Raw genomic sequence first — 57,671 nt, 5'->3', positions numbered from 1 at the left:
AGCGGACACCATAATGCGATCCGGCCTTTAAAATGGAGTTCTCCGTCGAGGGCCGTTCCGGTGAAATCCGGTTCCAGGGTCAGTGTTCTGGCGTACATGCCGTAGAATGGGCTGACTGCTGCGAGGACCTGACCGGTATCATATGGATCGTCAAATCCGAAATGGATCCGGCCCCAAAGTTTTCTAGGCAGTATATAGCGGACAAGCTTTTTCGTGCGCTTCCAGACAAGACGGAACGCTTTCTGGTTCTGCTCGTCATGCCAGAACATCGAAATGCTATCCCACGTCTTTTCCAGGGAGATTTTCTTTTTTGATATTCCATCAACCAGCTTCTGGAACTTTCCAGGCAGCCCCCGAAGTTTGTCAAAGAATGTGCAAAGCTTTTTAATAATCCCAGACAGCTTTTCTTTTATTTTTACGCTGAAACGGATCTTATCCGTGTTTTCATCACTCGAAAAGTCTTCCGTTTCATTTTTCTGCGGCTCATCAAATTTCGAGGAAAGCTCCGTCGCATGTACAGTAAGCTCCTCATCATCTTTGGAATCTGTCCGAACCGTTGGTACATTCGCTTCAGCAATCCGTTCTGGTTCCGGCTTAGCCACCACAACAGGTTCCGGCACATCTTCCTGGTTCACTGTTTCAGTGAGAACCGGCTTCTGGGCAGTCGCCTCGGTTTTTGCGCTTTCCGGCTCAAAATCCAGTCCTTCCGCCTCCCCATCCTCCGGCGGCCACAATCTCACATTAAACAGCTTAAACCACAGCACCCGCCCGGATACATCCGCGTGTTCGTGATAACTCACCCGGATCCGCACGAGATGTAGAAGCCAGCTCACCGCCGCCTCACCGTCCGGTTTTCCTTCGATGGAGACATCCGCCCGGTACCGCACCGGAACGAACAGGATCAGCAATACCGCAGCGAGGATCAGTCCAAGGATCACTAACAGGATGACTCCGATGACCTTTATGATCATCAGCAAAATATGGATCACTCGCAGCACCCCTTTCCGAAAAGAAAGGAGTTCACATCATACCCGCCGGTCTTTTTGTAGACCTCACAGATGATCCGCCCCGCAAGCATCGACGCATCCTCAAAATCCGCAGCGATCCCTACGATCAGAAGATCCTGCTTTTCATAGTAGGGGAGCTTTAAGGTCAGCGCCGGATAGATATCTAAAAGGTTCCGCTCCCCAGCCGCCGGAGTCAGGACATAAAAGCCCATTGGTCTTCCATTTCGGACCGCCTGGATCATTTCGTATCTGTGCTTTTTCGCTTTTTCCCCGACATACAGTTTTTCATACCAGCGCATGATTCACCTGCTCATCCCTTAATATTTATGGCCAGGTCCCGCCTGGACCCGGTCTACTGTCTGGATCTGATGATCATTCTTCTCAAAAGGTCCAGCGCAGTGACCGCGGCATGTTCCCGGATCTCCTGTCTTGTACCGTTGAAGTGGCATTCCTCCACAATCACTTCGTCCTTCATGCAGCAGGAAACGTATACGAGTCCCACCGGCTTCTCCTCTGTTCCACCGTCCGGACCAGCAAGCCCCGCTACAGCAACACAGGCATCCGCATCAGCCGCGAGAACACCGCCGAGTGCCATCTCCCTTGCAGTCTGCTCACTGACTGCCCCGTATTTTTTTAAAGTTGCCTTGCTGACATCGAGGATCTTTCTCTTTGATTTGTTCGAATATGTGATATAACCCTGATCAAATACGTCAGACGCACCCGGCACGTTGATGATCTTTGCAGCCACCATGCCGCCGGTGCAGGACTCCGCCGTTGTCACCGTGAGTCCGTACTTTGTGAGGAGGCGCACAACGGTCTCTTCCATCGTCTCATTCTCTTTCGTGGAATAATACATGTCGCCCAGTGCCTTTTTGATCTCCTTGGCAACAGGTTTTAACGCCGCCTTGGCGGACTCCTCATCCTCCGCCTGTGTCTCCGCGAGAACATGGACATCTTTTCCGCGGCGTCTCGTGTAGATCACGACAGCGCCGCCGCACTTTAAGAGGTCCTGAAGCTTTTCCTTTACTTCCGTCTCGCTTTTTCCGTAAATTTTAAATATCTGGGCATAACCCTGTTCTGTTCGAATCATCACATTTTTCCTTCCGTAAGAACGCCGGCGTTCTTCACAATGTAGTCAACAAGTGAAATTACTGTCAATGCAAGAGCGATCCAGACAATGATCGTCGTCAAAGTTGACAACGCCGGAATATTAAAGATCAGAAGAACCACCCCGATCATCTGGAATGTGGTCTTAAATTTTCCCCAGTAGCTCGCTGCGATGACAACACCGTTGTCGGATGCCACCAGACGGAAGCCGCTGATAATGAACTCACGGCTGATAATGATGATGACCATCCAGGCCGGAAGCTCACGAAGCTCGATCATACAGATCAGTGCGGAGCAGACAAGCAGTTTATCCGCCAACGGATCCATAAATTTTCCAAAATTTGTTACCAGATTATACTTTCTCGCGATCTTTCCGTCCAGCATATCGGTCAGGCTCGCGATGATAAAGAGCGCCGCCGCCACATAACGCATGTTCTGGTTTGCGCCGCCGTCATAAAGAAGCGCGGCTACGAAAAACGGGATCATGATCACTCGTAATATTGTCAGTTTATTCGGTAAATTCATCCTCTGCCTCCCCTATCAGATCGTATTCGGACGCGCCTGTGACGCGTACCTTAAGGAAATCTCCGGACATCAGGGAAAGTCCGGTGTTTACAAAGATAAGCCCGTCTACATTCGGACTGTCCATATAGGTACGTCCAACGTAGGCATTTTCATCAGCAACCTTGCCCTCGATCATCACTTCCAGAGTACGTCCCTTCATCGCCTCGGACTTCTCAAAAGCAATTTCCTGCTGGAGTTCCATGATCTCATCGCGGCGTTCCTGCTTTACCTCCTCCGGAACCTGATTTTCAAAGCTGAATGCCGGGGTATCTTCCTCCGGGGAATATGCGAATACGCCGAGACGGTCAAATTCCATATCATCGACAAACTGCATCAGGATCTCGTGGTCTTCCTCCGTCTCACCCGGAAATCCGGAGATCAGAGTGGTGCGGAGCGCGATGTCCGGAATCTCTTTTCTGAGTTTCGCAATCAGCCCGCGGATCTCTTTATTGTTGGTTCTTCTTCCCATCCGTTTTAACACGGCATCGCTTGCGTGCTGGATCGGGATGTCCAGATAGTTACAGACTTTTTCTTCAGTTTTGATCGTCTCGATCAGCTCATCGGTGATCTCCTCCGGGTAGCAGTACTGGAGGCGGATCCACTGGATACCGGACACAGCTGCCAGACGTCTTAAAAGCTCCGGAAGTTTCTTCTCACCGTAAAGGTCTTTTCCGTAAAGGGTGGTCTCCTGCGCAACAAGGATCAGCTCTTTCACACCTTTCTCCGCGAGTTCTTCCGCCTCTCTTACAAGCTGTTCCATCGGAACACTGCGATATTTTCCGCGAAGATACGGGATAATACAGTAGGTGCAGCGTTTGTCACAGCCCTCCGCGATCTTTAAGAACGCATAGTGCCCACCTGTTGTGATAAGGCGCTCCGTAGCCGTGCTCACCGGTGCATCGATGCTTTCAAAGATTTCCGGTGTCTCGCCATCCATAACCTCCCTGATCGCTGCTCCTACAGCCTCATAGGATGTCGTTCCGAGTATCGCGTCTACCTCCGGGATCTCATCGATGATCTCCTGCTTGTAGCGCTGCGCGAGACAGCCTGTGACGATCAGTGCCTTTAAACGACCGTTTTTCTTTAATTCCGCCATCTGAAGGATCGTGTTGATGCTCTCCTCTTTTGCATCTCCGATAAAGCAGCAGGTGTTTACAACAACAATATCTGCCTCATTCTCGTCATCGACAAAGGAATATCCCTCTTTTCCGAGAATTCCCAGCATTTTTTCCGTATCCACAAGGTTTTTATCACAGCCCAGTGATATGAAAAGTAAATTCATTCTGTTCGTATTTCCTTTCTGTGCGTAACTGCCGCCAGAACCGACCGGCTCATAAACTCCGGACTGCCAGCGAAAAAAAGAGGAAACTTAAGCCCGATTCAGCCGTTTTCCTCCTTTTCTTTCATATTTCCGGCCATGGCCGGACTGAAAGCCGGACCACAACCGGGAACCTGTTTATTCCTCAGCGTACTCTTCTTCTTTTTTGATCTCTTCCGGAGTTCTGTCTTTTACTTCGAAATCTGTCTCGATCTCCGGCTCCTCATCCTCTGTGAGGATCTTTACCTTCTGCTCATAGAGCTCCTGAACAGCGGTGGAGAGCGGTTTCTTTCCTGCAGCGCCTGCAACTAACGGCTCGTCACCTGCGATGAGCTGTCTCGCACGCTTGGATGCTGCGATAACGATGGAATAACGGCTCTGGACTACCGGCTGCTCGCCCGGCTCAACGTCGCTGTTTACGGCTTCAATTAAGTCTGTATAAGACGGATGTAACATAAAATATGCCCCTTTCAGATCATGAAATTAAAAAGTTCTTAAATATCTGAAGTATCCGGTTTTACACATGGTATTTTTCGGATACATTCTTTATTTTGTCATATCGTGCAGCTCCTGCTTCATTCTCGCCACGAGGTCTGTGTTCGCAGACTCTTTAAAGTGGCTGGAACGGATCAGGCTGTGAAGGTCTTCCACACAGGTGTCCACATCGTCGTTGACAACGATATAGTCGTAGGAATCCATTCCATCGGACTCCTCCGCGGCACGGCGGAGACGTTTCTCGATTACTTCCGCACTTTCCGTTCCGCGTCCGATCAGACGTTTTTTTAAGTCTTTTGCGGTCGGAGGAACAATAAATACGAGAAGGGCGTCCGGGAACTTCTTCTTGATATTCAACGCTCCCTGAATCTCGATCTCAAGGATCACGTCTTTTCCCGCAGCCATCTTATCTTCCACATATTTTCTGGGTGTTCCATAATAATGGTCCACATAGCGCGCGTGCTCGATCAGCTCATCGTTTCTGATCATATCCTCAAACTGGGATTCTGTGAGGAAGAAATACTCTCTTCCGTTTTCCTCACCCGGTCTCGGGCTTCTTGTTGTGGCCGATACAGAAAGCGCGTAGTTATCATATTTTTCTAAAAGCGCCTTCATCACGGTTCCTTTTCCGGCTCCTGAGAACCCGGAAACTACAACAAGGACTCCTTTTGTCTGCATTACAAATGCCCCCTGATCATTCAATATTCTGGATCTGCTCTCTTACCTTTTCGACCTCAGTCTTTAAGAGGATCGCGCGGTCAGAGATCTCAAGATCCGTAGATTTCGAGAGGATCGTATTTGCCTCCCGGTTCATCTCCTGGGCGATAAAATCGAGCTTTCTTCCGACACTGCCGCCGGCCAAAAGTTCCTTCTTCATTCCCTCGATGTGGCTTCTCAAACGGACGGTCTCCTCATCCACACAGATCTTATCGGCAAAGATCGTAACCTCCGTCGCGATCCTGGAATCGTCCACAGAGGCGGAAGCGAGAAGTTCTTTCACCTTGTCCTCTAACTTCTGGCGGTACTCCACGATCACCTTTGGGGAACGCTCCTCGATAAAATCAACTAATTCCAGCATATGGTCAAGCTTTCCGATCAGGTCGTTCTTTAAATTCTCTCCCTCGCGGATCCTGGACTCCACAAAGCCCTCGCAGGCCTTAAGTAAAGCATCCTTTAAGAGTTCCCACATATGCTCTTCGTCCTCCGGAACCTCCTCCATCGTGAGGACCTCCGGACACCTTGCCAGCATAGACACTTTTACGTCGTTGTCGATGCCGAAATCATCGGACATCTTTTTAAAGCTGTCCATATATTCCTGCGCAAGGGATCTGTTATATTTGAGGAATACCTTCGCATCGGTATAATCCTCGTAGGTTACAAATATATCTACCTTTCCCCTCTGGATATGATCCTTTAAGAGGGTACGCATGGATGCCTCGAAGTAATTGAATTTCTTCGGCATCTTAATTCCCAGATCCAGATACCGGTGGTTTACCGCCTTTATCTCTACTGAAATCTTACACTCGTCCGTCACCATCTCGTGGCGGCCGAATCCGGTCATGCTCTTAATCATCAGACATGCCTCGCTTTCCCATAGATAACTTTTATTATACGGCAAATAAAAAATACAGTCAACCAGATTCTGTAAATCAAAAGATTTATGAACGGGGACCTTATGAACAGGAAAACACCCCGGAGATCCGATCGAAGCTCCGGGGTGTTTGAAAATTGTCGTTTATAACGGAAGGATTCCGATCAGTACTGCAAACAGCATGCAAAGGATCGAGAAGATCCATACATAACCGAAGCTGGACTTGATGTGATCCTTGATGTCCACATCGGCAAGTCCGATACCAAGCAGAGTTGCCGGTACCATCGGGCTGATGAAGGTTGCGCAGTTACGGCAAACAACCATTGCAACGGCGATCGGGAATGCCTCAACTCCGAAGGAAGCACCGATTGCGATCATGACCGGAAGCATTCCATAGAAATAGGAATCGGTATCAAAGCAAAGTGCAAGCGGAACGGAAAGGATACCAATCACAAGCGGTAAGTGCTGTCCAAGTGCTGCTGGGAGGATCATGGAAATGATGCTGGCCATGTTAGATACAACGGAGGTCTTTATCATCTCTACGCCCGGCTTTGCGATCGCAGCGGCACCGCTTGCGTTAAAGCCATATACAAGGACACCCATAAGGACTGCAGCGCCCATCAGAGTGGAACACATCATAAGCGCCGGACCCGCATGGCGGTTGATCATCTTCTTCTGAAGCTTGATCGGTGTATAATTTACAAGAAGCGCTGCCGCCACACCGAGCATGAACGGGAAATAGCTTGGGAACTGATCCCATACAAGCATAGCGATAACTGCGATAGTCAGGCAGATATTGAAAGCGAAAAGCTTCGGTCTCGCATACTCATTCTCGTCCTTCTGATGCTGTACTTCTTCTGTAGCGTCCTCAGAAGCTGCTTCCATTGCAAGCTTTCCGTTCAGACCGGCGCCTCTCTTTTTCTCCTGAACACCGGCAAACACCGCATGCGCCAGACAGAGAAGGATTCCAAAGATCTGGATCGGGATCAGACCGCTCCAGAGCTGTCCTGCCTCCATACCGAGTACGGATGCTGCACGCATGGTCGGACCGGCCCATGGCATCAGGTTTAATACACCCATTGCAAGAACGGCTACGCGAAGGAGTGTTGTCGGTCTCATGTGCATCTTTTTGTAGACCGGAAGCATGGACGGAACAACGATCAGGAATGTGGATGCTCCGCCACCGTCAAGATGACCGATCAGGGCAATGACTGCTGTCATGACGGTCACACCGATCACATTGTCACCGACGCACTTCATAAGCTTGTCGATGATTACATCAAACATACCGGCATCTGTCATGATTCCGAAGAACAGGACAGAGAACACAAACAGGGCTGCGGTCGGGCCGGTGCTCTTAAATCCACCTTTGATCAGGTCTCCGATCTCACCGATGGTGTAATATCCACCAAGGACAAGAATGAGACCAAGGATCGATGGGAAAATGATGAATGCCATACTTGGCATGGTCTTGCTCTTAAAAAGGGTTATAACGATCGCAATGATACAGACAAACCCTAAAATACCTACTGTTAATTCTGACATATGTGTGATCCCCTATACTTTATTATTTGTCCGGCCGGAATCTGAAGCTTCCGGCCGATGTTCCACAGGCTGCAAAGTGTTCCCCCGCGCTTTCCAGTCAGAGCAAGCTGACAGATCGCTCTCTGAGTCACTCTACATCAGTTGTAAACTCATAATCCTTAATCTTTCTGACTACATCAATGATGGTGCCGTCACGGGCCTCGATGACACCGACAATGCGGTCATCAAACTGTACCGGATCCGGTGTTCCGACCATGGCATATGCCTTGTCACGAAGCTCCTCGATCGTACAGAACGGAAGATCAACATCCTTCATGCACTCGATGAGATCCTGTCTTCTCGGGTTGATGGCAATACCATAATCTGTGATTACCACGTCAACAGACTCGCCCGGTGTTGTAACGGTCGTAACATTTGTACAGATTGCCGGGATTCTTCCCTGAAGCAGCGGAGCAATGACGATCGTACACTTCGCTCCCGCTGCCGTATCCGGATGTCCGCCCTGGGCACCTGTGATCATGCCATCGGAACCGACAACGACGTTACAGTTAAAGTTTACGTCAACCTCAAGAGACGCAAGGATCACGAAATCCAGCTTATTGACATAAGCGCCCTTGTTGAACGGGTTCGCGTACTCGGACGCAGAGATCTCGAAGTGGTTCGGATTTGTCTTGATGGACTCGATGGCACCCTGATCGAAATCCTGGGTATCAACGAGCTTGTTTACGAGGCCTTTCGCCAACAGCTCACACATCGGAGTTGTGATTCCGCCGAGGCCAAGTCCCATATGGATGCCTCTCTCTTCCATGATCTTTCCGAGGGAGATCGTGGAGGCGATGGAAGCTCCGCCGACACCTGTCTGGTAGGAGAAACCTTCCTTAAAATATGGGGTGTTGATAACAAACTTTGTGCAGTAATCCGCCATCATGATCTTTCTGACATCCGTTGTCGGTTTTGCAGCACCTGTCGCGATCTTTGCCGGATTTCCAATCTCATCTACGACACAAACGTAATCCACATCTACCATGGAGATGCTTGCCGGAATGTTCGGGAACGGAACGAGACAGTCTGTCACGGCAACAACCTTATCTGCATACTGGGCATCGACCATCGCGTAGGATAATACGCCGCAGTCGCTCTTTCCGCCGTTTGCGCGCATGTTTCCGTACTCATCACATGTTGGAGCGCCGATGAAGGCGATATCGATATGGACTTCGCCAGACTCGATGGCGCGGACACGTCCGCCGTGGGAGCGCATGATCGCAAGGTTTTTTAACCGTCCTGTGGAGATCGCCTCACCGATCTTTCCGCGGACACCGGAGGACTGGATGCCGGTGATGGTGCCATCCTCGATGTACGGAACGATCGGATCGTGAGCTTTTCCTAAGGAGCTTGCACAGATCGTGATGTCCTTGATGCCCATCTTATGGACCTCTTCCATGACCATGTTTACCACATAGTCACCCTCGCGGAAATGATGATGGAAGGAAAGGACCATGCCGTCCTTAATGCCGCATTTTACAAGGGCATCATGGATGTTCTCGACAAGCTTGCTTCTTGTCGGATCGTTTAATGTACGGACGGTCGGAGCCGCCTTTGTATATTCGTAATTATCGTAGGCATAGACGCCCTTAAACGGCTCCTTGCCTGTTGCTTTTAAGACCTCTTCGGGAATTTCTCTTCCAACTGCATTGATCATCTTATAAATCCCCCTTATAAACGCCTGCTGCTTTCGCCATGGCGAGTGTTCTCTTTGCTCCGTCGTAGAATGCGATGTCGATCATCTTTCCGTCAACGGTGAAGACTCCGATTCCCTTTGCCTTCTTGTCATCGATCTCGCGGACAACCTTCTCCGCAAAGATGATCTCTTTTTCCGACGGTGTGAAGACTTTATGGACGATGGCGATCTGTCTCGGGTTTACGAGAGACTTTCCGTCGAAGCCCATCATCTTGATCATTCTTGTCTCATTCTCGAAACCTTCCATGTCGTCAAGGTTTGTGAACACTGTATCCCAGCACTGGACACCTGCCGCTCTCGCCGCCATGATCATGTGCTGTCTCGCTCCCATGAGCTCCACTCCGGTTCCTGTGATCGTTGTCTGGAGGTCCTTTGTGTAATCTCCGCCGGATAAAGCGATTCCGATAAGTCTGTCAGAAGACTGACATACCTCCAAGGCATTTAAAACACCTTTGCAGGACTCTAAGGCTGCCATTAAGAGCGTGCTTCCCTCCGGGCGTCCAAACTCTTTCTCTGCCGCAAGGACATGTTCCTCAACAGTCTTAACATCCTGTGCTGTCTCGGTCTTTGCGATACGGATCGTATCAGCACCTCCGGCAACACAGACACGGATATCCTCTTTCCAGTGCGGGGTATCAAGACCATTGATTCTTACGACTCTCTCAACACCGCGGTAATCGATCTCCTGAAGTGCATGATATAAGGAATATCTCGCTGCGTCCTTCTGGTTCTCGGCAACTGCGTCCTCAAGGTCCAACATGATGGAGTCCGGTTTATAGATATACGGATCCTTGATGAGGCCCGGTTTCTGGCAGTTTAAAAACATCATGGATCTTCTTAAGCGTTTTTTATTCGGATGCATTATTTGATGACACCTCCCCACGGAAGATTTTCGGTGATTCCGTTGGAACGGTAAACCGCACACTCAACTCTCGCCTTTAAGGTACAGTCGAGAGCTCCCTTATCGAAGATCGTGACCTTCGCGTTGTCAACACCGAGACGGTCCAGCGTCTCTAATGTGACTTTTCTGATCTGTCTGCCGTACTGATGGATCACGCTGCTCTCGATAGTGAGCTCGATCGTTCCATCGCCCGGTTCAACAGTGACCTGGGCATCACTGGATTCCAGTGTGCCGGCCATGGCTGTCTTCTTGATTTCCATTTAATCCCCTCCTGTGATCATTCACGGTCGGCAGCCATTTTTCAGGCGGCCGCATGGTCCGCTGTTGTCATTCCTATGTATATCCCGCTGCCGGACCTTCCGTTTTTCTTTTTATGCAGGATACACAAAATCACTTTTGTTTCCTGCCTTAGTTCTATAACTTTCAATGGCTTTACTATATCACTTGTATTTTTTTTAATCCAATACATATCCGTCTATGGGGAATATAGGAGAATTCTTATGGGGAGATACGTGTCTTTTTCCGTGCGTTGAATTTTTAAGGAAGATATGTTAAAATATAGGGACGCAAACGATCCCGTATCGTTCCGGTTCTGGAAAGGAGTGCCCCACATGAATGAAAAACATATGCAGTACGTACTGACCGTCTTAAAAGAAGGCAGCTTTACGAATGCGGCAAAGAAGCTCTATGTCTCCCAGCCCTCTTTGAGCCAGATCATAAAGACGGCGGAAAGCAATCTCGGCGCTCCGATCTTTAACCGTTCTACCGATCCGATCACCCTGACGCCCGCGGGACAGCTCTATGTGGAAGCAGCAAGACAGGTCACAACGATCTCCACAAATCTTGTAAAGCAGGTGGAAGAACTCAGCAATGAGGAATTCGGAAAGATCCGTCTTGGTATCTCTGTTCAGCGCGGCATGGAGCTTTTACCGGAATTATATCCGCGTTTTAAAAAACGATTCCCCCATGTGGAGATCGAGCTTCACGAGCAGGGGTCCGCGACGATGGAAAAAAGTGTTCTGGAGGGGGAGGTCGGAATCGCACTCCTGACCACGTTTCCGAAGCATGCGGATCTATATTATGACCTGATCCAGGAGGAAGAGCTCGTTCTCATCGTGAACAGAGACTGCGCACTCGCAAAACGGATCCGGCCCGGAACGCCTATCGATATTTTAGAGGCAAAGGATGAGACCTTTGTCTCCAGCCGCCCCGGACACTCCGTCCGGTCGATTCAGGACGCTCTCTTCATCACAAGAGATATGAAGCCGAAGATCGATCTTGAGACGATCAGCATTGAGATCGGAAAACATGTAGTAGCGTCGAGTCCCGTTGTTATGGCATGTCCCGACGCCTATGTGGATACCTCCAACTCCGCGGAATCCCCTTACTTTTCCTATCCGATCCTCGGTGTAGAGAATCCGCGGCACTTCTATGCCTGCTACCGGAAGGACATGTATCTGACAAAATATATGAAGGGATTTCTCGAGGTCCTGCATGCGCTCCGCAATCCGGCAAAAAACACTTAACGGACCCTGCACGGAGTCTCCGTATTTTCAGAATTTGAGGTTTATATGGAACATTTTTTATTGAGTGATACAGAAAAAGAAGAATTAAAACAGTTTATCGGTGCGGAGGCAGAACTGCCGGATATGCTGAATGCCAGAGAGCGGCGTGTCTGGGTACAGGAGAAACTTCTCGCGGAATATTCTGGAGTTCTCGTCTCCTTCACCCTGAATATTCCGGGTCCTGTGAAGGTCCTGCCCTATGTGCCGGAGACCTTTGAGCTTGCGTTGAAGGAGATCCTTCAGGCGTTATCCGCTTCCGGTATCCCGGTCTTAAAGCGCAGTCTGATCCTGGATCGAACAGGTCCGGAGGCCTTCTTATGCGTGGACGCGGATGCCCTTGATGTAAAGCGTCTGCTAGTGCCGTTGGAGGACGCGTCAAAGCTTGGACGTCTTTACGATATCGACATCATCGGACGGGATGGGAAAAAGATCTCCCGAAGCGATATCGGAAAACCGGGACGGACCTGTCTGCTCTGCGGACGCCCTGCGAGGGAGTGTTCCAGAAGCCGGACACATTCCGTGGCGGAACTGACATCCGCGATCGAGAAGATTTTTAAGGAAAACTTTGCCGGATAATGTTCCACCGGAAATCGGTTAAGGCCTTATCTCCTTCCTTGTCCGGCATTCCATATTTTGTACAAAATCGTAACTATTCAGTACCTTCATAGTTACACGCAAAAATCCATTCCAGATCAGCTTCGCTGATGGGATTTTTGCCCTCCAGCCTATGTTTTCTTACGGTCAGCGCAGCAAGTGCGCAGACCTACTGAACAGTTACACAAAATCTATATAGAGACAGCAGATTCCATCGTCACGGTTTTTGACATTTCAGACGGAGCTGTTGTCAGAAAGGAACCACCACAACAATGGCATTTGACGGAATTGTGATCGCGAATCTGGTCCGCGATCTGAACGATAAGATCGTCTCCGGCAGGATCTCAAAGATCGCCCAGCCGGAAAAGGACGAATTACTTTTTACGATAAAAGGAAACCGGGAGAACGTGCGGCTGCTCGTCTCAGCCAACGCCAGTCTCCCGCTTCTCTATTTTACGGCAAACAATAAACCGAGCCCGATGACGGCCCCGAACTTCTGTATGCTCTTAAGAAAGCATATCGCAAATGGCAGGATTATCTCTGTCACCCAGCCAGGGCTGGAGCGGATCGTCCGGATCGAGGTGGAGCATCTGGATGAGATGGGCGACCTCAGAAGAAAGTTCATCGTGATCGAGCTCATGGGAAAACACAGCAATATCATCTTCTGCGATGAGAATAACGTGATCTTAGACAGCATCAAACATATCTCGGCTCAGGTAAGCTCTGTCCGGGAAGTCCTCCCGGGAAGAGATTATTTTATTCCCCACTCCGGTGAGAAGAAGAATCCGCTTACGATCACGGAAACGGAATTTAAAGAGCTTCTGCACAGCACACCGCAGAATCTTTCCAAAGCGCTCTACATGGATCTTACCGGCTTAAGTCCCGTGGTTGCCGCTGAGATCTGCCATCTGGCATCCTTAGACGGGGATATCTCCGCAAAAGAATTTTCCGACGCGGAACTCACACACCTCTTCCACGCGTTCAACTGGATCATGGACGATATCCGTGAGGGCAATTTCACCCCGAATATTATCTACGAGGGAGAAAAACCCATCGAATTTGCCGCTGTCCCGCTGACGATGATGGAAGGCGGAAATTACAGGACTGTGAAGTTTGATTCCATCAGTGAGCTCCTCGAGCGGTACTACGCGGAAAAGAATACGGTATCACGGATCCACCAGAAGTCCACGGATCTTAGAAAGATCATCTCCAATGCACTGGAGCGCAGTGTGAGAAAGCTGGATCTTCAGACAAAGCAGCTCAAAGATACCGAAAAACGGGAAAAATACCGGATCTACGGAGAACTATTGAATACCTACGGATATGGTCTCTCCGGCGGTGAAAAAAGTTTCAAATGTTTAAATTATTACGACAATACAGAAATTACGATCCCTCTGGATCCGACGATGACAGCCCAGGAGAACGCAAAGCGGTATTTCGATAAGTACAATAAACAAAAACGGACCTACGAGGCCGTCACGGAACAGCTCGCGCAGACAAAGGCGGAGATCGACCATCTGGAATCCATCAGTACCTCCATGGATATCGCAAGGCTGGAAGAGGATCTGGTACAGATCAAGGAAGAGCTTACGGAATACGGCTATATCAAACGCCATTATACCGGAGGAAAAAAGGTAAAGATCACAAGCCGCCCGTTCCACTACCTTTCCAGCGACGGATTCCATATCTATGTCGGAAAAAACAACTACCAGAATGAAGAACTCGACTTCAAGTTTGCCAACGGCGGCGACTGGTGGTTTCACGCGAAGGGAATCCCCGGCTCCCATGTGATCGTAAAGACCGAGGGAAAGGAGCTGCCTGACCGCGTCTTTGAGGAAGCCGGAGCGCTGGCTGCCTATTACTCCAAGGGACGGGGGAACGAGAAGGTGGAAGTCGATTATATCCAGAGAAAGAATCTGAAAAAAGTTCCCGGCGCTGCTCCCGGTTTCGTTGTGTATCACACGAACTACTCCCTGATGGCTGTACCGGGGATCACGGTGCAGGAAGTATAATTTTATCGTACAAATAGAAAATGCCCCAGAGCAGCACCGAATGTGCAAAGCTCTGAGGCATTTTTCTATATCCGTATTCCATCGTATATTCTTTTATCTTCCACCAGCTTCATATAATAACGCATTGCAGATCGCCGCCGCGATATTACTGCCGCCTTTCCGTCCTCTTGCGACGATGGCCGGAACATCTGTCCTTAAGATCAACTCTTTTGCTTCCACCACATTTACAAATCCCACCGGGACTCCGATAATGAGCGCCGGGCGGATCTTTTTCTCTTCGATCAGCTCATAAAGGCGCATCAGGGCTGTCGGTGCGTTGCCCACCGCGTAGATGCATTCCGGATAAAGTCTTGCGGCCTTTTCCGCGCTGACCGCAGATCTTGTCATGCCGCTCTCCTTCGCCGCCTCTTTTACATCCTCATCTCCGATAAAACAGTGCACCTCGATCCCAAATTTTCCTGCCGCCGTTTTATTGATCCCGGATGCAGCCATCGTGGTGTCCGTGATGATCGGAAGTCCGCGTCGGATCGCTTCCTTTGCCTTTTCGATAGCTCCGTTGGTGATCGTCAGAGTGTCCCTGTAGGAAAAATCCGCCGTCGTGTGGATCACCCGGCAGAGAACCGGGAGTGCATCAGCCGGATACCGGGAAACAAATTCCTCGCCCAGCTCTCCTTTTATGATCTCAAAACTCTTTTTTTCGATCTCCATCGGGCGGGTTGTCAGGAAATCGATCCCCGTCCGCTTTTTTAATTCTTCGGTCCAGTCAAGTCCACTCATTATCTCACATCCTTTCGTTCCAGGATCCGGTAGATCATATCCATATCCAGATTTTCCCGGATAATCTTAGCCATCTTGTCATACTGCTCTTCTTTATACTTTGCCATCGAGAATGTTTCCCCGTTTTCATATGTCTCCGGACGAACACCTTTTCTCTCTGCGAGGAAATCGCGGATCTCATGCTGCATCTCTTCTGTGTCGAATACTCCGTGGACATAGGTTCCGAATACGTTTCCGCTGATACAGCCGTCTTCTTTCCCACCGTCCGGAGCTCCATTCGGATTCGAATCCGTTTTATATCCTGAACGCGCATCGGAATCCATCGCCATCGCTGCGATATTTTCCCCATTTTCGTACTGGATCCACGAAAACGGCTGTCCGCCGTCCCGGATCGTCTCTCCCATATGAATCTCATATCCGTTGATCTTTACCGGTACTCCATCGTTTGAAAACCCGGCAGCCGTTCCATTCACTCTCGTCCTCGTCTTCTTCTCCGCAAAGATCGTGCGGATCGGCAGGAGCTCCATGCCGCGCATCGTTCCGCCTTCTTCCACACCATGCGGATCGGAAAGACTCGTTCCCAGCATCTGGAACCCGCCGCAGACGCCGATGACCGGGATCCCTTTTCCCGCCATCCGCGTGATTACAGCTTCCAGCCCGTTCTGGCGGAGCCACTTGAGATCTCCCATGGTGTTCTTTGTCCCAGGGAGGATGATGAGATCCGATCCGGTCAGTTCCTCCGGACGGCTCACATAAGAAAGCGCGATCCCCGGCAGTCGCTCCAGTGCATTAAAGTCCGTGAAATTCGAGATCCTCGGAAGCCGGATCACGGAGATCTTCGCAAAAGCCGCATGGCCGGAGCGGTCAAGAAGAGGTCCGGTTCCATGTTTTTCTGTCAGGCGCTCCGAGAGGCTGTCCTCATCGTCCACGTCCACATCCATGTACGGGATCACACCCGCAAACGGGATCCGGATCCGCTCATAGAGCATGGAAAGACCCGGTTTTAAGATCTCTTTATCCCCGCGGAACTTATTGATCACGAAGGCGCGGATCCGCTTTTGCTCCGCTTCTGTGAGCAGGGCCGCTGTCCCGTAGAGCTGGGCGAAAACACCACCCCGGTCGATATCTCCTGCAAGAAGGACCGGTGCGTCGAGCATCTCTGCCAGTCCCATGTTCACGATATCATTTTCCCGGAGATTGATCTCAGCAGGACTTCCGGCCCCTTCCACGACGATCACGTCGTACCTGCATGCCAGAGTGTTGTAAGCGTCCATGATGTCCGGGATCAGGCTCTTTTTCATCTTAAAATATTCCGCCGCCGGATAATTTCCCCTGACTTCTCCGTTTACGATGAGCTGGGAGCCCATGTTGGAGGTGGGCTTTAGGAGGATCGGATTCATCGCCGCCTCCGGTTCGATTCCAGCCGCCTCCGCCTGCATGACCTGAGCACGGCCCATCTCAAGACCGTCCTTTGTGATGTAGGAATTTAATGCCATATTCTGGGATTTGAACGGGGCGGTCCTGAGCCCATCCTGTTTAAAGATCCGGCAGAGCCCCGCCGCGAGAAAGCTTTTCCCAGCATTCGACATCGTTCCCTGGATCATGATTACTTTTGCCAATTTGATTCCTCCGTAGTGCTGCAGCCGTTTTAACACAATTTATAATCGCATATACTCTGCATTACGACTGCTGCCATATCCTGTTTTTATGCCCTAAACCATCTTTACAATAAATTGAGAACCGTTTCCACCACCGCACAGAGTCCCATAAGGATCCATGATGTCCGGTAAAGAAGCTTATTCGCCCGCGGAATATCCTCGATCTCTACCGGCCGCAGATCATCCCCAATGTATTTCTTCTTCACAAGTTTTCCGAAATACCAGGCATCTCCCGCAAGGCGGATCCTGAGTGATCCGGCGCAGACCGATTCCGTCTGGGCGGAATTTGGGCTCGCGTGGTTGAAACGGTCCCTTAAAAAGATCTCCTTCGCATGGGAACCGTCAAATTCATGATCTTTTGATGGCAGATAGGAGGCGAAAATCATGACCCAGGCGCAGAGTCTCGCAGGTATGAAGTTCAGGAGATCGTCAAGCTTTGCCGCCGCCCTTCCAAGATAAAGATACTTGTCGTTCTTGTATCCCACCATGGAATCCATGGTGTTAACTGCCTTATATATCCAGCCGAGGACCGGGCCGCCGAGAGTCATATAAAAAAGCGGGGCTGCGACACCGTCCGAAGTATTTTCCGCTACAGTTTCCACCGCCGCTTTCGTGACTCCCGTCATGTCGAGACGTTCCGTATCACGGCCCACGATCATGGAGACCGCGTACCGGGCTGCCGGTAGATCATCTTTTTTCAATTCCCGGTAGACCTTCATGCTCTCATCTTTTAAGGATCTCACCGCAAATAGCTGATAGCAGAGGATCACCGAGACCAGAAATTTAAGCCCTGGGGAGATCCGCCCACAGGCATAAAGAATGCCGCCGGATACGACCGCCGTCGTTCCCGTCACAAAAAGGACAAGGACGACGCCGCCCGCAAGCAGCGCCCGTTCCCCGTCTCCGAAGATCTTCCGTATTCCTTTTTCCAGAAAACTGATATATGTCCCGATCAGCCGCACTGGGTGATACAGCCAGTGCGGATCGCCGAGGACCTGATCCAGCAGAAAACCAAGTACGATCACCGCCAGAAGTTCCATTCTGTCTATCATGTAAATTCTTCCTTATCTGCCGTAATTTTCCTGTTTTCAGATGCATAAACGAAACTATGTTTCCATACGCATGTGAGCCTGTCGTCCTTTTCCCCGCGGACAAAAAATTCAGGAATCCTTTACGGACTCTATTTCAAATATTTTCCGTTATTCTTATATGCCATGATGATAATAACCACCGTCAGTACAAGAAATGCCGCCAGCCATAAAACTGCCGGAAATACGCTGCATCGGTACATGACAAAGAATGCCAGATCCAGCCCCCAGAGCATCTTTGTGACGCCCTCTGTGTGGCACCATTTTGCCCGTTCTTCGTCCTCCACAAGGATCTTTGAGCTGATCGGCGTGTAGATGCCGCTTACAACCAGCGCTCCGTAGATCAGAAATCCGATGCTGCATACAGATAATAAAAGTATCATGTTTTTGTTCTCCCTTCATCTTTTCCTTTACACGTTTCGTTATCGATCATTTAGCTTTAATGATCCGCGCGTTGCGGATCTGTCCATCTGACGCATCCATTTTTCCCAAAACGCCTTCCCCGTTCCCAACCTGCCAGTCATAGTAACTTTTCTTTTCCTCCGAAAACGCCTCCATGACTGCCATGATCGTTCCTCCATGAACGACAAAAACGAGTGTCCGGTCAGCCCCCTGTTCAGTCTGAGAAGAAATTTCCTTCCATACTTCCTGAAATGCCTCCACTGTCCGGGCTTTAAATGCCTCCGTGGTCTCCCCGCCGGGAAATCCCTCTCTCCCCAGCGTGTCGATAAAATGCTGATACTCCGCATCCCCGGAAAGTTCCAGATAATTCTTATACTCAAAGGTTCCAAAATCACACTCGGAGAGTCCGGCTTTCTGGATTCTCGGAACATGTTCATATAGCTTCTCCGGGAACAGAATTTCTGCCGTCTCAAGACACCGCTTCATCGGGCTTGTGATGATCGCTGCCATGTTTCCTGAAATCTCCCGAAGCTTCAGTGCTTCTTCCTTCAGATCCGACACTGCCTGTTCCGTCAGTCCCTCATCAGTCCGGCCCACATACCGTTTTTCCAGATTCCCGGCCGTTGCCCCATGCCGGATCATGAAAAGTTTCATCCGATCACCGCCTTCCCGATCACGGTCGCAAGGAGGATCCCAAGCTCACAGATCTGCAGGAAAAATCCCGCCAGATCTCCCGTGACCCCACCGAACTCCTTCACTGCCATATGCCGGTAGTAGAAAAAGATCAGGATCGATGCTGATAGAATGATTCCCCCAATTCTGCCGCCCAGAAAAAGTTCCAGAACTGCTGCCGCAAGGAACAGGATGACCATCCAGACCGCCACCGTCTTCTTTTTCGCGTCCTTCATAAAATCTGCCAGCATCCCATGTTTTCTCGCCTCCGGGAATGTCACCGTGGAGAGTCCGCTTAAGGATCTTGAGATCACAAAACCGATCGAAACAAGCATCGCCGTCTCCCGGTCAAGCTCCAGACATGCCGCCGCATAAAGGATCAGATACAGCGCGCCGAAGATCACCGCGAACGCTCCCGTGTGGGTGTCCTTCAAGATCGCGAGTTTCTTCTCCCTGTCTCCGTAGGATGCCCTTGCATCACACGTGTCCATAAAACCATCCATGTGGATTCCGCCTGTGATAAAGATCGGAACTGCGAGAAGGATTCCCGCTGCCAGAAAGCTTCCCGGAAGAAGCCATGAGAGCAGCAGGAACATCCCGTAAAATACTGCCCCGATCACCATGCCGATGGCCGGGAAGAAACACATAGCGTACTTCATGTCCTCCTCTTTCCACTCGAACATCGGCATCGGTATTCTGGAATACATGGAAAAAGCGATAATTGCCGCCCTCATGGCTGCTCTCCTTTCTCCTGATAGTCCACGTACTGTTCCACAGAGATATCAGAAAATGTGCTCATCTCCTCATATACCTTTGCCCCCATCCTGAGAAGCGGGATCATGGCAACCGCCCCGCTTCCCTCGCCGAGATGCATTCCCATGTGAAGAGGTGCCGGAAGATCCAGCATCTGAAGGATCGCCGCCCCGGCAGGTTCTGTGGAGATATGGGACGCGAGCATATAGTCCTTCGCCTCTTTCCTGATGAGAACCGCCAGAAGGCCAGAGACGGTGGAGAGGAATCCATCCATCAAAACCGGGATCTTTGCCGCCGCTCCGCCGAGGAATAGCCCCGTCATTCCAGCGAGATCGAAACCGCCAAGCTCTGCAAGCACCGTCACAGCGGACAGCTCTCCGCTCTCATATTGTTCTTTTGTTCCATTCCGGTATTCCGGATATTTCTCATAGAAACGGGAAACTGCCATCTCCACTGCCTTTTTTTTCTTCTCAAGTCCCGCGTCAGAGAGTCCGGCGCCCCGGCCGGTCGCCTCTTCAGGTGAGAGCCCCGTGAGCACTGCGCTCATGGCGGCAGCAGGAGTCGTATTTCCGATTCCCATCTCCCCGGCGGCAAGAATTTCGTATCCCATCTCTTTCAACCGGAATGCGAGATCTATGCCGGAAAGAAGTGCCTGAAGACACCCGGTTCTGCTCATCGCCGGTTCCCTCGCGATATTTCCGGATCCTCTTGCCACTTTCCGGTCCAAAATCCGGTGCATGTCAGGCTCTTTCTGCCCGGTCGGCTCACAATCCATTCCCATATCCACCGGATAGAGGTCAGTTCCAGAGATCCGGCACATCTTGGAGGTGGATGTCTCGCCTTTCGTGAAGTTTTCCGCAACGATCCTCGTCACATCTTTACCTGTCTGGGAAACCCCTTCCGCAACGACACCATGATCCGCGCACATGACTGCCAGTGCGGACCGGTCCAGTTTCATTCCCGATGCGTTCCCGCGGATCCCCGCGATCTTTATAATATCCTCCTCCAGAATTCCGAGACTTCCGATGGGTTTTGCCACAGAATTCCAACGCTTTTTCGCAAGCTCCATGGCAGTTCGATCTGCCGGTTCAATCTTATTCAGATATGCTTTCCAGGTCTTTTCTACTGAAGTTTTTTCTGTCATATTTATTTTCATTCTGCTGTCATATTTCATTTCACTATTCATCTTTTTGATTATGTCATATCAGTAAGAATCTTTTTCTACTGCAATTTTTGTCAATGCAAAAAATTTGCTAAAATTCAAATTTATCGAACCTTCAAAGTGCTATACTTTTCTGGATTTGTAACTATTCAGTACCTTCATAGTTACGTGCAAAAATCCATTCCAGACCAGCTTCGCTGATGGGATTTTTCTTTTTCCACGTTTCTGCACATTTAATAAAGTTCTCAGCAATTTTCACATTACTGTAAAAATACAAGTGCGGAAAGCCTGCATAAAAGCTCTCCGTCGTATATCCGCAGTCCCAGCCCCGTGTTCCCACCGGCTTTTTTGCTGCGAAATCCGTCCCGTTCTCCTCCGAATCCCAGTGGTGGAATTCATGGGCGCGGAATTCAGTTCCCGCAGGTCCTAACAGTCCCTCTTTCTTTGAGGTAACAGTAATATACCCAAATCTACCAAGCTTCCCCGTGTCACGGCTGCTGCCCGGCAGCACACCTGCCATTGGCCATTCCACGCCGTCCGGATCCACGATCGAATCCTTCAGGTACAGATATCCGCCACACTCCGCGATACACGGCATCTCTTCCATCACCGCCTGACGGATCGCATTCCGCATACTGATATTTTCTGAAAGTGCTTTCGCGTGAAGCTCCGGATAACCGCCGCCAAGATAGACTGCGCAGGTTTCCACCGGAAGGTTTCTGTCGTGGATCGGGGAAAAATACTGTATTTCCGCTCCAAGTTTTCTCAGAATATCCAGATTATCCTCGTAATAAAAGCAAAAAGCTTCATCTTTGGCGACTGCAACTACTGTTTTCTTAATACCTGTCCCGCAATCCACATTACAAAACTGCCTTACAGCTTCTGGCAATTTCACTTCTATCTCTGCCGCTCTCCCAGCCTCCTCAATAATCCCATCCAGATTGATTTCCACTCGAACCTTTTCTTTGATCAGATCCAGCCGTTCCCGGATCCCTGGAATCTCTTCCGGCATCACAAGCCCCAGATGGCGGGACTCCAGCGTCATATCCTTTAATTCCGGCACATACCCGAATACCCGGATTCCAAGCTCCCGCTCTGCCCGCTCTTTTAATCTCGGATACAACATCGGTGACAGCCGGTTAAAGACTACCCCTGTCACATGGCTCTTCTCCTTGTAATCAAGAAATCCCTTGATCGACGCTAAAGCAGAAAGACTCCGCCCCATCATATCCACCAGAAGGATCACCGGCGTATCCGTGAGATCCGCCACCTCCCAGGCACTGGACCGCTCCGAGACACCGCCAAGTCCATCGTAAAAGCCCATGACGCCCTCCAGTACAGCGATTCGGCTTTCCGGGAATTTCTCCATTTCGAGGACTTCCCTGCCGAGCAGATATCTCAGCGTATCCCCGTCCGCAAAAAAGCTGTCCAGATTTCTCGACGGGATCTCCAGCACCGTCCGGTGAAACATCGGATCGATATAATCCGGCCCGCACTTAAACGCGCGAACCTCCTGAATTTTCTCTTTCAAAAGAGAAAGCAGCGCACAGGTAAACAACGTCTTCCCCCCACCGCTCTTCTCCGCGGCAATCATGATCCGGGGAAAGCGGACGGAAACTGCCTGAGAATCCTGAACCAAACACTTCATCCGCTCCTTATCCATATTTCCAGCTCCTTCATAATCATTAAATTCCGCTGATGCAGGTTTTTCCCTCAAACGTCACGATCCATACCGGATTCTGCCCCATCATCAGATGGCTGGAACCGACTTTTTTGGACCTTGCGGCAGTAAGCGTCACAAGATCCGGTTCTGTCACCGGGAGAGTCTTTGCGGCTTCAAGGACTGCTGCCAGAGACTCAGGAGTGATGAGGTTTACAACAAATCGTGTTTTAGGATTTTTCTTAAGGCATAATGCGATAACCTCTTCCATCTGTCCTCCGCTTCCGCCAATGAAGACATGGGTTGGCGCCGGAAGATCTTCTAACGCTTCCGGCGCTGTTCCCGCTATGATCTCCAGATTTGTGAGGGCGAATTTTTTCCGGTTTTCATAGAGAAGCTCCACGGCCTCCGAATTCTTCTCGATAGCATAGACTTTCACCGAATCGGAAAGGCCTGCGCACTCCACAGAGACGGATCCTGTTCCGGCTCCGACATCGTAGAGAACGGAATTTTCCGTGAGTTCCAGCTTTGCCACGGACACGGTGCGGACTTCCATCTTCGTCATCGGAACCTTCCCGCGGGTGAACGCCTCATCGGAAATACCGTGGGATAAAGGTCTTCGGGGCCCGGTCCATTCCGCATAGAGGACGGCCAGTGAAGGGGCTTTCCTGCCCTTTATTTCCTCTGGAGTGGAGGTGAAGATCTGTTCGTCTTCAAGTGTCAGGTTTTCCCCGGCAAAGAGCTTTGTCTCCTGCATCCCAAGATCGATGAGCTGTCCGCAGATCGTTTCATAGAAATCCGAGCCGCCGCCAAGGATAAAGGCACTGCCGGAGCGCTTTAATTCCAAAGCGAAGTTTGCCGCCTGCCCGTGCATGCTGAAGAGTTTCGCGTGATCCCAGGGACGCCGGATCTTCGCGAAAAAATATCCAACGGAAGAGATCCCCGGAATTACTTCCACGGTATAGTTTCCGCGGCGTTCCAGCACTGCACCGAGTTTTTCCGCTGCGCTGTAAAATCCGGTATCACCGGACATGGCTCCACAGATCACCTGTACCTCCGGGTGGGCATCCAGATAGTCCGCAATTTTTTCCGGCTGGTATGCCTCAAATACAGGTTTGTGGAAACTTTCCAGCTGTCTCACACAGCGGCTTGCGCCGACGATCAGATCACATTTGTCGAGGCGTTTTTTTGCCTCACCGGTTAGATAGGATTCGCTTCCGGGTCCTGTGCCGATAAGGAATACCTGGCGTTTCCCGGAATTTTTAACTGACCTTCCCAGAGCAAAATGCTCCTCCAGATAAGCAATTCCTTCTTCTAACGAGATTCCTTCTTCCACCGGTCTTCCGATCACGACAAGACCGACACCTGCTTTTTTCGCCGCACTGACCTTTTCCTCGAATCCGCCCGCCTTCCCGGACTCCTTCGTCACCATCCACTTCGCATGGACCGCTTTCATCATTGCAACATTTAAGTCTTCCGCAAAGGGCCCCTGCATTGCGATCAGATGGCTGCCGTAAAAGCCCATATCGGCACAGGTCTTTACCACCTCCGGCATGGAAAGGACTCTCGCGTAGACTCTCGTCTCCCAGTCCGGGAGAGCTAAAAATGCGGAGAGCTCCTTACTTCCCGTCGTGACGAATACCGGACCTTCCGTGGTCTTTAAAAAGTCCACTGCCGCCTGAATATTCTCCACCGTGATGATCCGGCAGTCTGAACCGTCTGAAATGCCTTCCGTTTCTGTCCAAGCACTTTCTCCGGGCATTTCCATATCTGTTTTTGTGTTCTTTTTTTTCTGGTTGTCATCTTCAAAAGTACGGGGTCCGTTTTCAGAAGTGAAAACATTTGTTCTCTCACCGTTTTTATCCCGCAGGATCCTTAAAAGCGGGGTCCCTGTCTTTTCTGCCGCCTCCCTGATATTTGCCGTGACCACCACCGCAAAAGGATGGGTTGCATCAAGGATCAAGTCATACTTCTTTTCCTGAAACAGTTTCTCCATCTGGATCTCATCGACACGCCCGTCATGGACCTGAAGATTCTCAGCCTTCGGGATCTCCTCTTTTCCATATTCCGTCGCAACAAACACATCAGCCGCTACCTGACTTCCGGCAAGGCGGGATGCCAGAACCCGTCCTTCCGTTGTCCCCGCAAAAACCGCAATTTTCCCTTCCGCTATCTTCATATCCGGTATCCTCTCGGTGTGACCATCCAGTTCTGCCCGCCAAGGACGGACTTTTCGGTCCGGCTGTTTCCAATAAACACGGTGGTGAACATGTCCGCCTCGTAATCTTTCAATTCCGCTAACGTCATGACCTTCTTCGTCTCCCCGTCTCTTCCGATGTTCTTTACAATGCCGCAGACGGTATTCGAGCTCTTGTACCGTAAAAAGATCTCACACGCACGCTTTAAATAGTCCGCCCGCTTCCTGCTGGACGGATTATAGAGGCAGATGGAAAAATCAGTCTTCGCCGCCGCGTCCAGGCGATTCTCAATGGTCTCCCAGGGTGTTAAAAGATCACTTAAGCTGATCACCGCAAAATCATGCATCAGCGGTGCCCCGAGGACAGCGCCGCCGGAGAGAGCCGCCGTGATCCCCGGGATCACCTCGATCTCCACCTCCGGGTGCTTCTCCCCGAGTTCCAGGATCGGTCCCGCCATTCCGTAGATTCCTGCGTCCCCGCTGCAGATCATCACGACAGATCTTCCTTTTTCCGCCTCCGCAAAAGCCATCTCGCAGCGCTCGATCTCCCGTTTCATGGGGGTCGTCAGAAATTCCTTATCTGGAAAGTACGGCTTCGCGAGATCCACATAGACCGTGTATCCCACGATCACATCGCAGGTGTTAAGCGCCTTTACGGCACGGAGCGTCATGGATTCATATTCTCCAGGTCCCATGCCGACCACTGTCAGCTTCTTCATATGTCCGTCCCCTTTCTGAATTCCGTGGAGAAGTCCGGCGCATAGAGTCTTGACTCCTCGTAGCCGTTTGCCTCTCTCGTGCCGAATACATCACCGATAAAGATCATTGCCGTCTTCTTAATTCCGTTCTCCTCTGCGGACTTCGCCAGCGTAGAGACGGTGCAGCGGACGATCTTCTCCTCCGGCCATGTCGCCTTGTAGATGATCACCGCCGGAGTGTCCGACTCATATCCTGCTTCCGCAAGTTCCTTTTCCATCTGTGACAACAGTCCCGTGCTTAAGAACACCGCCATGGTCGCATGGTGAGCCGCCAGGGAACGGAAACTCTCCCGCTCCGGGACTCCGGTCCGCCCCGCCATTCTCGTGATGATCACGGACTGGGACACGCCAGGCAGCGTGAGTTCCGCATGGAGACTCGATGCAGCGCCGCAGAAGGAGCTGACCCCCGGGCATACATCGTAAGCAATCTTTTTCTCATCCAGCCGGTCCATCTGCTCCCGGATCGCGCCGTAGATCGCCGGATCACCGGTATGAAGCCGCACCGTCATTTTTCCCTCACGCTCCGCTTTCTCCATGGCACGGATCACCTCGTCAAGAGTCATGTAGGCACTGTTTAAGATCTCACACCCCGGCTTCGTCTCCTTTAAAAGCTCCGGATTCGCAAGGGATCCCGCATAGATCACCACGTCCGCCTCCCGAAGGAATTTCTGTCCCCGGACCGTGATCAAGTCCGGCGCTCCGCTTCCGGCTCCCACAAAATGTATCATGATGGTTTTCCTCCTGTTTTTCGAATCTTCATGACCGTCCATGCATGGTCTCTCATGTCATACTCCCGCTTGCAGTACGGGCAGTGACGGATCTTCATCGCGTCAAAGCTTGCCCCGCAGCTTTCACAGGAGACCTGATGGATCGAGTATCCCGGGTCCTGCGGGATCTGGATATTCTTTCCGACGATCATCCGGATCCTGTCGTTTTTCTCCTTCATCGAACTTCCCCTGTCATATGTATCGCAGAAGTACAGATCGATATCCGCATACACATACGGGCCTTCCTGCCAGCAGTTCCCCACCGACATAGCTCCCCTGTATACAATGTCCGTGATGTTCTGGAAACTTTCCCCATCCCAGGGACCGCGGATAATAGAAAGGTCCTCTCCCGGCTCGGAAAAGATAATATTTTTTGCCAGAGCAATGACCTGGTTTGCAAAGTTTTCATAGCCAAAATCCGGCTCGTAATTCTTCATGAACCGGATCAGCCTGTTTTTGCTGCCAGAAGTGGCAAACAGAAGTCCAAGGCTCTGCATCGCCCGCCAGAAAATATACCCAAGTGTTTTTAAGGCAAACAGCATATATCCGCCGAAGGCTCCGATTACTGGATACCCGATCAGCGGGCAGATCATGGAATATAGTGTCAGAGGATCACCGGTCTTTGCCCTCTCCCATGCCAGGTATGCCAGCATGAACACCGTGAAGATGACTGCCCCTCCGCCGCACCAGGGAGTTAATGTTCTTTTGATCTCTTCCTTGGAATAGCTGAGGTCTTCAATGGAATAAAAATTCGCGACCTTCGGATACAGATCCTGCATCAGAAATCTTGTGTGGCAGTATGGGCAGCCTTCAAACAGCGCCTTGATCTGGCTCACCGCTCCGCAGGACGGGCAGGTACATGGCTCCGTTCCGTCTACCGTCGCCTCATTCGCGAAGGTGATCGTCTGGTATAAGATCTCTTTCTTCCGGAATTTTCCGATGATCCGTCCACCCCTGGAATATGTCGTATTTCTCTGCGCCGTGCGGAATTCTGTCACATTCGTATATTTCTTTCCGACCTTCGGCGGGATCGCGCCGGCTGAGGCCAGAAGACCCCGGAGTTCTATGGATGAATCTCTGTGAAGTCCGCGTTTTTCCAACCGCTTCCGCTGCTGGCCCAGAAAATACTTTGTATCCTGATTCCCGGTATCCGGGATCGGTCCGCCGGAAAGCCACTCGTTGTATTGTTTCAGGAAGCGGTTATACATCATGGATGCCTTTGTGTCATGGACGCTCCCGTAATTTTTCTGCCTGTTTTCCATAGTGTTTCCTTTAATTTCGATGAATGATCAGAGACCGTAACTTTCATGCGTTGTTCCAAAACTTATTGTTTCAGTTCTTTCAGCGCTAAGTGGAAGCTTATTGATCCAGCTCTTTCAACGCTGACCGCAGAATCGCATCCGCGCCTTCCGTCTCTCCCAGATACTCCCCCTTTGTCCCGAAGACGATCATTCCCGTCCTCACCTCGTCCCTGGATCGATGGGTAAGGTGCCAATCGGCACGCTTTAAGAATACGTTTATCGTGTCCTCTATGATTCCCGCCTGTTTTAAGTGATCCATCGCCTCATCCGTCGTGTTGGATCTCTGGATCTTTCTAAGGAGTTCCAGGTCCTCGGTTCCGGCAGATAACGCGCAGGACAGCATCGTGTCCATGCGACCATCCGCCTCCCTGGAGTGGGTGTTCATGATCCCGTTTCCGATCTTCACGAGTTTTCCCATGTGACCGGCGATCAGGATACCGGAAAAGCCCAGTTCCGCGGCAAGGTCAATGGTCTTGCCGACGAAGTTGCTCATGGTGACGAGGGAATTCATAAATCCTTCCAGAAGTGATGGTTCTGTTCCCGTTGATAATTCTCCATAAGCCATCTGTTCTGCCTCAACAGCAGCATCCGTGTCCGCCGCGTTACTCCCTTGATGAGCATCGGTACAGAATTTACCATGTTCTACGAGATACCTCTCTAAAAATCCCGCGCCCATATTTCCAGGCACTGCGATCACCCATTTTCTGCCCTCTGCCTTTAAGACATTTAGATGGGTGCGGATCGTCTCGACAAGCGCTTCCTCGCTCATGGGCTCCACAATCCCGCTGGTCCCGAGAACGGAGATCCCGCCCTCGATTCCCAGGACCGGGTTGAAGGTCTTCTTCGCGGCTTCTACGCCTGCAGGAACCGATATTGTGATCGATACCAGGCGAAGCTCTCCGGCTTCCTCCAAAAGCTCGTAGACAGCGTCCCGGATCATCTTACGCGGCACAGAATTGATCGCTGCAGCGCCTACTGGCTGATCCAGACCGGATTTTGTGATGCGACCGATGCCGATGCCGCCGTCGATTCTGACAAGCGACTCAGGAAGTGCCTCTTTCTGATGAGCGGCATTCGCTTTTTTCTGCTGTTTCTGGTTTTCTGGACTCAGACCAGGTTTTTCTCCTGCAGCTCCGAACCCGGAACTTTCCAGATGTGACATCTGAACCTTTTCATAAAAGTTTTTATCTTTCACAAACTCCGCCCGCGCATACACCAGGATCCCGTTCGTCACATCATAATCGTCCCCTGCGTCCTTCCTGACCGCGCACTCCGCCCAACTATCCCCGGAAGTTTTCTCTTCCAGCGATACGCACACCGGAATCCCCTTCGGGGTCATGATCTCCTCCGTCTCCTTCCAGGATCCTGTGAGCAGAAATCGCACCGCCCCCTGAGCCGCCAGAGCCGCGCAGGTTCCTGTGGTGTATCCGCATCTTAACTTTTTATGGTCTTTGTATACAAAGGTATCCATGTTTACCTCGTGATCTCGTTTCTGTCCGTCAGCAGCACCTCTAAAATTCCGTCCGCTGTATAGTCGGAAGCTGTCAGGGCATTCTTCACTCCGTATTCCGCAAGGACTGCCGCTGTCACCTTTCCGATGCAGACTGGTCTCACCGTCTCAAACAGAGATGCCGCTTCCGCCTCACGTCCCGCGAAGAATCCTCGGACGCCGGAGCCGCTCTCAAACGTGATATAGTCGGCAGTTTTAAGTCTCGCAAGCTCCGTCTGCTCCACCAGGATATCATAGATTGGAATATCATCAAACGCATATCCCTGTTCCGCCAGTGTCTCCGTGAGGACCTTCGAGCCCTGCTTTGCCCGCGGGATCAGAAATTTTCCTGCCTCAGCACACGGACAGACATTTTCTGAACTGGAAATGCTGTAGGCTACATTGGCGGCAGCAGTTTTTGCCCCAGAAGTCTCTCCATTCTCCTTCAAATATTTTACAAGTCCATCCGCCAGCGCTTTCGTCGTGTATTCCTCCGGGATAAAGTCCGGCGTGATTCCGACACTCTCCAGATACTCTCCTGTTCCGCGCCCGACGACAGCAAACTTAAGTGAGCCGAGTTTTCTGAGATCCACACGTCTCTCTCGCATCCGTTCAAAGAAGATCCGGACTGCATTCCGGCTCGTAAAAATCACCCATCTGTAACGGGAAAGGTCCGCAAACGCCTGATCCAGCCGTTCCATGGACTCCCGTACCACAAGGGATTCCCCCGCGCGGACCGTCTTCGCACCCTCATCGGACAGGCGGCTTATGATCCGTCCTCTAACGGCCTCTGTTCCGGTGACTCCCACCGTGATTCCGGTAAGCACGCCCGGCACCATAGATGTAAAGTGGAAGGCACAGACCTCACCCACAGTGATGATTCCGGGAGGCGTAAGTCCCGCTTTTCTTACAGCCTCAGGCAGATCCTTTAAGGATGCCCGGACAACGCGCATTCGGGACAGTGTTCCGTCCGTCACAACGGCTGCAGGCGTCTCCCCGTCTTTTCCGCCATCTATGAGACGTTTCACGATCTCCTCAAGGTTCGAGAGTCCCATAAGGAAGATCAGGGTTCCCGGAAGCTTCGCGTACAGGCTGTAATCCCCGGAGAGTCCCTCACCGCCTTCGTGGGAGATATGTCCCGTAAAGACATGGAAATCTCTCGCGATATTCCGGTGGGTAACAGGGATTCCAGCCGCCTCCAGTGCCCCGATGGCTGAGGTAACGCCGGGGATCACTTCATAGGGGATTCCTGCTTCTGTGAGCGCCTGGATCTCCTCTCCGCCGCGCCCGAACACAAAGGGATCTCCACCCTTTAACCGGATGACGCGCTTTCCTTCCAGTGCCTTCTCCACCAGGATCCGGTTGATCTCCGACTGCTTTTTGATGTGGTGTCCTGCCTCTTTTCCCACATAGATCCGCTCGCAGTCCTCCGGCACCAGGGAGAGCAGTTCCTCGGAGCCAAGCCGATCATAGACAAGGACCTCCGCTGCCTTTAATGTCTGCTGTCCCTTCACCGTGATGAGACCGCCGTTTCCAGGACCGGCTCCCACAAGATAAGCTTTCCCTGCCGGAAGCTCCCCTTCGGTCCCCTTCTTTACGAGAAGCTCCGCGAGTTTCATGGAATCCTCCGGCGCTCCGGAGATCTTCCTGCGGATAAGTCCATTTTTTGTCTCCCGCATGAGTCCCATCCAAAATGTTCCATTCTCTTCCTTCGCGTACACGCCTACCGCTGCGGTACAGCCTGCACCTAAAAGGCGCAGCACTTTTCTCTCCGCGAACAATGCCCGCTCCGCTTCTTTATCATTCAGTTTTTTGAGGATCTTTAATACCTCACTGCCCTTTTTCGCTTCCACTGCGATGATCCCCTGACCTCCTGCCGGGATAAACATTTCCGGTTCCAGAAACTCAAAGGAAAATCTCGGATCATTAAAAAGGCCCAGACGATTAAGACCCGCCGCAGCCAGGATGATCCCGTCGTACTCCTTCTGGTACAGTTTTTCCAGTCTCGTGTCGACATTTCCGCGAAGCAGACGGCATTCCACATCCCCGCGCTCCATGATCTGCACCTGGCGTCTCGGACTTCCCGTTCCGATAATCCTGGGACTCCGCTCCGGAGTACGACCCTTTACCGTCACAAAGACATCCCTCGGATCTTCCCGCTTTAAGACGGCCCCAATACAGAGCCCGTCGCTCAAGTCCATTGGCATGTCCTTCGCGCTGTGGACCGCAAGATCAATGTCCCCGTTTAAGAGGGACTGCTCAAACTCCTCCACGAAAGCTCCTTTTCCTCCGAATGCCACCAGGGATGTCTTTAAGATCTTGTCGCCCTTTGTCATTAGGGGAACCAGCTCACACTTCACCTCCGGACATACGGCCTCGATTGCCTCCGCCACCATGTTTGTCTGCACAAGCGCCAGCCTGCTCTTTCGTGTTCCGATCCGGACCGTTCGGCGTTTTATTGCTCCCATCCTTTACTGTTCCTCCCTGTCTTTTGCGATAATAAGGGAATAATATCCCGCGTCCTCCGGGATGTCGGCTGCACTTCGTATCAGCCGCTCACCCTCCATCCCGCAGTTTTCCACCATCCAGGCAGGACACTCCGTGAGAAGAAGCTCCCGCTTCACATCCGCGATCTTTTTCCCGGATTTCATCAAGATCTTTGTCCCTGAAAGCTTCAGCCCATCCTTCACCGGATAGGAGCCCGGCAGGATATGGATGGACTCCGCCTTCTCCCCAAGGGAGATCCCGAGCTTTGCCGCCGCCGCGCAGAAAGACGGGACTCCGTTAATCAGGACAGACTCGTATCCCAGAGCCAGAAGCTTTTTATGGACATAGCCATATGTGGAATAGACCGTCACATCCCCCAGTGTCAAAAACGCCACGGTCTTTCCCTGATCCATGAGGGCAGCCAGACTCTTCACCGCTGCCTCATGGCTCTCCTTCAGCACCGCCTCGTCCTTCGTCATCGGGAACACCACAGGGATGATCTCCTTCTCCTCGATCTCCGGAACCGCCCCCAGAGCGATCTGATATGCGGTACATGTCTCTTTTTCTTTTCCCGGAATCGCGATCGCATCCGCCTCCCGGATCAGGCGCAGCGCCTTCAATGTCATGAGTTCCGGATCCCCCGGTCCCACTCCGATTCCATAGATCTTTCCCTGCATGTTGTTCTCCTTTATGTTCTATTTCTTCAATTCTGTGCAACCTTTCCAGTCTTTCCGGCTGACATGCAATCTGCCTTCAATTTCTGCCACATCTCTATTCGCCGTTAAAATTCCCCTGAAAGATTTCCGGCATCGGTCCTTTTCCCCTCAGGTATGTAAGCAGATCGCTTAAAAGTTCTGCTCCTTTAGGGACTGCCTCATTAAATTCACGCTCCAGGTGGTCTGTGATGGCCTCACAGCCCGGCGTTGGCTGTTTCCTCATAAACATGCCGTGAATGACCCCATAGCTTCCCGTAAAACGCAGGAGGAAGCAGCAGAACCGTTTCGTCCACTCGCTGGAGTTGATGAACAGTCGGTTCATAGTACGGAAGCTCATGATCGCCTTTGCCACCTTGATGGGATCCTCATCGAAAAGCCTCGATGATGCCCGCACGGTCTGGGCTGTGATCTTCAAATGGCAGGTGAGGTTCGAATGCAGCGGACGCATATGTTCCCGCTCCAAAAGTCTCCGTTCTAACTCCGTCTCGATCTCCGCGTGGGTGATTCCGGTCCGCTTCTCCTCTGCGTTCACGTAAGCGTGGACGCGATTGTCGAGACAGAAATGGCAGGCAACACCCATGAGATACGCAATCATCTCGTCTCTCTCGTCCTTTGTCTCAGCCTCACGTACCAACATCCGGCCACGTTCCATGAGCTTTGCAGCGGGTTCGCCGTGCATCCGAACGCCTTTCTGGTTTACCTTGTTTTTTCCAAGTGCCTTGTAAAAGAACAGGATATCCGGCCCGTGAACCCCTAAAAGAAAGCAGTACCGCTCCTTCTTTATGATCCGTTTAATGACCGGATCGGCCTCCATATATACTTTTCTCCCGTATAGATCATGCGCAAATGCTGCCGGCATGGATCTCATCTCCTTCGTAATATGCTCTGCATAACAAAAAATCCCGGTTATTCTGACAGTTCCCGGAGCTGTCCTGCAACTGAAAAAGCTGTGACAAAATGAATCGCCACAGCTTTATAAATCCTTATTTATTTGATTTCTGTCTTTCCGCCCATATACGGTCTTAAAACTTCCGGAATTCTTACAGAACCATCTGCCTGTAAGTTGTTCTCAAGGAAGGCGATCAGCATTCTCGGCGGAGCTACAACTGTGTTATTTAAGGTATGTGCGAAATATTTCTTTCCGTCCGGTCCGTTTACACGGATTCTTAAACGTCTAGCCTGAGCGTCACCAAGGTTGGAACAGCTTCCTACCTCGAAGTACTTTTTCTGTCTCGGGGACCATGCCTCAACATCGACAGATTTTACCTTCAGGTCAGCAAGGTCACCGGAGCAGCACTCTAAGGTACGAACCGGGATGTCCATGGAACGGAACAGATCTACGGTGTTCTGCCATAACTTGTCGAACCACATCTTGGATTCTTCCGGCTTGCAGACAACGATCATCTCCTGCTTCTCGAACTGATGGATACGGTATACGCCGCGCTCCTCGATGCCGTGTGCGCCTTTCTCCTTACGGAAGCACGGAGAATAGCTTGTTAAGGTCTTCGGAAGCTCCTCTTCCGGAATGATCTGGTCGATGAATTTGCCGATCATGGAATGCTCACTTGTACCGATCAGGTAGAGATCCTCACCCTCGATCTTGTACATCATAGCGTCCATCTCAGCGAAGCTCATAACGCCTGTGACAACGTCACTGCGGATCATAAACGGCGGTACGCAGTATGTGAATCCACGGTCGATCATGAAATCTCTTGCGTATGCGATCACTGCGGAGTGAAGTCTCGCGATATCACCCATTAAATAGTAGAAACCATTGCCGGCAACTCTTCTTGCGGAATCAAGATCGATGCCGTTAAATTTCTCCATGATCTCTGTGTGGTACGGGATCTCAAAATCCGGAACGACCGGATCACCGTACTTCTGGACTTCTACGTTCTCGCTGTCATCTTTACCGATCGGTACGGACGGGTCGATGATATTCGGGATCGTCATCATGATCTTCTTGATGCGCTCCTCGAGATCTTTTTCCTTCTCCTCCAACTCAGCAAGGTGGTCGGAAGCTGCTGTAACCTGTTTCTTAACTTCCTCAGCTTCTTCCTTCTTGCCCTGTCCCATCAACGCGCCGATCTGCTTGGAGATCTTATTTCTGCTCGCGCGGAGGTCATCAGCCTCCTTCTTTACTTTTCTGTTCTCCTCGTCCAGTTCGATCACTTCGTCTACTAACGGAAGCTTCGCGTCCTGGAATTTATTCCGGATATTCTGCTTTACGATTTCCGGATTTTCTCTTACAAATCTTAAATCTAACATGAGCTTTTCTCCTTATTGCCGTGTAAAAACACGCTTTGGTAAAAATATATCATATTTTGCTGAGAAAAGGAAGGGTATTTCTCCTACTTTTTTATCAGTTTACCAAGAATCTTCTCAAAACAAACACCGTTCGCGTGAGGGATCTGCTCCTCATCGGAGACTTTTATGCACTCTTTTACGAATCCTGCTGCCTGGCTCACCGCCTCCGGGAGGGACTTCCCGTTTAATAACGCGCCCGCCACAACAGAGGAAAATACATCTCCGGTTCCCGGACGCTCTCCACCGGAGGACCTTGTCCAGATAAATTTTGCATCGTACTGTCCCTGCTCCAGAACCACATTGGTGTAGCAGCTTCCCTCCCGCACTCCTGTGATGACCACAGATTTCGCGCCCATGAGCCGCAGCATCATCGCCATATTTAAGAGTTCTTTTCTCGCCCAGTTTTCCTCCCTGTATGGAGTATCCGTGAGGATACAGCACTCCGTCACATTCGGAAGAACAACATCCGCCATGCAGACAAGTTCCTTCATCTGCTCGCACATCTCCGGTGTATAAGTCTCATAGGCATGTCCATGGTCTCCCATCACCGGATCCACAACAACAAACGTTTTCTCTGCCTTTAATTTCTGAACGATCTCCATGACGATCCCGATCTGGGCCTCCGACCCAAGAAATCCCGTTGCGATCGCGTCAAAGGAAAGTCCAAGTTCTTTCCATTTGTCCGTATATGTGGTCATTTTTTCCGTATAGTCATCGAAAAAGTAAACCGGAAATTCCGTATGGTTTGAAAGGATCGCCGTCGGTATCGGACAGCACTGATGACCCATCGCGGATAAAACAGGAATAGCCACTGTTAATGAACAGCGGCCATAACCTGAAAGATCATTGATCACAGCAATCTTCTTCTGCATGAATTTATCTTCCAATCTTCCTGCTTCCGCAGTATATTTGCTGCTCGCAAGTAGAATTTTTTATTGTCCACATCCGATACAGCAACATCTATGTTACACTGCAGAATTTATTTTTCTTAGTTTTAAAATCCATCCCAAATCGACTGCGTCGATGAGATTTTTGACTTCCAGCCTATTCTTTTTTTCGGTCAGCGCAACAAGTGTGCAGACCTACTGAGCAGCTAAAAAACCAGCTCGTTTTAACGCCGGGCGAAGCGCCGCATAAAGGACGACTGCGATCACGGAGTTGATCACCGCGTTGATGATCGTGGTGTACGTTGTGATCGCTATCAGCGCTTTGATCGCAGATGCTGCTTTATCAGCGTTCGGGAATAATAAGGTATACCATACATACTTTAATGCCGGCTCAAAGAAGCAGTTAAAACCGAGACCACAGACAGCCGCGATCGCAGACCAGCGGATCACATAGGCATGGTCATGTTCATCGGAAAGCTTTGCGATCCTGTGGGCAACGAAGCCTACGATGAGACCGATCACAAGCTTTGTGATAAAAGTTCTCGGTGCAGATGCCGCATAGCCGCCAACGATATCAGCAATGGATAAGCCAACAGCACCGGAAAGTCCACCGTAAACGCCGCCGAGAAGGTATGCGGAAAGCACGACAAATGCGTTTCCGATATGAATCTTCGTTCCGCTGGCTGAGATCGCCGGGAACACAGCATATCCGATATAGCAGAGCGCCGCCATCAGGCCAGCCTGCGCAATTTTCATTAACTGCCCATTCTTTTCTTTCATAAGTAAAATCCCCCCTCGTGTGTTATTGACAGGCAGAACCGTTCATATTTTCATAATCGGTTCAAGGATTTCTGAATGGATCATCCGGAAAGCCTTTCTGTCATCCTGATACCCATGGTAGCATGCGAGTGGATTGTATGAAATGTCCAGTTTTGTTTTTTTTATACAGTCCAGTCTGTTTTCCTCGCCGCAACATTGTAGACTGCAACGTATATTATCCTTCTTTTTTGCTTTTTCACGCTGATATTTTCACGCGGTGTTCTCTTTAATCTCTTGACTCCACGCAGATCAGGATCCCTTTCCGGAACGTGATCTTTGCCCGCTCCCCTGGAATCTCATTGCTGACACAGAGACTGGGATCCTCTAAGATCGAGATGTCCTTATTGTGCAGCAGATATTTAAATCCATCCAGCGTGATTCCAAGAACGGTCTCCGTAAGCGGAAGAAAGGAGACATATTTCCCGTAGATCCGGTCTTTCAAAAAAACGGAATGTTCCTCATCATCCGGTGTCAGGAGAAAGATACGGTTTTTTGCATCATAGATCTCCATGAAAAGTCCTGCATCCTTCGCCGCCCGCATCAGATGGATATTGGAAAGCTCATGATCCAGCCTGCCCCCTGTGGCCCCCAGAACATGGGCGGTATGAAACCCTGCCCGGAGTGCGGAGCGGACCGCAAGATCCGTGTCCGTCTCATCCTTCTCCGGCTTATGGACATCCGTCGCCCATCCCTCTTTCTTTCTGAGTTCTTCCATCCGTTCCAGCCCGAAGGTATCAAAATCGCCCACCGCAAGGTCCGGCACAAGCCCCAGCTCCTCGCAGACGGCAAGACCCGCGTCCACTGCGATCACATAGGGATATTTCCGATTTTTCACGAATTCCGCAGCAAATTTCCGGTCCGTCGGTCCGCCCGACACGATCAGGCAGGTATCCGTCATTTCTCTTCTGTCTGCATTCATATTATCTGCCTCTCCCCTATCCATGGCACATCCTCACGCCGGGTGCGGCCCCTTATCTTGCGGAATACTCCTCAAAGATCTTCAGGAACTCCTTTGTATTCGCTGCCGCATCGTTCTTAAACACCGCGGAACCCGCAACGATCACGTCCGCGCCTGCATCGAGAACCTCTCTGACATTTGCCGCATTCACGCCGCCGTCCACCTCAATATCGGTGGTGAGTCCGGCCTCATTTAACATGCCGCGGAGCTTTTTGATCTTCTCTAACGTATACGGGATAAACTTCTGTCCTCCGAATCCCGGATTTACGGACATAATCAGAAACATATCTGCTTCTTTTAAGATACAGGAAAGTGTCTCGACCGGAGTTGCCGGGTTTAACGCAACAGCTGCTCTGGCACCGGTCTCCTTGATCTGGTTGATGGTACGGTCCAGATGAAGACAGGCTTCCTGATGGACACAGATGATATCCGCGCCGGCCTTTCTGACATCATTTACATATCTTCCCGGCTCCTCCACCATCATATGGACATCAAACACACGGTCTGTTGTCTTTCTGAGGGATGAGATCACCGGCATACCGAAGGAAATGCTCGGGACAAACGCTCCATCCATCACATCCAGATGGATGTACTGCGCTCCCGCGTCAGAAACTGTCTTTACATCTTCACCAAGTTTTGAAAAGTCTGCTGAAAGAATCGATGGCGCTAATATATACATGATCTTAATATCTCCTTTTACTCTTCAGTTCTTCATAGATCAGCCGGTAATTTTCATACCGGGAATCCGCAATCTTTCCTGCTTTTACGGCCTCCTTGACGCCGCACTCCCGTTCTCCCACATGGACACAGCCCAAAAACCGGCATTCCGGCTCGTAGGCCTCAAATTCCGGAAAGAAATCCTTTAACTCTTCCGGCTTCATATTGTCGACAAAGATGGAGCTGAAGCCCGGCGTGTCCATCACGAAGGTCTCCTTCTCGACGAAGAACAGCTCCGAATGTCTTGTGGTATGGCGACCCCTGCGGATCTTCTCACTGACGGCCCCCGTCTCCATCTCCGCCTCCGGCTGGATCCTGTTTGTCAGGGATGATTTTCCAACACCGGACGGGCCGGCAAGTGCCGTTGTCTTCCCCCTTAAGAGGTCATGGATCGCCTCGATCCCTTCCCCCGCCAGAGCACAGGACAGATGGACATCATATCCGGCATCCCGATAGATTCCAGCAAGTCGTTCTGCCTCACCCTCTTTTCCGAGATCTGTCTTATTAAAGCAGATCACCACCGGAACATTCTGGGCTTCCATCGTAACCAGAAAGCGGTCCAGAAGGTTTAAATTCGGTTCCGGGTCAGCGACGGCAAACACGATCATTGCCTGATCGATGTTCGCCACTGCCGGACGGATCAGGGAGTTCTCCCTCGGAAGGATCTCCACGATGTTTCCGAGGCTCTGCTCCTCAGAAAGCACGTCGAACTCCACATTGTCGCCCACAAGAGGCTTGATCTTCCGGTTCCGGAATACGCCCTTTGCCTTACACTCGTATACTTTGGAAACGCCGTCATGTACGTAATAGAATCCGGCAATTCCCTTTATGATCTTTCCAGTCAACCGTCAACCTCCGTAAATGTCACATTATAGGATGTCAGTACCACGTTGTTCGTGAGGTCCACGATCTCCACCTCACCGGTCTGTACGCCGTCGGCGCCGCGGATCCTGTCTAACTTGATATTCAGGGTTGTGTCCGCGCTGTAAGACTTTGGCTCCGCAAGCTTCGTATAGGTCACTTTGCCGTTCACCGTCTGCTTTAAACGGATCAGGATCTGGATCTCGGAGGACGCTGCCCCCGGTCCATAGGAGACCTGAAGCGGATAGCTTGCATCCAGAGATGCAATAAACTGTTTTTTCGGAGCTTCCGGCCCAAGACTCAGAGTGTAATCCACGGTATCCCCAGGTGCTACCTGAGTTCCTGCCTCAACGCCCTGACTGATGACGTGACCGGCCGAGATCGTGCTGTCGTACTCCTTTGAAACCTCTCCGGTCACAAGTCCTGCCGCGGAAAGAAGTGCTGCCGCCTCCGCGTCCGTCTTTCCATAAAGATTCGGTACAGGAACGAATTCCTCCTCCGGTCCCGTACTCACATATAAGGTTACGGTACTTCCGAGGGCCACTTTTTCCTCCGGTTCATAGCGGATGATCGTTCCGGAAGCCACCTCCTCGCTGGCTTCCTCCCGAACATCTGCTTTTAAATTCTTTCCCTCCAACAGGCGGACCGCCGTTTCCAGTGTCATTCCGGAAAGGCCAAGTTCTGAGAGATCAACCTTATCAGAACCCGCGCTGATGACAACGGTTACCTTGGAGAAACGCGGAATCACGGTATCGGGCTCTTCCTTCTGTGAGATGACGATGCCTTTTTCCACTTCATCCGAGTTTTTCTGCTCTACCTGCATGGTGAGATCGAGTCCCTGTAAGATCTTCTCGGCTTCCTCCTCGGAGTGGCCCACAAGCTTCGGCATATAGACTTCCTTCTGGCTGATAACAGTCTCCGATGCCGCAGTTGTCTTCGCTTCTTCCGTCATAGCTTCCTCAGAAACGGTTTTTGTCGGATCCTCCGGAGTGCTGCTTCTGAACAGACCGCCAAGCTTCAGAACAAACACGATCACAACCGCGACAATGACGATGGCTGCCGCCACGCCCAGGCCTGTCAGGATCTTTTCCAGTCCTGTGGCTTCATCATCCACTTTATTCTTTTTCGGTTCCTTCTTCGCGTTGTCTGTCTGATCATACCGCTTTTCCAGATCCCGCCGTTCCCTGCGCTCACGGATCTCTTTTACCGGCTTTGACTCCCGGATCCGTTCCCCACTTCTCGTCTTGATCAGATTCAGTTCTTTTGGGCTGATGACGATGGTATCGGAGCTGTGGTCTTCCTCTTTAACGGCGCCGATAGTCGGGTCATCATCATTTAAAAGTGCTCTTCTCAGGTCACTGATCACGGCCGCCGCGTTCGGGTATCGGCGCTCCGGTCTCTTTTCCGTACATTTTAAGATGATCCTCGCAAGACTTGGGGACACATCCGGATTCAACATTCTGGGATCCGGCATTGGTTCTTCCAGATGTGCCAGCGCGACCGTCACCGTGTTGTCCCCCTCAAACGGAACATGGCCGGTGACCATCTCAAACATGGTGATACCTAAGGAATACAGGTCGCTCCGCTCATCGCTGTATCCGCCTCTCGCCTGTTCGGGGGAGATATAGTGGACAGATCCCACAACTGTCGCCGCATTCATGGTCTGGGACGACACAGCTCTCGCAATTCCGAAGTCCGCTACCTTCACCTTTCCATCCATGGAGATCAGCATATTCTGAGGCTTGATATCACGGTGAATGATATGCTGTTCATGGGCTGCTTCGATTCCGGAGGCTACCTGGATCGCGATCCCGATGGCTTCCTTTACATCCAGATGACCTTTTTTCGTGATATAGCTCTTTAAGGTGATTCCCTCTACGAGCTCCATAACGATAAAGTGGATATCTCCCTCATCCACGACATCATATATATTGACAATATTCGGGTGTGAAAGTCCGGCCGCTGCCTGAGCTTCCATCTTAAATTTACTGACAAAGGTCGCGTCGGAAGTAAACTCCGATTTCAGTACCTTGATTGCGACCAGACGGTTTAATTTATGGCATTTTGCTTTATAGACCTCTGACATTCCGCCGGAACCTATCTTTTCCAGAATCTCATATCGGTCCTGCAGCATCGTTCCAGGGTATAAAATCATAGCTTCACCTCACTTATCTGAGGTTCTACAAGGACAATCGCAATGTTGTCCTTTCCTCCGTTCCGGTTTGCCTCGTCAACCAGCGCTTCCGTCTTCTCTTTCAGCGTATCCGTTGTCTTTAAGACCCGGCTGATCTCGGCATCATCCACCATGTTCGTCAATCCGTCAGAGCAGAGCAGAATACAGTCACACTCAAGAAGCGGCACTTCAAAGAAATCCGCCTCCACCCGGTTCCCGATTCCCATGGCGCGGGTAATAATGTTCTTCTGACTTCGGTAGGACTCGCTGTCCCGCTCCATTTTTCCTCTCGCGACCATCTCTTCCACAAGGGAATGGTCTCTCGTGATCTGTGCAAGACTGTCCCGCAAAAGATAAAGTCTGCTGTCCCCCACATTTGCCACGTACATCATGTCGTCCTCGATCGTAGCGGCAACCAGAGTGGACCCCATTCCTTCCCGGTCCGGGTTTCCCTGAGCTTCCTCAAAGAGCCCCTGATTCGTCTTCTCCAGAGCTTTTCTGAGGATCATCACAGGACTGGCCAGATCAGAATTTTCAATATATTCTTTCATATGTTCCACGACATACCGGGACGCGAAATCCCCGGCCTTATGTCCGCCCATTCCGTCTGCCACGATGAACAGATTCGGAAGCGGTCCCACCGGCTGATCCGCTGCAAACAGGAAATCCTGATTGGATCTTCTCACAAGACCGGTGTCTGTCTTCGCGTAAGAGATCATGACGATTCCTCCTCACTCAGATAGCTCTTTCTAAGCTGTCCGCAGGCACCGCCGATATCGCGGCCCATCTCCCTGCGGATCGTAACGTTGATGCCGTGTTTTTCAAGATAACCCCTGAACGCGTCAATGGCATCCCGATTGGACTGTTTGAAGTCGCGTTCCTTGATCGGGTTTACCGGAATCAGGTTCACGTGCCCCTGCATATCCTTTAAAAGCGCAGTCAGGCGCTTTGCCTCGTCAAGGTTATCATTGACGCCCTGTACAAGACTGTACTCAAAGGTCAGGCGTCTTCCTGTCTTTTTATAATATTCCTTACATGCCGGAAGCACCTCCGATAAGGAGTAGCTGTTGGCGATGGGCATCAGAGTCTTTCTCGTCTCATCGTCCGGCGCATGAAGGGAAAGTGCCAGAGTAATGGAAAGACCTTCCTCCGCAAGCTTTAAGATCTTTGGTACGATCCCGCAGGTGGATACTGTGATGTTTCTCTGACTGATATTCAGACCGTTTTCATCGGAAAGAAGCCTGATAAACCGGATCAGGTTATCATAGTTATCCATCGGCTCACCACTTCCCATGACCACAACGTTGGAGACACGCTCTCCCGTGGATCTCTGGATCCGGTAGATCTGATCCAGCATCTCCGAAGGACGTAAGTTTCTTGTGAGTCCGTCCAGAGTGGACGCACAGAACCGGCAGCCCATGCGGCAGCCCACCTGAGAGGAAATACACACAGAATTTCCGTGGTGATATTTCATCAGGACGCTCTCGATCACGTTTCCGTCATCGAGACCGAACAGATACTTTCTTGTCCCGTCGATCCCCGATTCCAGCATCTTTACGGTCTTAAGGGACGTGTATGTACTGTATTCCGAAAGCTTTTCCTTAAGCGACTTCGGAAGGTTCGTACATTCGTCTAAAGACTCGGCTAATTTTACATGCATCCACTGGTATAACTGTTTTGCCCGGAACGGTTTTTCACCCAGCTCCTTCACGAACTCTGTCAGTTCTTCCAGTGTCATTGATTTCAGGTCTTTCTTTTCCATTCTCGATTCTCCAAAAGCCTTGGTTCTGTCATGTTTCCACATAAATCCGTTTTTAACGGATCCGCAGGCAGTCATGTCCGCGGATTCAGAACCTGCGCAGTATTATTTCTTCTTTTTGAACACAGCGATAAAGAAGCCGTCGCAGGGATGGAGTCCCGGAAGAAGCTGGATCCTGTTCTCCTCGCAGGAACTCTTAAGAGCCTCCGGCAGGAGATCTGCGATCCTCTTCTTTTCAAACGCCAGATGCTTCTCGATCCAGTCCGCGTTTTCTTCATTCTCTTCCTCAGTGATCGTACAGGTACTGTAAACAAGCGTTCCACCAGGTTTTATATACTGAGTCACCACAGAAAGGATCTCCCTCTGCAGCTTCGCGAGATTTTTGATCTCATCTCTCGTCATCCGCTCTTTGATATCCGGTTTCTTTCCGATAATTCCGAGACCGGAACATGGGAGATCTGCCAGAACCACATCTGCCTGCTCCACCATAGACGGATCCAGAACTGTCGCGTCCCAAACGTTCGTGCGAATGTTCCGGAAGCCGCAGCGCATGATATTCTCCTCAATGAGATCCGTCTTTCTCCCGCTCACATCTCTCGCTTCCACCATGCCGGTACCTTTTAAAAGATCTGCCGCATGCATGGCCTTTCCTCCCGGAGCTCCGCACACGTCAAGAACGAAATCTCCCGGGGCAATAGATGCCATCTGTGCCGCAAGGGAGGAGCTTGGATCCTGAACTGTGATCTTACCTTCCGTGAACGCGCACACCCGGTCTAAGTAGTCGAAACCACGGATCGAAGCGATCCCCGGAAATGTCCCGGACTTTTCCACCGTAATGCCCTGATCTCTCAACTCTCCGATCGTTTTCTCCGCCGGGGAGATGCTCTCGTTAAAGCGCACCGTAAGGGGGCGTTCCTCTAAAAATGACGCAGCAATGGTTTCAGAAGTCTCTTTTCCATACATCTCCTCCCACATGGATAACATCCACCGGGGGATCGAATAGCGCTCCGAAGCGTCCTTCCAGACAAGTTTCCCTTTTTCTCTGGAGACCGTCCGCAGGACACCGTTCACAAAGCCGGAAAGCCCCTGGAATTTTCGTTTCTTTGCGAGCTTTACCGCCTCATTGCAGACCGCGGAGTCCGGTACACGCTCCATATACAGAATCTGGTAGACCGACATTCTGAGGATCTCCCGGATCACCGGCTTCATTTTTGCGGTCTTCACCTTCGAAAAGCGGTCAAGCACTGCATCGATCTGGATCCGGTACTCCAGAGTTCCCTCCACGCATCTTGTGATAAACGCGCGGTCCTGACGTTCCAGAAACAGGTACTTTTCCAGTGCCTGCTTTAAAACAATATGGCTCAAATTATGGTTTTCGAGGACTTCCAGAAGGACGTCAAGGACGACCTCCCGGATATTTGTCGTATTATCTGTCACGTCTGTTTCTTCCTCCAAAGAGAATTATGAGACGGAGAAGCTGTAGGATCGAAGTCGCTGCTGCCGCCACATAGGTCAGTGCCGCCGCGTTCAGTACTTTTCTCGTCCCGTTTACTTCCTCGCCCGCGAGAATGCCCTGTGCATCCAGAAGTCTTACCGCACGGGCAGACGCATTGTACTCTACCGGAAGTGTCACAAGCTGGAACAGCACCGCCAGAGAGAACATTAAGATTCCGATCTCCACCAGCGGAGAACCAAGTCCGCCGAACACAAGTCCTAAAAGGATCAGCGGCCAGGAAAGACTGGAGCCGAAGTTTGCCACCGGAACGAGAGCACTCCTGAACCGTAACGGTGCATATCCCTCATTGTCCTGCATCGCGTGGCCGCATTCGTGGGCAGCAACACCGATAGCCGCAACGGAAGTCGCTCCGTAAACGGACTGGGACAGGTTTACGGTCTTCGTCCGCGGATCATAGTGATCGGTAAGTTCACCGGCGATCTGCTGGACCGTCACATCGTAGATTCCCTGCGCATTTAAAAGGCGTCTCGCCGCCTCCGCGCCTGTCATGCCAGTCATGCTGCGGACTCTGGAATATCTCGAGAACGTGGAATTTACACGTCCCTGAGCCCAGAGAGAAAGGGCAACTCCGATCAATACAAGGATGATCGTCGGATCAAGGCCATAACCATAACCGTAACCATACATTCCGTACATAAAACATCTCTCCTTTCGATCTCGTTTCTGTCGTCCCGGCAGCCGGCTTTTCAGCCGGATTTTTCAGGACCGCCCGCGGCATCACCCGCGAAGCTTACCCGCAGAAACTTCCGTCTTCCATCTGGAAACCGCGCAGGAAGGAAGCTGTATCCATCCGCTTCTTTCCCTCAAGCTGAAGCTCCTTTACATCAAGGACACCCTCTCCGGTCTCCAAAAAAAGCCGGTCCTTTGTCACATGAATCTTTCCCGGAGCTCTTTCTCCCGGAAGATCCGTAACCTCTGCTGACCAGATTTTCATCGTCTTTCCGGCATATGATGTATATGCGCTTGGCCACGGATTTAAGCCGCGGACAAGACGCTCAATGGACACCGCGTCCTTCGTCCAGTCGATATGTCCCATTTCTTTCGTGAGCATCTTCGCGTAGGAAGTACCGGACTCTCCCTGCGGAGTTCTCGTGATCGTTCCGTTTTCCAGTCCCTTTAAAGTGGATAAGATCATGGATCCACCGAGGGCAGAGAGCTTGTCAAACAGGCTTCCGCCAGTCTCTTTCTCATCTAACGGGATCGCTTTCTGTTCCAGCATATCGCCGGTATCCAGCCCCACATCCATCATCATGGTCGTCACTCCGCTCTCCTTCTCACCGTCAATGACCGCCCACTGGATCGGGGCAGCCCCGCGGTATTTCGGAAGCAGGGACGCGTGTACATTCACGCAGCCGTATTTCGGAAGATCCAGAATGGACTTCGGAAGGATCTGACCAAATGCGACGACAACGATGACATCCGGTGCCATCGTTTTTAAAAGCTCCACAAATTCCGGATCCCGCACCTTTACCGGCTGGTATACCGGGATTTCATACTCGATCGCTTTTTCCTTTACAGGAGTCATAAGGACGGCTTTTCCGCGCCCCTTCGGCTTATCCGGCTGTGTCACCACAGCCACAACTTCATGTCCGCCCTCAATGAGAGCAGTCAGCGTCGGAACCGCAAAGTCCGGCGTTCCCATAAAAACAATACGCATACTATTCCTCATCCTCTCCGGCTGTATCCTGAAGTTCGCCTTCTACGAGATCGACGTAAAGTTTTCCATCCAGATGGTCGCACTCGTGGAGAATGCATCTCGCGAGAAGTCCGTCTGCCTCGATCTCATACTCTTCCATATTCTCATTGAGAGCTTTTGCCTTTACATGATCCGCGCGGGTCACCTGTCCGCATTTTCCCGGAACACTTAAGCAGCCTTCCTGACCGGTCTGGCTTCCGCTCGTCTCGAGGATCTCCGGGTTGATCAGCACATACTGGTTTCCGTCCTCCACATCGATAACCACGACGCGCTTGCGGACACCCACCTGCGGTGCGGCAAGGCCGACGCCGTTATTCTCATACATTGTCTCAAACATATCTTCGATGAGCTCAAGGGTCCTCTCATTCATTTCCTTTACCGGCTTACACTCTTTTGTAAGGATCTCATCTCCGATGGTTCTGATCTGTCTGATTGCCATTTTATCTTATTTCCTCTCAATTTTTTATCGAAAACTACTAAGTCAGATCGTACTGGACGAACACATTCCGGAAAAGATCCGGGATGTTCTCCCGCTTCCGGGCGCAATTTCTGACTTTTAATAGTATATCATAACTTTCATGTTTCATATATAAAATTTTTCTGTAATTATCATTAAGTTTGTAGGGGGAATCCTCCACCGGACCGATGACCTTCAGTCCATCCAGTGCATATTCCCTCAGAATGACCCGTTTCATATCCTCTGACGCACGGATCACATCCGCCTCCCTCTTTGAGGAAAGACTGATAGTCAGAAGCCTCACAAGGGGCGGATATCCCATCATCTTCCGGTACAGAAGCTCCTGCCGGTAAAACTGCAGATAGTCCTGCTCTGCCGCGGAGGATACTGCATAATGGTCCGGCGCATATGTCTGGATCACCACATCTCCCTGAAGCTCCCCGCGCCCGGCCCGCCCGGATGCCTGAGTCAGGAGCTCAAAGGTACGCTCTGCGCTCTTATAGTCCGGTGCATAGAGGGAGAGATCCGCTGCCATGACACCCACAAGGGTCACACTCGCGAAGTCATGACCCTTTACGATCATCTGGGTCCCAATGAGAATATCCGCCCCGCCCTCTGCGAAGGTGGTGAGGATTTCTTCATGAGCCCCTTTTTTTGCCGTGGTGTCCGCATCCATCCTTAAGATCCGGGCCTTTGGAAATTCCCTCTTTGTAAATTCTTCCAGTTTCTGGGTCCCCGTCCCAAAGGGCGCGATAAACGGGGAACCGCAGGACGGACATCGATCCGGCAGCGGCCGTTCAAATCCGCAGTAGTGGCATTTTAACCGTCCGTTTTTGTGGTATGTAAGACTCACATCACAGTGTGGGCATTTCATCGCCTTTCCGCAGGAGCGGCAGGACACAAAGCCCGCATATCCCCGCCGGTTCATGAACAGCATCACCTGCTGCCTGTTCGCCAGCCGGTCCTCGATCAGCCCTTTTAATCTCCGGCTGAAGATCGAGCGGTTTCCCTCTGCGAGTTCTTCTCTCAGATCCACAATATGGACCCCCGCCAGACGGCTGTTCTCCTTTGCCCTCTTTGTGAGGGTCAAAAGCTTATACTCGCCCTGTTCTGCCAGATAATAGCTCTCCACGGACGGTGTCGCAGAGCCTAAGACTACGGCTGCCCGGCTCATATCTGCCCGGACCTTTGCAACCTCCCTGGCATCGTACCGCGGTGCTGTCTCACTCTTGTAAGCTCCCTCATGTTCCTCGTCGATGATGATGAGCCCCAGATCCGGAAACGGTGTGAAAAGAGCGGAACGCGGACCGATCATAATATCGATCTCCCCGTTTGCCGCCCTCTCCGACTGCTCATAGCGCTCTCCCGCCGAAAGTCTGGAATTCATGATACCAACCCGGTTTCCAAATCGCCGGTAAAAACGCATCACGGTCTGGTAAGTCAGGGAGATCTCCGGGATCAGGACGATGGCCTGCCGGCCTTTCCGAAGGACGTAGTCGATGAGCTCCATGTAGACCTCCGTCTTACCGCTTCCCGTGATTCCGTAGAGCAGATAGGTATTACGCTGTCCGGAATCATAGTCCCGGATCACGGTCTCCGCCGCGTTCTTCTGTTCCTGATTCAGGGCAACAGGTCCGGTCTCTGGAAATCTGTTTCCTGCTCCCGGTTCTTTTTTGACTGTTTTCAGGTCCACGATCTCTTTTTCTACTAACGGTTTCAGCATCGCAGCCGTGATGCCGAGCTTTTCGGAAGTCAGCTTCAAAGGCAGCTCCCCGTTTTCAAGAAGTGCCCGGTAAAGCCTTATCCGTGCCCGGTATTTCTTCTTTTCCGCTTCTATAAGCAGCGTTTCGATCTCATTCTTCGGTTTTAAGGAAACGATCACACGTTCTTCCCTCGGCATCACCTTCGCCTTTACGGGAAGAACCGTCTTCAGTGCCTGATTCATCGTGGTGGAATAGCGGTCCTTCATCCAGAAGGCGAGGCAGATCATCTGAGTACGGATCGGGACAGCGCCTGTCTCCACATCCAGGAGCTCTTTCATTTTTTCAGGGTCATAATCTGTCTCTTTTGAGAGACCTACCACGATCCCTTTCCGTTCGGTATTTCCCTTTCCGAAAGGGATATTCACCTGAACTCCGGGCTTTACAAGCTCTTTCAGATGGTCAGGGATCCGGTATTGGAAGATCCGGTCCACATTTTTTACGGAAAGATCAATGATGACATCTGCATACGGTTCCATTTCGGATCCCTCCCTTCTCAAAACTTCCGGCCATTCCTACCTTCCGGCCATCTCCACGAATTGATCTGCCACAGCAGACAATCCCATGGAGTTGGATCCCTTAAAGAGAACGCAGTCTCCGTCCCGGATCTCCGCTTCCAGATATTTCACCATCTCCCCGCAGTCTGAAAATTCCACCACCGGAATCTCCTTTACCGCACGGACGCCTTCTGCCAGACTCCTGCATGCCTCGCCCAGCGTCACAACAAGATCCACGCCGGAATTGGCCGCGTACTCGCCCACCTCCCTGTGGTAGGCCAGATAATTCCCGCCAAGCTCCTTCATATCCGCAAGGACAGCAATATGGCGTTTTCCCGTGAGTCCCTGAAACACATCGAGAGCCGCCTTCATGGATGCAGGACTCGCGTTGTAAGAGTCATCCATCACCGTAAATCTTCCGTCGGCATAGACCTGCTGGCGGTGTTTGAATCCATGGAAAGTCAGAAGACCCTCCGCGGCTTCTTCCATCGTCATACCGCGTTCACAGCAGACCGCAATGGCTGCCAGGGCGTTCATCACATTGTGTGTGCCCATGACGTTCAAGAGGACTTTCTGGGTTTTTCCCGCATGAACAACCGTAAACTCCGTCTTTCCGTCCATGAGGACGATGTCCACCGCGCGGTAATCACAGGTTTCCCCGGTGCCATAGTAGACTGTCTTCACACCGGCCTTTCCCCTGGTCCTGCAAAGCATATCATCGTCGCCGTTTAAGATGAGGATGCCGCCATCGGAAAGTCCGTCCTGGATCGTCAGCTTCTCTCTGTAAATATTCTCGCGGGATCCAAGCTGCTCGATGTGGGTGATCCCGATGTTTGTGATCACTGCCACATCCGGCTTCGCGATCCGTGCGATCACGGTAAGTTCACCCGGCTCGCTCATTCCAAGCTCCAGAACACCCACTTCATCTTCTTTTGTGATCTCGGACACGGTAATCGGAACTCCTACCTGACTGTTGCTGTTGCCCGGAGTCTTGTATACATGAAACCGCGCGGAGAGTGCCGCCGCGATCATTTCCCTCGTTGTGGTCTTTCCGACGCTCCCTGTGACACCGACAATGGGCAGTGTCAGACGTTTTCTGAGGTAACGGCCTACGGCCTGAAGTGCCTTTTTCGTGTCATCCACAGCGATCCAGGCACAGGAGGTCTCCGCCATTTCTTCCGTTTTTTCCTTATGCTCACTTGTAAGCACCGCACCGGCTCCTTTTTCGGCAACCTGTTCCAGAAATTTATGTGCATCTACTTTCTCGCCGATGATCGGCACGAAAAGATCTCCGGTCTCAACCTGTCTGGAATCCAGGCGGATCTTGTTTAACATGACACCGTCATCTCCGGAGAGCAGTACGCCTCCGGTGGCAAGGACGATATCCTGAACGCTTACGTTCTCCATTCCTTTCCAATCTCCTTTACTGCTGCAGTCTGCGTCCCTCTGCGGACGATCATACATTATCCGTTTACCGCCTCTTCCACGACTTCCCGATCCAGAAAATGATGTTTCACACCTTCGATCTCCTGATAATCCTCATGGCCTTTTCCGATAATGGCGATCATGTCACCCTCCTCGGCGTTCCTGATCGCGTAAAAGATTGCTTCCCGTCTGTCCGGGATCACAAGATATGTTCCGTCCGTCTTCGCAAGGCCCACCTCGATGTCCTTGATGATGTCCTCGTTTTTCTCAAAACGCGGATTGTCGGCCGTAATGATACAGAGATCCGCCATCTTTCCACCGATCTCCCCCATTGAATATCTGCGATCTCTGGCGCGGTTTCCACCACAGCCGAATACACATACGAGACGCTTTGGATGATAATCCCGGAGTGTTGTGAGCAGACTTTCCATGCTGACCGCATTGTGAGCGTAATCCACGATCACACTGCACTTTTTCGATACGTGCGCGATCTCCATGCGACCATCCACGCGGACCTTCACGAGGGATCCAAGGATTGCCTGTTTTGTATGATCATCAAGCACACCGCTTCCACCGGAAAGCGCCAGAGTGCAGACCGCCAACGCCGCCAGAGCATTATCCGCGTTGAATTTTCCCGGCATCCCTACGCGGACTCTTCCGTCAAGCATGCCGTGGATTGAGAATTCAATTCCCACAAAATCGTGATTTGATGCATAGTGAATGTCATCACCCATGAAATCTGCGTTTCCGTTCAGGGCATATGTAAGAAGTCTGCAGGACGCATCCTTTACGACCTCATCGTAGTGGTCTGTCAGACGATTCACGATCCCCGTTTTGCAGACAGTAAGAAGCCTTGACTTATAAAAAAGATACTCTTCAAAGCTCTTGTGTTCCTTCGGTCCGATATGGTCCGGAGAAATATTTGTGAATAGACCGTAGTCGAACATGATCCCGCCGACCCTGTGAAGCATTAAAGCCTGAGAGGAGACCTCCATCACACAGCACTCACAGCCAGCTTCCACCATTTTATGGAAATAATCCTGCACCACATAGGATTCCGGTGTCGTATTGGAGGTCGGGAATTTCACATCCCCGATGACTGCGCCATTCGTTCCGATGAGACCGGTCTTCTTTCCGGCTGCCTCAAGGACCGCCTTGATCATATAGCTCGTCGTGGTCTTTCCCTTCGTGCCGGTGATCCCGATGGTGATCAGTTTCTCTGCCGGATAACCGAATCGCGCCGCAGAAAGCTCCGCCAGCGCGAGTCGTCCGCTCTCAACCCGGATCACAGTCACATCCGCCGGTACTTCCACTTCTTTTTCTACCACAAGAACTTTACAGCCAGCCCTTAATACGTCCGGAATAAACTCGTGGGAATCCCTGGTGCTGCCCTGAATGCACACGAATACGGAATCCGGTCTTGCCTTTCTCGAATCATAGATCACTTCATCTACGTTCTGGTCCAGACTGCCGCAAACCAGATCGTATTTCATGCGTTTTAACCAATCTCCAATTACCACTGTCGTCATCCTTTCTCATAACCCACACAGGCGGGAACATATGCGCCCGCCTGTGAGTTTTCTTACTGCTTTTTTAGAATAATCCTGTGATCTTTCCGTTCTCGTCCACGTCAATATTGTCCGCTGCCGGTTTCTTCGGAAGTCCCGGCATAGTCATGATGGAACCGGTAAGCGCAACCACAAAGCCTGCGCCCGCGCACACATACGCATCGCGCACAGTCAGGTCAAATCCTTCCGGACGGCCAAGCTTCTTCTGGTCATCGGATAAGGAATACTGGGTCTTCGCCATGCAGACCGGAAGATCGCCAAAGCCCATCTCTGTGATCTTCGCGATCGCCTTTTTTGCCGCCGGTGAGTAGCTTACGCTGCCCGCGCCGTAAATCTCCTTCGCAATGGTCTCGATCTTATCGGAGATTCCCATCTCATCCGGATATAACGGAGCGAAATCACTCGTTTTTTTCTCCAGGGTGTTTATTACCTTCTCTGCGAGTTCAATTCCGCCGTCTCCGCCTTTTGCCCATACCTCGGACAGCGCAAACTCACAGCCTCTCTCCTCGCAGAAGTTCCGGATAAATTCATACTCTGCCTCTGTGTCCGTGAGGAAGGAGTTTAAAGTAACGACAACCGGCACATGGTATTTCTGGATGTTCTCGATGTGTTTCTCGAGGTTTACGATACCTTTCTTCAATGCCTCAAGATTCTCCTCGGAGAGCTGATCCTTCGGAACACCGCCGTTGTACTTTAACGCGCGGACAGTAGCCACGAGAACAACGGCATCCGGATGGATCCCCGCCTTGCGGCACTTAATATCAAAGAATTTCTCTGCGCCGAGATCTGCGCCGAATCCTGCCTCTGTGATCGCCACATCCGCAAGCTTTAATGCGGTTCTTGTCGCCATAACGCTGTTGCAGCCGTGGGCGATATTCGCAAACGGTCCGCCATGTACAAGGGCTCCCGTGTGCTCTAAGGTCTGTACCAGATTCGGTTTGATGGCATCCTTTAAGAGAGCTGCCATGGAGCCGACCGCGTTGAGATCCTTCGCTGTCACCGGCTCACCCGCAAAATTATACGCTACAATGATCCTTCCGAGGCGCTCCTTCAAGTCCTTCATATCCGTTGCCAGACAGAGGATCGCCATGATCTCGGAGGCAACCGTGATCACAAAATGGTCTTCGCGGACGAAACCGTCTGCCTTTGCGCCGAGTCCCACTACAATGTTTCTCAGCACACGGTCGTTCATGTCAAGACATCTCTTCCAGAGGATCTGTCTCGGGTCGATTCCAAGAGTATTTCCCTGCTGAATATGGTTGTCAAGAAGTGCTGCCAACAGGTTGTTCGCTGTCGTGATCGCATGGAAATCACCGGTAAAATGAAGGTTTAAGTCCTCCATCGGAACGACCTGCGCATATCCGCCGCCGGCTGCTCCGCCCTTGATTCCAAAGCACGGTCCGAGGGATGGCTCACGGAGAGCAAGCATTGCTTTCTTTCCGCACTTTGTCATCGCCTGTGCAAGTCCGATACTGGTTGTGGTCTTTCCCTCTCCTGCCGGAGTCGGGTTGATCGCTGTCACCAGAACGAGTTTTCCATCCGGTCTGTCCTTGATCTCCTGCCAGAGCTCATTGGAGATCTTTGCCTTGTACTTTCCGTAAAGTTCCAAATCGTCCTCAGTAATTCCATATTGGGACGCAACGGTGGTAATCGGGAGCATCTTCGTCTCCTGTGCAATCTCGATATCGGTCTTCATAATCGGTATCCTCCTTTTGTAGTAGCATATCATTTCTGTGGATCTGCGGATTCCGCAGCCGGCAGCCATTTCAATTTCAACAGCCGCAGGCTTTAGTACCCCGCTTCCAGGAATTCTTCGAACTCTTCCATGGACATCAGGATCTTCCTTGGCTTCGTTCCTTCCTCTTCCCCTACAACACCGGCCTCGGCAAGCTGATCCATGATCCGGGCAGCACGGTTAAAGCCGATCTTGAACATTCTCTGAAGCATGCCGATCGACGCTTTATCCTTCTCGATAATGAACTTGCCCGCATCGGTAAACAATGCGTCCCGCTCATTCTGTCCGCCCGCTCCTCCGGCTAAGGAGGACTGGGTCAGTTTTTTCTCGATTTCCGTGTTATATCCTGTATCCTCGTTCTGTTCTTTTAAGAACTCGGTTACATTTGACACCTCGCCGTCCGATACAAAAGCGCCCTGCACACGGAGCGGCTTCGGATAACCGGACGGGTAAAACAGCATATCGCCGTTTCCTAACAGTTTCTCTGCGCCGTTCATGTCGAGGATCGTTCTCGAATCCACGCCGGACGCAACAGAGAACGCGATCCGTGACGGCACGTTCGCTTTGATCACACCTGTGATGACATTGACGGACGGACGCTGGGTCGCGATAACAAGATGAATTCCCGCTGCCCGGGCAAGCTGTGCCAGACGGCAGATCGCGTCCTCCACCTCGTTTGAGGCAACCATCATGAGATCCGCCAGCTCGTCGATAATGATCACGAGCTGCGGCAGTTTCTTCGGAATCTGGTCCGCAGGGATATCCCCGCTCTCCGCCAGAGTCTGCACCTTCGCGTTATACCCTTTCAGGTCGCGGACATTCGAGGAAGCGAACTTATTGTATCGTTCCATCATCTCTGCAACTGCCCAGTTGAGGGCACCGGCCGCCTTCTTCGGGTCGGTGACTACCGGGATCAGCAGATGTGGGATTCCGTTATAGACGGAAAGTTCAACCACCTTCGGATCGATCATAATGAGCTTCACATCATCCGGGGATGAGCGGTAGATCAGGCTCATGATCATCGTGTTGATCCCTACTGATTTACCGGAACCAGTCTGCCCGGCGATCAGAAGGTGCGGCATCTTTGCGAGGTCTGCAATGACTACCTGTCCGCCGATGTCCTTACCCACCGCAAAAGCCAGTGTCGATTTATGATTTTTAAATTCCGGGCTCTCTAAAAGGTCACGCAGATAGACCATGCTGTTGACCTTGTTCGGCACCTCGATTCCCACAGCTGCTTTTCCGGGGATCGGCGCCTCGATACGGATATCTGCCGCCGCAAGGTTTAACTTGATATCGTCCGCCAGCGACAGGATCCGGCTCACTTTTACCCCCTGCTCCGGGTGAAGTTCGTACCGGGTAACGGTCGGCCCACAGCTGATATTCGTAACAGTGACTCCGACACCAAAGTTTCTTAATGTCTGCTGGAGCTTGATCGCCGTATCCTTAAATTCCTGTTCCGACTGCCCCGTCACGGGAGCGCCTTTCTTTAAGAGGTCAAGCGGCGGGATCATATAAGGTTTCTTCGGTTTTTCTTCCGTCTGCCGGATCTCCTTTAATACCTCGTTTCCTGCCTCTTCCCTCTCGGCTGCTTCCCGCTTTCTTATTTCCGCCTTTTTCTTTATAATCTCTTCTGTATCTGTTTCAATGACTTTTCCGGACGCGGTCACGACCTGACGGTGTTGGTGTTCTTCGGACGGTTCCTTAGCGGCAGGAGGTTCAGGGGATTTCACGTTGCTGCCGTGTGTCACCGCATACGCGCGGCTTCCCGGCTCTGCTGCCTGAATCCAGTAGTCCTCATTTTCCACATAAGGTTCTGTGTCGAGAAATTCGTCATCTGAAAGATCGCTCATGGATCCTTCTCCGGATACAGGAATTCCGGCCGTCTTTTCATTTTCTTCCGTCTCCGGGAACTCGGTTTTTTCCTCCTCTGCCGTCTTCGAAGTCTCTGCAGTTTCGTCTGGCTCTGCAATTTTGTCTGGTTTGGCATTCTCTGCACGGAGTCCGTCCGCTCTTCTCTCCGTGTCCCTTCTCATGGACTCAAAGATCTCGTCATCGTCCGCCGCGGGCTCATCTAACGGGATATCCGGGATATTGGATAAGACGGACACCTTCGGTTTTTTCTCCCAGGCCTTTGTCTCCCTTTTCTTTTCGTCCGGGAACATATCCTCATCATCAAAGGCACTCTCCCCATGACTGATAAACACGTCCTCATCCTCATGGATTCCGGCCGGGACAGCATCTTCCTCAAACGGAACGCGTTCCACATCCTTCATCGCGTCTTCTCCGGACCGGCCTTCCTTACTCTGATCCTCACTGGAAGACTCCGGATTTTCTACCGGCCTGCCTCCCATCGTGATCTTTCCTTTAAAGATATCTGCAGGATCCGGCTGCATACTTCCTGTCTCCGCCTTCGGATCCGCCGTTTCTTCTTTATATGTATCGGAAACATCTATTTCCTGTTTCGTCTCATCTGCCTCGGACACAGCCTCAGCATCCACAACGCCCATATAGCCACCGGCAATTCCACCGAAATCCGGAGTTCTCGAGAGATCGGTCGCAGCAAGATCCACGCCCTGAACGCGCTGCTCTTCCCGGAGTCTGCGTTTTTCCTCCTGACGTTCCTCGTGGAGCTCTTTTCTTCTGCTGTAGTCTTCCTTTGCATACCGATATGCCTTTCCACTTCCGCTCTTAACAGCGGACACGAAGGATTTTTCCGTGATGCACACCAGTGAGATGATCATAAATACGAGAAGGACCACATAGGCCCCGATGGTTCCCACCGCTGTGTGGAGAACCATAACAAGGACACCGCCGATCACGCCGCCGCCAAGTCCACTTACTCCGGCGGACTTATAGATGTCGAGGATCGTCTGACCTTCCCGGTATCCGCCGCCGAACACAAGCTGCGCAAGACCACAGAGCACGATCAGAAGGACTTCCACCGCGATCATCTTGTAGACTGCCCGGATATTTCCCTTATTCGAAGCGTAGAATAACAGTTCTGTGAACAACAATAACGGAGCCAGATAACCGATACAGCCGAACACGCCCAGCATGATCCGGCTGAAAAAGTCACCGAGGAATCCGCAGATATGGAAGTTGCTCAAGAATAACAGCACACATACCGCGAAGGTGCCGAGGATCACTGCCTCAGACTGTAAGAATCCGGTATCTTCCTCATACTGCGGTTTCGTTTCTCTTCTCTTTTCGGAAGCTCTCGCCCCTGTCCTTGTTGTCTTATTCTTAGGCGTCTGTGCAGATTTCTGCGTTGTCTTTGATGTGGTTTTTGTTCTCGCAGACGCCTGTGATTGTTTTGTCGTTTCTTTTTGTTTTCTGGTTCCAGCCAAGTGCTTTTCCCCCTTTAATGTCTGCATCTGTCAAAAAATGTCAATGTATCTGAAAAAATGTCAAAGCAGTCGTGAAACTTATACAATGCCAGAAGCAGATTTCGCCTTTCAATAGATCTCTGCGTCTGGAGCAGTCATTAACTGCATCTAATTTTAAACATACAAGAATCCCAATATTGCTTCATAATCTGCTTTTTCGTTTTCTTTTCGGCTTTTATTTGCCTTTTTTTATCTCTTTCAGATGCAGTTCAGTGACAGATCAGTGCAGCAGCAGTTTATAATAAAAAAAAGATTCTAAGCTATTTTTCTATATTTAACTCGATTATTTGTGTATAATATTCATATTTATGTATTCTTATTCATTTTCGTTTCCTTGTTTAACCTGTTTTTCTATAAAATCTATTTATATACTATATTTAGTATTCTGGCATATTTAACTTTTTCTATTTTCATGTTTTATAGGTAATCATAGCAGTATTTCTCTCTTATTTCAAGTATTTTAATATTTAAGGATGCGAATGCGACTGAATTTTAACTGCAATTGCTTTAAATCATATAGTTCAAATGCAGAGACATTTCAACGGAAATAGGCAACTGTCTGGTCAAATCGTAGGCATTCCTGCTGCCTCTGCGGCTGTCACTTCTTCTGAACTGCGGATCAGCTCTTGATCATGATTTTAGTCCTGCTCTAGCTGCAGCTGTGATTGATTTCAGATGCAGAGGCGGAAAACATCAAACGGCCAGTTCCATTTTTCGTAAAACGCACATACTAAATAAAAAGGAGAATTATATGATTATTGTATCGATTATTCTTATTCTAATTAATTGTGTTAGAGCCCGGAGGAATCGACCACTCAGAGTC

49 protein-coding genes (1 of these 49 running past the window's edge) are annotated in these 57,671 nt (G+C 51.0%); 3 read left to right on the top strand and 46 right to left on the bottom strand.

What is annotated here, in order from left to right:
- The 12 genes from DXA87_RS08380 to citD all read right to left on the bottom strand — a co-directional run.
- Positions 1-989, bottom strand: the 5' portion of a protein-coding gene (locus DXA87_RS08380) for a DUF2953 domain-containing protein (protein WP_117503871.1). It extends 91 nt beyond the left edge of the window; 989 of the gene's 1,080 nt are visible here — the first part of the coding sequence; its start codon is at positions 987-989; the stop codon falls past the left edge of the window.
- On the bottom strand, positions 986-1,306 hold the full coding sequence (locus DXA87_RS08375) for a hypothetical protein (protein ID WP_117503869.1): 321 nt from the start codon (positions 1,304-1,306) through the stop codon (positions 986-988). The genes DXA87_RS08380 and DXA87_RS08375 overlap by 4 nt, the downstream gene beginning before the upstream one ends.
- A 53-nt stretch (positions 1,307-1,359) precedes the next feature.
- The gene (locus DXA87_RS08370; protein WP_117503867.1) at positions 1,360-2,097 is read right to left on the bottom strand and encodes a nicotinamide-nucleotide amidohydrolase family protein; all 738 of its coding nucleotides are present in this window, start codon (positions 2,095-2,097) and stop codon (positions 1,360-1,362) included.
- A complete protein-coding gene (gene pgsA, locus DXA87_RS08365) occupies positions 2,097-2,639 on the bottom strand; it encodes a CDP-diacylglycerol--glycerol-3-phosphate 3-phosphatidyltransferase (RefSeq protein WP_015554586.1) in 543 nt (180 codons plus the stop codon). Before pgsA ends, DXA87_RS08370 begins: the two co-directional genes overlap by 1 nt.
- Positions 2,623-3,960 (bottom strand): 30S ribosomal protein S12 methylthiotransferase RimO, encoded by a 1,338-nt coding sequence (rimO, locus tag DXA87_RS08360; RefSeq protein ID WP_021904974.1) that lies wholly within the window; start codon positions 3,958-3,960, stop codon positions 2,623-2,625. Before rimO ends, pgsA begins: the two co-directional genes overlap by 17 nt.
- Positions 3,961-4,134: 174 nt before the next feature.
- Entirely contained in the window at positions 4,135-4,452 is a 318-nt protein-coding gene (gene rpoZ, locus DXA87_RS08355; protein ID WP_015554588.1) for a DNA-directed RNA polymerase subunit omega, read from the bottom strand.
- 90 nt (positions 4,453-4,542) lie between these two features.
- Positions 4,543-5,169 (bottom strand): guanylate kinase, encoded by a 627-nt coding sequence (gene gmk / locus DXA87_RS08350; RefSeq protein WP_117469648.1) that lies wholly within the window; start codon positions 5,167-5,169, stop codon positions 4,543-4,545.
- A 16-nt stretch (positions 5,170-5,185) separates the two neighbouring features.
- Positions 5,186-6,064, bottom strand: coding sequence for a YicC/YloC family endoribonuclease (locus DXA87_RS08345; RefSeq protein ID WP_117469649.1), 879 nt, complete (start codon positions 6,062-6,064; stop codon positions 5,186-5,188).
- A gap of 162 nt (positions 6,065-6,226) precedes the next feature.
- Complete coding sequence (locus DXA87_RS08340; protein ID WP_117469650.1) at positions 6,227-7,627, bottom strand: citrate:proton symporter; 1,401 nt, start codon at positions 7,625-7,627, stop codon at positions 6,227-6,229.
- Positions 7,628-7,754: 127 nt separating this feature from the next.
- On the bottom strand, positions 7,755-9,326 hold the full coding sequence (gene citF, locus DXA87_RS08335) for a citrate lyase subunit alpha (protein WP_117469651.1): 1,572 nt from the start codon (positions 9,324-9,326) through the stop codon (positions 7,755-7,757).
- A gap of 1 nt (position 9,327) precedes the next feature.
- Positions 9,328-10,227, bottom strand: a complete 900-nt coding sequence (locus DXA87_RS08330) for an aldolase/citrate lyase family protein (RefSeq protein WP_021904969.1) — start codon at positions 10,225-10,227, stop codon at positions 9,328-9,330.
- Complete coding sequence (citD, locus tag DXA87_RS08325) at positions 10,227-10,526, bottom strand: citrate lyase acyl carrier protein (protein ID WP_015554593.1); 300 nt, start codon at positions 10,524-10,526, stop codon at positions 10,227-10,229. The genes DXA87_RS08330 and citD overlap by 1 nt, the downstream gene beginning before the upstream one ends.
- A gap of 351 nt (positions 10,527-10,877) precedes the next feature.
- Here citD and DXA87_RS08320 point away from each other — a divergent pair, with 351 nt between their 5' ends.
- From DXA87_RS08320 to DXA87_RS08310, 3 genes are all read left to right on the top strand, one after another.
- Entirely contained in the window at positions 10,878-11,792 is a 915-nt protein-coding gene (locus tag DXA87_RS08320; RefSeq protein ID WP_117503865.1) for a LysR family transcriptional regulator, read from the top strand.
- Between the two features lie 45 nt (positions 11,793-11,837).
- Positions 11,838-12,407 carry a citrate lyase holo-[acyl-carrier protein] synthase gene (gene citX / locus DXA87_RS08315; RefSeq protein ID WP_117503863.1) on the top strand — a complete coding sequence of 190 codons (570 nt, stop codon included), beginning with the start codon at positions 11,838-11,840 and terminating at the stop codon, positions 12,405-12,407.
- 290 nt (positions 12,408-12,697) lie between these two features.
- Entirely contained in the window at positions 12,698-14,437 is a 1,740-nt protein-coding gene (locus DXA87_RS08310; protein ID WP_117503861.1) for an NFACT RNA binding domain-containing protein, read from the top strand.
- A 93-nt stretch (positions 14,438-14,530) separates the two neighbouring features.
- On the opposite strand, the gene DXA87_RS08305 is transcribed toward DXA87_RS08310, so the two are convergent.
- The 34 genes from DXA87_RS08305 to DXA87_RS08140 form a co-directional block, all read right to left on the bottom strand.
- Complete coding sequence (locus DXA87_RS08305; protein WP_242998026.1) at positions 14,531-15,214, bottom strand: precorrin-8X methylmutase; 684 nt, start codon at positions 15,212-15,214, stop codon at positions 14,531-14,533.
- Positions 15,214-16,833: a cobyric acid synthase gene (locus DXA87_RS08300; protein WP_117503859.1), complete on the bottom strand. Its 1,620-nt coding sequence runs from the start codon at positions 16,831-16,833 to the stop codon at positions 15,214-15,216. The genes DXA87_RS08305 and DXA87_RS08300 overlap by 1 nt, the downstream gene beginning before the upstream one ends.
- 104 nt (positions 16,834-16,937) lie before the next feature.
- Positions 16,938-17,924, bottom strand: a complete 987-nt coding sequence (gene cbiB, locus DXA87_RS08295) for an adenosylcobinamide-phosphate synthase CbiB (RefSeq protein WP_117503857.1) — start codon at positions 17,922-17,924, stop codon at positions 16,938-16,940.
- Positions 17,925-18,052: 128 nt separating this feature from the next.
- Positions 18,053-18,343 carry a hypothetical protein gene (locus DXA87_RS08290; RefSeq protein ID WP_021904962.1) on the bottom strand — a complete coding sequence of 97 codons (291 nt, stop codon included), beginning with the start codon at positions 18,341-18,343 and terminating at the stop codon, positions 18,053-18,055.
- A gap of 46 nt (positions 18,344-18,389) precedes the next feature.
- On the bottom strand, positions 18,390-19,016 hold the full coding sequence (locus tag DXA87_RS08285; RefSeq protein WP_117503855.1) for a histidine phosphatase family protein: 627 nt from the start codon (positions 19,014-19,016) through the stop codon (positions 18,390-18,392).
- Positions 19,013-19,768 (bottom strand): adenosylcobinamide-GDP ribazoletransferase, encoded by a 756-nt coding sequence (gene cobS, locus DXA87_RS08280; RefSeq protein WP_117503853.1) that lies wholly within the window; start codon positions 19,766-19,768, stop codon positions 19,013-19,015. Before cobS ends, DXA87_RS08285 begins: the two co-directional genes overlap by 4 nt.
- A complete protein-coding gene (cobT, locus tag DXA87_RS08275) occupies positions 19,765-20,931 on the bottom strand; it encodes a nicotinate-nucleotide--dimethylbenzimidazole phosphoribosyltransferase (protein ID WP_117503944.1) in 1,167 nt (388 codons plus the stop codon). Before cobT ends, cobS begins: the two co-directional genes overlap by 4 nt.
- A 163-nt stretch (positions 20,932-21,094) precedes the next feature.
- Positions 21,095-22,612, bottom strand: coding sequence for a cobyrinate a,c-diamide synthase (locus DXA87_RS08270; protein ID WP_242992105.1), 1,518 nt, complete (start codon positions 22,610-22,612; stop codon positions 21,095-21,097).
- A 22-nt stretch (positions 22,613-22,634) separates the two neighbouring features.
- Complete coding sequence (gene cbiE, locus DXA87_RS08265; RefSeq protein WP_117503851.1) at positions 22,635-24,788, bottom strand: precorrin-6y C5,15-methyltransferase (decarboxylating) subunit CbiE; 2,154 nt, start codon at positions 24,786-24,788, stop codon at positions 22,635-22,637.
- Positions 24,785-25,525 carry a precorrin-3B C(17)-methyltransferase gene (cobJ, locus tag DXA87_RS08260; RefSeq protein WP_117503849.1) on the bottom strand — a complete coding sequence of 247 codons (741 nt, stop codon included), beginning with the start codon at positions 25,523-25,525 and terminating at the stop codon, positions 24,785-24,787. Before cobJ ends, cbiE begins: the two co-directional genes overlap by 4 nt.
- Positions 25,522-26,292 (bottom strand): precorrin-4 C(11)-methyltransferase, encoded by a 771-nt coding sequence (cobM, locus tag DXA87_RS08255; protein WP_117503848.1) that lies wholly within the window; start codon positions 26,290-26,292, stop codon positions 25,522-25,524. Before cobM ends, cobJ begins: the two co-directional genes overlap by 4 nt.
- Positions 26,289-27,593: a hypothetical protein gene (locus tag DXA87_RS08250; RefSeq protein WP_117503846.1), complete on the bottom strand. Its 1,305-nt coding sequence runs from the start codon at positions 27,591-27,593 to the stop codon at positions 26,289-26,291. Before DXA87_RS08250 ends, cobM begins: the two co-directional genes overlap by 4 nt.
- 97 nt (positions 27,594-27,690) lie before the next feature.
- The gene (gene cbiD / locus DXA87_RS08245) at positions 27,691-29,103 is read right to left on the bottom strand and encodes a cobalt-precorrin-5B (C(1))-methyltransferase CbiD (RefSeq protein ID WP_117469663.1); all 1,413 of its coding nucleotides are present in this window, start codon (positions 29,101-29,103) and stop codon (positions 27,691-27,693) included.
- 2 nt (positions 29,104-29,105) lie between these two features.
- Positions 29,106-31,589, bottom strand: coding sequence for a uroporphyrinogen-III C-methyltransferase (gene cobA / locus DXA87_RS08240; RefSeq protein WP_117503843.1), 2,484 nt, complete (start codon positions 31,587-31,589; stop codon positions 29,106-29,108).
- Positions 31,590-31,592: 3 nt separating this feature from the next.
- On the bottom strand, positions 31,593-32,285 hold the full coding sequence (gene cobI / locus DXA87_RS08235; RefSeq protein ID WP_117503841.1) for a precorrin-2 C(20)-methyltransferase: 693 nt from the start codon (positions 32,283-32,285) through the stop codon (positions 31,593-31,595).
- Between the two features lie 94 nt (positions 32,286-32,379).
- Entirely contained in the window at positions 32,380-33,183 is an 804-nt protein-coding gene (locus tag DXA87_RS08230) for a zinc dependent phospholipase C family protein (protein ID WP_158553053.1), read from the bottom strand.
- A 128-nt stretch (positions 33,184-33,311) separates the two neighbouring features.
- Positions 33,312-34,592 carry a serine--tRNA ligase gene (gene serS / locus DXA87_RS08225; RefSeq protein WP_015554613.1) on the bottom strand — a complete coding sequence of 427 codons (1,281 nt, stop codon included), beginning with the start codon at positions 34,590-34,592 and terminating at the stop codon, positions 33,312-33,314.
- A gap of 83 nt (positions 34,593-34,675) precedes the next feature.
- Positions 34,676-35,503 carry a pyridoxamine kinase gene (locus DXA87_RS08220; RefSeq protein ID WP_117503837.1) on the bottom strand — a complete coding sequence of 276 codons (828 nt, stop codon included), beginning with the start codon at positions 35,501-35,503 and terminating at the stop codon, positions 34,676-34,678.
- A gap of 210 nt (positions 35,504-35,713) precedes the next feature.
- Positions 35,714-36,298, bottom strand: coding sequence for an ECF transporter S component (locus tag DXA87_RS08215; protein WP_015554615.1), 585 nt, complete (start codon positions 36,296-36,298; stop codon positions 35,714-35,716).
- Between the two features lie 265 nt (positions 36,299-36,563).
- On the bottom strand, positions 36,564-37,256 hold the full coding sequence (locus tag DXA87_RS08210; RefSeq protein ID WP_242990521.1) for a thiamine diphosphokinase: 693 nt from the start codon (positions 37,254-37,256) through the stop codon (positions 36,564-36,566).
- A gap of 52 nt (positions 37,257-37,308) precedes the next feature.
- A complete protein-coding gene (gene rpe, locus DXA87_RS08205; RefSeq protein WP_117503835.1) occupies positions 37,309-37,974 on the bottom strand; it encodes a ribulose-phosphate 3-epimerase in 666 nt (221 codons plus the stop codon).
- Positions 37,975-37,978: 4 nt separating this feature from the next.
- Positions 37,979-38,857, bottom strand: a complete 879-nt coding sequence (gene rsgA / locus DXA87_RS08200; protein WP_117469667.1) for a ribosome small subunit-dependent GTPase A — start codon at positions 38,855-38,857, stop codon at positions 37,979-37,981.
- Complete coding sequence (gene pknB / locus DXA87_RS08195) at positions 38,854-41,028, bottom strand: Stk1 family PASTA domain-containing Ser/Thr kinase (protein WP_015554618.1); 2,175 nt, start codon at positions 41,026-41,028, stop codon at positions 38,854-38,856. The genes rsgA and pknB overlap by 4 nt, the downstream gene beginning before the upstream one ends.
- A complete protein-coding gene (locus DXA87_RS08190) occupies positions 41,025-41,765 on the bottom strand; it encodes a Stp1/IreP family PP2C-type Ser/Thr phosphatase (protein ID WP_117469668.1) in 741 nt (246 codons plus the stop codon). The genes pknB and DXA87_RS08190 overlap by 4 nt, the downstream gene beginning before the upstream one ends.
- A complete protein-coding gene (gene rlmN, locus DXA87_RS08185) occupies positions 41,762-42,808 on the bottom strand; it encodes a 23S rRNA (adenine(2503)-C(2))-methyltransferase RlmN (protein WP_015554620.1) in 1,047 nt (348 codons plus the stop codon). The genes DXA87_RS08190 and rlmN overlap by 4 nt, the downstream gene beginning before the upstream one ends.
- Positions 42,809-42,910: 102 nt before the next feature.
- Entirely contained in the window at positions 42,911-44,242 is a 1,332-nt protein-coding gene (gene rsmB / locus DXA87_RS08180; protein WP_117503833.1) for a 16S rRNA (cytosine(967)-C(5))-methyltransferase RsmB, read from the bottom strand.
- Positions 44,232-44,957 (bottom strand): zinc metallopeptidase, encoded by a 726-nt coding sequence (locus tag DXA87_RS08175; protein WP_015554621.1) that lies wholly within the window; start codon positions 44,955-44,957, stop codon positions 44,232-44,234. The genes rsmB and DXA87_RS08175 overlap by 11 nt, the downstream gene beginning before the upstream one ends.
- Before the next feature lie 94 nt (positions 44,958-45,051).
- Positions 45,052-45,978 carry a methionyl-tRNA formyltransferase gene (gene fmt, locus DXA87_RS08170; protein ID WP_117503831.1) on the bottom strand — a complete coding sequence of 309 codons (927 nt, stop codon included), beginning with the start codon at positions 45,976-45,978 and terminating at the stop codon, positions 45,052-45,054.
- A gap of 1 nt (position 45,979) precedes the next feature.
- Complete coding sequence (def, locus tag DXA87_RS08165) at positions 45,980-46,456, bottom strand: peptide deformylase (protein ID WP_015554623.1); 477 nt, start codon at positions 46,454-46,456, stop codon at positions 45,980-45,982.
- Between the two features lie 37 nt (positions 46,457-46,493).
- Positions 46,494-48,713, bottom strand: coding sequence for a primosomal protein N' (gene priA, locus DXA87_RS08160; protein WP_117503830.1), 2,220 nt, complete (start codon positions 48,711-48,713; stop codon positions 46,494-46,496).
- Between the two features lie 36 nt (positions 48,714-48,749).
- Positions 48,750-50,138: a UDP-N-acetylmuramoyl-tripeptide--D-alanyl-D-alanine ligase gene (gene murF, locus DXA87_RS08155; protein WP_117503940.1), complete on the bottom strand. Its 1,389-nt coding sequence runs from the start codon at positions 50,136-50,138 to the stop codon at positions 48,750-48,752.
- A 56-nt stretch (positions 50,139-50,194) separates the two neighbouring features.
- A complete protein-coding gene (locus tag DXA87_RS08150; RefSeq protein WP_348982212.1) occupies positions 50,195-51,685 on the bottom strand; it encodes a UDP-N-acetylmuramoyl-L-alanyl-D-glutamate--2,6-diaminopimelate ligase in 1,491 nt (496 codons plus the stop codon).
- Between the two features lie 64 nt (positions 51,686-51,749).
- Positions 51,750-53,420, bottom strand: a complete 1,671-nt coding sequence (locus DXA87_RS08145) for a formate--tetrahydrofolate ligase (protein WP_117469672.1) — start codon at positions 53,418-53,420, stop codon at positions 51,750-51,752.
- Positions 53,421-53,512: 92 nt separating this feature from the next.
- Positions 53,513-56,608 carry a DNA translocase FtsK 4TM domain-containing protein gene (locus tag DXA87_RS08140; RefSeq protein ID WP_348982213.1) on the bottom strand — a complete coding sequence of 1,032 codons (3,096 nt, stop codon included), beginning with the start codon at positions 56,606-56,608 and terminating at the stop codon, positions 53,513-53,515.
- Positions 56,609-57,671: the final 1,063 nt, after the last annotated feature.

This window comes from Desulfotomaculum sp. OF05-3, assembly GCF_003435535.1.
GTDB classification, from domain to species: Bacteria; Bacillota; Clostridia; order Lachnospirales; family Lachnospiraceae; genus Pilosibacter; species Pilosibacter fragilis.
The sequence above is the reverse complement of the archived record's forward strand: the minus strand, read 5'-3'. Positions and strand labels throughout refer to the sequence as shown.

Bases quoted from the DNA above. Each gene is read 5' to 3' on its own strand.
- citD (WP_015554593.1), bottom strand. From the start codon at position 10,526: ATGGAAATCAAGAAGACAGCCATGGCCGGCACACTGGAATCCAGTGAT.
- DXA87_RS08285 (WP_117503855.1), bottom strand. From the start codon at position 19,016: ATGAAACTTTTCATGATCCGGCATGGGGCAACGGCCGGGAATCTGGAA.
- cobA (WP_117503843.1), bottom strand. From the start codon at position 31,589: ATGGGAGCAATAAAACGCCGAACGGTCCGGATCGGAACACGAAAGAGC.
- DXA87_RS08250 (WP_117503846.1), bottom strand. From the start codon at position 27,593: ATGGAAAACAGGCAGAAAAATTACGGGAGCGTCCATGACACAAAGGCA.
- DXA87_RS08220 (WP_117503837.1), bottom strand. From the start codon at position 35,503: ATGCAGAAGAAGATTGCTGTGATCAATGATCTTTCAGGTTATGGCCGC.
- cbiB (WP_117503857.1), bottom strand. From the start codon at position 17,924: ATGATAGACAGAATGGAACTTCTGGCGGTGATCGTACTTGGTTTTCTG.
- DXA87_RS08230 (WP_158553053.1), bottom strand. From the start codon at position 33,183: ATGCCGGCAGCATTTGCGCATGATCTATACGGGAGAAAAGTATATATG.
- rimO (WP_021904974.1), bottom strand. From the start codon at position 3,960: ATGAATTTACTTTTCATATCACTGGGCTGTGATAAAAACCTTGTGGAT.
- cobM (WP_117503848.1), bottom strand. From the start codon at position 26,292: ATGATACATTTTGTGGGAGCCGGAAGCGGAGCGCCGGACTTGATCACG.
- cbiE (WP_117503851.1), bottom strand. From the start codon at position 24,788: ATGAAGATAGCGGAAGGGAAAATTGCGGTTTTTGCGGGGACAACGGAA.
- DXA87_RS08320 (WP_117503865.1), top strand. From the start codon at position 10,878: ATGAATGAAAAACATATGCAGTACGTACTGACCGTCTTAAAAGAAGGC.
- pgsA (WP_015554586.1), bottom strand. From the start codon at position 2,639: ATGAATTTACCGAATAAACTGACAATATTACGAGTGATCATGATCCCG.
- DXA87_RS08345 (WP_117469649.1), bottom strand. From the start codon at position 6,064: ATGATTAAGAGCATGACCGGATTCGGCCGCCACGAGATGGTGACGGAC.
- fmt (WP_117503831.1), bottom strand. From the start codon at position 45,978: ATGCGTATTGTTTTTATGGGAACGCCGGACTTTGCGGTTCCGACGCTG.
- DXA87_RS08270 (WP_242992105.1), bottom strand. From the start codon at position 22,612: ATGGATAAGGAGCGGATGAAGTGTTTGGTTCAGGATTCTCAGGCAGTT.
- DXA87_RS08175 (WP_015554621.1), bottom strand. From the start codon at position 44,957: ATGTACGGAATGTATGGTTACGGTTATGGTTATGGCCTTGATCCGACG.
- priA (WP_117503830.1), bottom strand. From the start codon at position 48,713: ATGGAACCGTATGCAGATGTCATCATTGATCTTTCCGTAAAAAATGTG.
- DXA87_RS08290 (WP_021904962.1), bottom strand. From the start codon at position 18,343: ATGATACTTTTATTATCTGTATGCAGCATCGGATTTCTGATCTACGGA.
- DXA87_RS08310 (WP_117503861.1), top strand. From the start codon at position 12,698: ATGGCATTTGACGGAATTGTGATCGCGAATCTGGTCCGCGATCTGAAC.
- pknB (WP_015554618.1), bottom strand. From the start codon at position 41,028: ATGATTTTATACCCTGGAACGATGCTGCAGGACCGATATGAGATTCTG.
- gmk (WP_117469648.1), bottom strand. From the start codon at position 5,169: ATGCAGACAAAAGGAGTCCTTGTTGTAGTTTCCGGGTTCTCAGGAGCC.
- DXA87_RS08150 (WP_348982212.1), bottom strand. From the start codon at position 51,685: ATGACGACAGTGGTAATTGGAGATTGGTTAAAACGCATGAAATACGAT.
- cobS (WP_117503853.1), bottom strand. From the start codon at position 19,768: ATGAGGGCGGCAATTATCGCTTTTTCCATGTATTCCAGAATACCGATG.
- rpe (WP_117503835.1), bottom strand. From the start codon at position 37,974: ATGTATATATTAGCGCCATCGATTCTTTCAGCAGACTTTTCAAAACTT.
- DXA87_RS08370 (WP_117503867.1), bottom strand. From the start codon at position 2,097: ATGATTCGAACAGAACAGGGTTATGCCCAGATATTTAAAATTTACGGA.
- citF (WP_117469651.1), bottom strand. From the start codon at position 9,326: ATGATCAATGCAGTTGGAAGAGAAATTCCCGAAGAGGTCTTAAAAGCA.
- DXA87_RS08210 (WP_242990521.1), bottom strand. From the start codon at position 37,256: ATGAATGCAGACAGAAGAGAAATGACGGATACCTGCCTGATCGTGTCG.
- rpoZ (WP_015554588.1), bottom strand. From the start codon at position 4,452: ATGTTACATCCGTCTTATACAGACTTAATTGAAGCCGTAAACAGCGAC.
- DXA87_RS08340 (WP_117469650.1), bottom strand. From the start codon at position 7,627: ATGTCAGAATTAACAGTAGGTATTTTAGGGTTTGTCTGTATCATTGCG.
- rlmN (WP_015554620.1), bottom strand. From the start codon at position 42,808: ATGGAAAAGAAAGACCTGAAATCAATGACACTGGAAGAACTGACAGAG.
- serS (WP_015554613.1), bottom strand. From the start codon at position 34,592: ATGTTAGATTTAAGATTTGTAAGAGAAAATCCGGAAATCGTAAAGCAG.
- def (WP_015554623.1), bottom strand. From the start codon at position 46,456: ATGGCAATCAGACAGATCAGAACCATCGGAGATGAGATCCTTACAAAA.
- DXA87_RS08215 (WP_015554615.1), bottom strand. From the start codon at position 36,298: ATGAAAGAAAAGAATGGGCAGTTAATGAAAATTGCGCAGGCTGGCCTG.
- DXA87_RS08305 (WP_242998026.1), bottom strand. From the start codon at position 15,214: ATGAGTGGACTTGACTGGACCGAAGAATTAAAAAAGCGGACGGGGATC.
- cobJ (WP_117503849.1), bottom strand. From the start codon at position 25,525: ATGAAGAAGCTGACAGTGGTCGGCATGGGACCTGGAGAATATGAATCC.
- cobI (WP_117503841.1), bottom strand. From the start codon at position 32,285: ATGCAGGGAAAGATCTATGGAATCGGAGTGGGACCGGGGGATCCGGAA.
- cbiD (WP_117469663.1), bottom strand. From the start codon at position 29,103: ATGGATACCTTTGTATACAAAGACCATAAAAAGTTAAGATGCGGATAC.
- murF (WP_117503940.1), bottom strand. From the start codon at position 50,138: ATGGAGAACGTAAGCGTTCAGGATATCGTCCTTGCCACCGGAGGCGTA.
- citX (WP_117503863.1), top strand. From the start codon at position 11,838: ATGGAACATTTTTTATTGAGTGATACAGAAAAAGAAGAATTAAAACAG.
- cobT (WP_117503944.1), bottom strand. From the start codon at position 20,931: ATGACAGAAAAAACTTCAGTAGAAAAGACCTGGAAAGCATATCTGAAT.
- DXA87_RS08330 (WP_021904969.1), bottom strand. From the start codon at position 10,227: ATGCATCCGAATAAAAAACGCTTAAGAAGATCCATGATGTTTTTAAAC.
- DXA87_RS08145 (WP_117469672.1), bottom strand. From the start codon at position 53,420: ATGAAGACCGATATCGAGATTGCACAGGAGACGAAGATGCTCCCGATT.
- DXA87_RS08375 (WP_117503869.1), bottom strand. From the start codon at position 1,306: ATGCGCTGGTATGAAAAACTGTATGTCGGGGAAAAAGCGAAAAAGCAC.
- DXA87_RS08190 (WP_117469668.1), bottom strand. From the start codon at position 41,765: ATGATCTCTTACGCGAAGACAGACACCGGTCTTGTGAGAAGATCCAAT.